A 41,548-nucleotide genomic window follows, 5' to 3' on the forward strand; every position below is an offset into this window, starting at 1 on the left:
GTCGCGCACCCGTGCGGTGCGCGACCGGGCCCGTTGTCGTTAGCGCCGGTTAACCTCGTTGGCATGGCATACGTGAATCTTGAGGTCTCCGGCGGCGTCGGTACGATCCGGCTCGACCGCCCCCCGATGAACGCGCTCGACACCGCCCTTCAGGACCGGCTGCGCGAACTGGCCGTGGAGGCGGGGGCGCGGGACGACGTGCGCTCCGTGATCCTCTACGGCGGCGAGAAGGTCTTCGCGGCCGGCGCCGACATCAAGGAGATGCGGGCGATGGACCACGCGGCGATGATCGGGCGCTCCCGGGCGCTCCAGGAGTCGTTCACGGCCGTGGCCAGGATCCCCAAGCCGGTCGTCGCGGCCGTCACCGGGTACGCGCTGGGCGGCGGCTGCGAGCTGGCCCTCTGCGCGGATTACCGCATCGCCGGGGACAACGCCAAGCTCGGCCAGCCCGAGATCCTGCTGGGGTTGATCCCGGGCGCGGGCGGCACCCAGCGGCTCGCGCGGCTGATCGGCCCGTCCCGCGCCAAGGACCTGATCTTCACCGGCCGTCAGGTGCGGGCGGACGAGGCGCTGGCCATCGGCCTGGTCGACCGGGTCGTCCCGGCGGCCGAGGTGTACGAGCAGGCGCACGCCTGGGCGGCGAAGCTCGCGCAGGGGCCGGCGCTCGCGCTGCGCGCCGCGAAGGAGTCGGTCGACGCGGGTCTCGAAACGGACCTGGAGACCGGACTCGCCCTCGAACGGACCTGGTTCGCGAGCCTGTTCGCCACCGAGGACCGCGAGCGCGGCATGCGGTCCTTCGCGGAGGAGGGGCCGGGCAAGGCGAAGTTCCTCTGAGAACCGCCCTGTTGGACATGCGTGGCCGTTACGTCAACCCCGTGCACCGCCCGGCGCAACCTTAAGGCAGGCTTAAGGAAGCCTTCGCGATCACATTTGGTGATCTTTCAATCGGTTCTCGTCATCGCAGGTCAGGATAGGTGCTCAAGCTCAATTTCTGCCAAGGGCATATGCCGATCACGCCCACCGGAATGCCTCGTTCCGGGGGGCTGAATACCAGGGAACGGCCACGGTGGGAGCGCCGTGCGGCCATGATGGGGGGCATGGCGGGCCTGGAGGGTACGGAGCAGCCGCGGCAGCGCGGACACGCCGCCGCCGAGCGGTGGATACCGTCCGTCGACGACGAACAGGCGCTCAAAGCGCTGGAATTGTTCGGCAACCCGACGGAGGCGGAGGTACGGCTGCCGTCCCGCCCCGAATCCGCCGCCGCCGCCCGCCGGATCACCCACAGCGTGGTGCTGCGCCAGTGGCAGCTCTCGCCGGGAACCGCCGAGTACGCGGTCCTGCTCGTCTCCGAGCTGGTCGGCAACGCCGTCCGCCACACCGGCGCCCGCGTCTTCGGGTTACGGATGCTGCGCCGCCGCGGCTGGATCAGGATCGAGGTGCGCGACCCCTCGCGCGGGCTGCCGTGCCTGATGCCGGTGCGTGAGCTGGACACCAGCGGGCGCGGCCTCTTCCTGGTCGACCGGCTCTCCGACCGGTGGGGCGTGGACCTGCTGCCGCGCGGCAAGACCACCTGGTTCGAGATGCGGGTCGCGGACCGCCAGATTCCGTAGCCGCCACGACACCTCGCGACGCCCCGCGACATTTCACGGCACTCCGCCGCGCCCCGTGGCACCTCGCGACGCCCCGCGACACCCGTGAGGGCCGCGCAGCGGGTCAATCGTCACCTTTCGTCCCATTTACGTCTTAAATGGTGTCGTGATCCCGATCGACCGCCGCAGTGCACTGCGCGCAGCAGCCGGCGCTGCCGTCACGGGCGCCCTCGCCACCAGCTGTTCCGACACAACCCCCACTTCTGTAAAGCCGTCAGCGACCGCCCCAGGCAACAGCCCGGGAGCCTCGGGCGCCAGCCCCGGTACGGTACGGCCCGCCGCACGCAGTGCCCCCGCGCCCCGGCGCTTCCCCGGGCAGCCCACCGAGATCGAGCACGGCCCCCGTGGCCGCCCCCGCGTCGCCCTCACCTTCCACGGCCAGGGCGACCCCGCCACCGCCACCGCCCTGCTCGCCGAGGCGGAACGCGCCGGGGCCCGGGTCACCGTCCTCGCGGTCGGCACCTGGCTCGACGAACAGCCCGCCCTCGCCCGCCGGATCCTCGACGGCGGCCACGACCTCGGCAACCACACACTGCACCACACCGACATCTCAGCCATGGACGAGGCGGAGGCGTACGCGGAGATCACCGGCTGCGCCCAGCGGCTGCGCCGGCTCACCGGCTCCATCGGCACCTGGTTCCGGCCGTCCCGCACCCAGCACGCCACCCCGCTCGTCCAGCGGCTGGCCCGGCGGGCCGGCTACCCGCACGTCCTCTCGTACGACGTCGACTCCCTCGACTTCACCTCGCCCGGCGCCGCGGCCGTCGTCCGTACCGTCACCGGAGAGATCCGCGACGGCTCCGTGGTGAGCCTGCACTTCGGCTACGCGGACACGGTGGCCGCGCTGCCCGCCCTCCTCGACGCACTGGAACGCCGCGGCCTGCGCGCGGTGACGACCACGGAGCTGCTGACCTGATGCACCGAACTCCTCCCCGCGCCCGCCGCCTCTCCCCGCGCTCCGCCTACCGCCTCAACTCGCCCCGTTACGGCCGCCGTTCGGGGCGTCTCGCGACCGCCGCCGCGGCCTTCTCCCTCGCCGCCGTGCTCGCGGGGTGCGGTGACTCCGGCGGGCCGGTCCGTACGGAGGCCACCGCCACCAAGGCCGCGCGCCCGGCCGCCCCGGTGCGGTCCGTGCCCGCCGGTCTGCCGGGCATGCCCCCGGTGCAGGATCCCAAGGACATCTACGCCGCCGACCGTCCCGGCATGCTCTCGCCCGTCGTACGGGGCTTCCCCTCGCGGGTGTACGTGCCCAACACCAACTCGGACACGGTCTCCGTCATCGACCCGGCGACGTACGAGGTCATCGAGACGATCCCGGTCGGCCGGCAGCCGCAGCACGTCGTGCCGTCCTGGGACCTCAAGACCCTCTGGGTCAACAACAACCGCGGCCACACCCTCACCCCGATCGACCCCGCCACCGGCAAGGCCGGCGAACCGGTCGACGTGCACGACCCGTACAACCTCTACTTCACGCCCGACGGCAAGTACGCCGTCGTCATGGCCTCCCTCGACCGGGAACTCGTCTTCCGCGATCCGCACACCATGAAGGTGGTCAAGACCGAGCCGGTCACCTGCGCGGGCGTCAACCACGCGGACTTCTCGGCGGACGGCCGGTACTTCATCGTCTCCTGCGAGTTCTCCGGCGAACTCCTGAAGGTCGACACCGCGAAGATGAAGGTCGTCGGCCAGCAGACCCTGCCCTTCGAGGGGGCGATGCCCCAGGACGTGAAGATCTCGCCGGACGGCGGCACGTTCTACATCGCGGACATGATGGCCGACGGCATGTGGGTGCTGGACGGGAAGAAGTTCTCCACCCCGAAGCTGCTGCCCACCGGCAAGGGCACGCACGGTCTCTACGTGAGCCGGAACTCCCGCGAGATGTACATCTCCAACCGGGGCGAGGGCTCCATCTCCGTCTTCGACTTCAAGCAGGACAAGCTGACGAAGAAGTGGCACCTGCCCGGCGGCGGCAGCCCCGACATGGGCGGCGTCTCGTCGGACGGCAAGGTTCTCTGGCTGTCGGGGCGTTACAACGCGGAGGTGTACGCGATCGACACCACCAGCGGCAAGGAGCTGGCCCGGATCCCGGTCGGCGGCGGACCGCACGGTCTCGCGGTCTACCCGCAGCCGGGCCGCTACTCGCTCGGGCACACGGGCGTCTTCCGCTGACCGCGGCGGGCCCGGCAACACGCCCGGCAACACGCCCCAATCCGGGTGACGGTCCACGGCCCGCCGCCGCGGAGCGTGGAGGGTGCTCCCCATGACCACTTCTCGCCTGCGGCGGCGGGCCGCGGCCGTCGCCCTCTCCGTCGCCGCCGTGTTCATCCCCGCCGCCTCGGCCACGGGGGCCGTGTCAGGACCGGAACCGTCCCCCTCGGCCACCGTGAGACCCGCCGAACCCGCCCCGCCCACTCCGCCCACTCCATCCGTACCGCCCGCCCCGCCCGCCCCGGGCGCACCAGGCGCACCGGCGGCCCCGGGGGCCGAGCCGGCCCCGGCCGCCGACCGGTGTCCGCTCGTCGAGGACAAGATGTTCGCCGCCGTGGACCACCGGGTCGAGGTCGCGCGGATCACCCCGACGCCGTACTGGCGTACCGACTGCCGTCAGCTCTACCGCGCCGACAGCCGGGCGCCGCAGCTCGTCTTCGAACAGGGCCTCCACCCCGACGCGCCGCTGGACGGCCGGTACGACCTGAGTCGCCACACCGCGGCCGGGCAGGGCTCGCCGTACGTCTCGGCCAGCTACGACCACGACCTCTACAAGTCCACGGTGGGGGACAAGCCCGTCTACAACTACTACATCGACGCGCCCGGCGGCGTCGACGTCGACCGGACCCTCGGCGCTCCCCGGCAGCCCGTGGGGAGCGACGAGGTCGCCTTCCCCGGCGGCGTCTCCCGGGAACGCGTCGTCGGCGCCTGCCCGGTGGACCTGGCGAAGAAGACCGAGACCATGGCGCAGTGCCAGGACAACCCCCACTACAAGCCCTGGCGCGGCTGAAACCATCGGCTTCACGACGATGACGGTCGCGTTGCCGCTCCGCGCGATCCGTAGAGATGATGAGCAGGTGATATTTCCTGGTCCGTCCGTCGACGACACCGCCCACGGTTCCGGCCGCCGAGCCACGCTGACCACCGCGGCTCTCGTCGCGGGCGGCACGCTGACGGCCCTGCTCGTCGCGCTGCTGGGCGCGAGCGCCGCCGCCCGGGGCACGGGGGAACTGCGCATACCCGGCGCGGGCGCCATCACCGTGCTGCGCGCGGTGGTCTTCGCCGCGCTCGCCGTGCACCTCGGCGAACTCGCGGGCGGCCGGCTCGCCCGCACCGGAACCGCCCGCTCCGGACCACTCCGTACGGCCCCCGGGAGCGTCCTCGGGACCGCGCCCGTGACGGCTCCTGTGACCGCCCCCGTGACCTTCCCCGAGCCGCGCCGCTGGGCCGTCGCCGCGTCACTCGCCGGGGCCGCCGCCTCGGCCGGGCAGATCGTGCTGCTGGCCCGGGTCAGCGGGCTCGACCTCACCACGGTGTACGGCACCGCCGACGGCCGCCTCCTGCTCGTCATGGCCAACGGCTTCCTGCTGGCCGCCGGCTGCGCCACTTCGACCCGCCCGGTCCTCGCCCTCGCCCCGCTCGCCGCCGTCGTCGGCGCGGAGGCGCTGCGGGCCCACCCCGAGCCGTACACCCCGCTGCTGGGCGCCGCGCTCACCGTCGTCCATCTCACCGCGGCGTCGCTCTGGACCGGCGGGCTGCTGTACGTACTGCGGGCGATGTGGCTCCGCCGCGGCGTACCGGGCGGGGCCGGGGAGCTGCTCGCCCGGTACGCCCGCCACGCGGGCCGGCTGCTCGCCGTGCTCGCCGCCACCGGCACGGTCTCGGCCCTGCGCAGGCTCCCCGCCGATGTCGTCCTCACGACGGCGTACGGCCGGGTTCTGATCGCCAAGCTCGTCCTGGTGGCGGTGGTGTGCGCGCTGGCGCTGGCGGCCCGGCGCCGGCTGGGCGGGGGCGGCGACCCCACGCGCCCCGCCCGCGCCGAACTGGCCGTACTGGCCCTGGTCGTGCTGGTCTCGGCGGTCCTGACGGTGGTCCCGGACCCGCACTGGGTCAGTACCCGCTGACCGGGCCCCGGCCGCCGGGCAACCCGGTCACCGCAGGGCGCTGTCCGCCAGCCACCGGCTCCAGGGGATGTTCCAGTCCCCGTAACCGTTGCCCGGATCGACCGTCTCCGGCGAGCCCGTGACCTGTACGACGTCCCCGGGGATGACCTCCTCGAAGAAGCGCCGCGCCGTGCCGTCCGTGGGGAGACCGACGCAGCCGTGCGTGATGTTCTCGCGCCCCGCGTGGACGTCGGCCAGCGGGTTCTCGTGGAGATAGGTGCCGGAGGACGTCAGATGGACGGCGTAGTTGTAGTAGCCCTTGTACGCGTCGCCGAAGCCGACGGTGCTGGAGTCCATCAGCACCCGGCGCTCCTTGTCCGAGACGACCATGACGCCGTTCCAGGTCTCCATGCCGGGCGCCCCGGCCGTGATGGGGATCCGGGTGGCGACCCCGCCCTTCACGACCGTCATGAAGTGGCCGGGCACGTCGACGGTGGCGATGAGGGACCGGCCGACGGAGAAGCGCCGGTTCAGCGTGCTCGCCGGGCCGGAACCCGTGCCGGATCGGGCGCGCGGGCCCGTGCGGAGGGTGACCTTCGTGCCGGGGGTCCAGTAGGTGCGCGGGCGGTAGTCGAGGCGCTGGCCGTCGTCGAGGTGGCGGTCCTTCACCCAGCTCCAGGAGCCGGTCACGGGCGGCCTGCTGGTGACGGTCAGGGCCCGTTCTACGGCGGCCCGTTCGGCGGCGGGTACGGGTTGCTCGAAGGTGAGCGACACCGGCATCCCGACCCCGACCACGGCTCCGTCCTCGACGTTGACGTGGACGCCCTCCAGCGCGCTGGGCACGGGCGCCGCCGGGCGCACCGCGGGGCGGACGGTGGCGGCCTCCGTGGCGGGCACGGCCTTGTCGTCCGCGGACGTGTCGGAGCTTCCGGCGCCCAGCAGCGAGCAGCCCGTCAGGGCGAAGGCGGCGCACAGGGCCGCGGCTCCCCAGGCGTACGGGGCGCGGGGACGGACGCGGTCACGCGCAGAGTCTGAGTCTGAGTCAGGGGCAGGGGCAGAGGCGGGCCCACGGGCACAGGCGCGGGCGCGGGCGGTGTGGTCGGTCTTGATGTCGGCTCCCGGGGTCATCGTGTCCCCCCTCGCTGGTGTTCCGGATGGTGCGGTGGACTTGCGGCATGCGTGAGTTCGGCGTACAGCACGCGGGCCGGACAAAGGACATGGGAACGGGTCGGCCGGGACGGAGAACGAATCCGACGCCTTCTACGCCCCGACGTTCCCCCGAATGGTCGGCCGTCCCTACGCCATGACGGGTGATCACACCGCCGCCCGGGTCGCCGCCGTCACCGGGGAGGGGGAGCCTGCCGCACCCGTTGACGCCCGATGATCCCCTTGGGAATGTGTGGAGTCCTGATGCTTTCTGTCCCATCTTGGGAGACGTCATGCGGGACGTACCTGCACGGAGCGAGTCGCACGGCAACGACAGCAGTGACAGCAGAGACGACAGAGCCAGCAGTGACAGCAGAGACAGCAGAGACGGCCGCGGGCGCAGCGGCCGCGCCGCCCGCAGGAGCTTCCTCGGCGGGGCCGCGGCGCTCGGCGGGGCGATGGCGCTGGGCGCCGCTCTGCCCCGTACGGCGCAGGCCGCCGCCGCGCCGGGCACGGCACGCCCGGCGCGGGCGGCGGCCGCGTGGGAGGACGTGATCAACGGGTCCTTCGGCAGCTACGCCGCCTTCGAGGCGGAGTGGAACTACCGGTACCCCTGGGGAAGCGACCACAACGGCAGCGCCCGGATGTACGGCAGTTCCACCGACCACAACCACATCTATCTCAACTCCGGCGTACTCACCCTCCAGGCGACCCGGATCACCTGGGACGAGGGCACGAGCAGCTCGACGCCGCACCTGCCGATCCGCTACCACTCGGGCGCGGTGCACGCGAAGAACCAGATCGTGGTGACCGACCAGTTCCCCGACTACGAGGTCAAGGGCGAGTTCCAGGCCCCGAGCGGGGCGGGCACCTGGCCCGCGTTCTGGCTGACCGGGGTCAACAGCTGGCCGCCGGAGAGCGACATCCTGGAGTTCAAGGGGAACACCGACAACTGGTTCAACACCTTCCGTACCTCCTCGGACGTGTCGACCACGATCGTCGGCGTCTCCTCGCCCGGCTCCTGGCACACGTACCGCGCCTGGATCACCAAGGTGAGCGCCACGGACGTGGACATCCACTACTACCTCGACGGCACCTGGAAGGCGGTCCACCGGGGGGCCGGGTTCGTCGGCAAACCGCTCTGGCTGATCATCAACCTCCAGATGGAGGGCTCCTCGGGCTCCTCGGGGCCGGGCGGCGACACCTTCTACCGGGCGCGGAACGTCTACGTGGGCCGCAACCGCACCGCGTGACCGTCGTACCGGTTCACCGGACTACCGGTTCACGGGCGGTGGAAGGCCACCTCCGGGTAGGCGGCGGACTCCCCGTCCAGCAGCGGACGCGGTACGTGGCGCAGGTGGCGGTCGAAGAAGGCGGCGAGGTACTCCCGGACGATCGCGTTCGCCCGGTCCGGCGGGAGGGTGGCCCCCGTGGGGTCCTCCATGCCGAGCTGGTCGATCACCGCCGAGACATCCGTGAACGAGGTGACGTGCGCCGAGCCGGCCACCGTCAGCCAGCGCTTCCAGCCGTCCAGCCGCTCCCAGGTGGTGTCCCAGCTCGTGTCCCCGCCGCCGGGACGGTGCAGGCTGTCCGTGCCCAGCAGCAGGAACGGGCGCCCGGCGACCCCGGCGCCGGGCTCCTTCCGGTGGAAGCTGCCGTCCATGTTGACCCCGGCCAGGACGCGCGGGTCGTCGGACATGGTCTGCTCGGCGGAGTCACCGCCGATGGAGTGCCCCGCCATGCCGATCCGGGAACGGTCGATCAGCCGGGCGCGCTCCCACGCGGGCCGTGCGCCGGTCAGCCGGTCCAGCAGGAAGGAGACATCGGCGGAGCGTACGTCGGCCACGGCCGGCTTGCCCTCCTCGCCGTGTACCTCGCACGCGACGCAGGAGGTGAAGGAGCCGTCGGGCCAGCTCGTACCGAAGCTCTCGTACGCGTGGTCCACCAGCGCGACGACGTAGCCGCGGCTGGTCAGGTCCTCCGCGAGCAGGGAGAGGGTGAGCCGGGAGAGGGAGAAGCCGGGCGAGAGCACGACGAGCGGATAGCGCCCCGGCAGCGCCCGCGCGTCCAGACGGGAGTGCACCCGCGTCGCGCTCATCGGCTCGGCGAGGGAGCCGGTGACACCGTTGTTCACCAGGAAGGCACGGGCCTCGTCGGCCGTCAGATACGGCGCCGGGCGGCCGGTGCCCGGCGCGGCCGGGTAGTACATCGACACCAGCAGCCGGCGCGGCCCCGACTCCGGCACCCACGGATCGGTGCGGTCCTGGTCCACCAGGCGCAGGGTGTCCCGGCCGACCCCGTACGGGCCGGTGGGGCGGGGCAGTTCGGCACCGGTCGCGGCCGGGGAGACGGCCGCGGCGCCGGACGCGGGGGCCGCGGCGGCCGTTCCGGCGGAGAGCGCCGGGAGGCCCGGGGCGGCGAGGGCGAGGGTCAGGGCGGCGGAGAGGGCGTAGGCGCGGGTTCTCTTCGTCATACCGGGAGAGACGACCGGGGCACGGGCGAAGTTGCCGTACTCCGGGGGAAGTCGGGGTAACCGGGGTGTACGCGGGGTCAGTTGCCCTGCTGCGGGCGTCCCGGCCCGGCGGCGCGCAGGGCCCATGCCGGGGTCCAGATCTCCGGCGCGGTGAGGCGGGGGCGCGCGGCGGCGGTGAGGTGGTCGCGGAGTGCGGTGAGGGCCGGGTGCGGGTTGTCGGTGCGCCGGACCAGGCAGTGCGGGTAGACCGGGGTCGGATCGCGCAGGGGGATGCGCCGCAGATCGTGGCCGGCGGGCCAGACGAGGGGGGTGCGCTCGCTCATGAAGGTGCCCAGCGTCGCGGAGTTCGCGATCGTGTCCAGCAGCGCCTCGACGCCGAAGTCCGGGCCGATGGCGTCGACGGTGAGTCCGAACGCGGCGGCGAGCTCGTCGTAGTAGGCGGCCCACTCCGTTCCCGACCGGTTGGCGGGCATCCAGATCCGCCGGCCCGCGAGCTGGGCGGGGGTGACCGCGTCGGCGGCGGCGTACGGATGGGCCGGCCCCGTGACGAGCTGGAGCGGCTCGTCGAGGACCGGGGTCGCCTCGACCCCTTCGGGGAGCGGCAGTCCGGGCATGGTGACGGCGCGGAACGTCGCGTCGATCGTGCCGTCGCGGACCGCCGCGAACGCCTCCTCGGCGCTGTACAGGGTCATGACATCGAGGTCGGTCCCGGGATGCGCGCCGTGGAAGTCGCGCAGCAGCCCCGCCGTGGCGGCCCGCCGGCCGATCACGTCGACGCGCAGGGGGCGGCGCCCCGGCCGTACGGAGGCGGCGGCCCGCTCCTCGGCCCGCAGCAGCGCGCGGGCGTGCGGCAGGAACGCCTGCCCGTCGATCGTGAGCCGGGCCCCGCGCGGCGCCCGGGTGAAGAGCCGTACGCCGAGCTCCTTCTCCAGCGCGGCGACGCGCTTGGACACGGCCTGCTGCGTGATCGACAGGCTGCCCGCGGCTTCCTGGAACTGACCCGCCTCCGCGGCGGCGACGAAGGTGCGTACGGCGGTGAGTTCCATGACCGCCAAGCTAACAGCACAACCAACAGTTGTGGCGCGGGGGCGAAGCCCGATCCGGCTCCGCGCTCAGGAGGCCGGCCCGGCCCTGCCCAGGGCCGCCAGCTCGGCGCGCAGCAGCCCGCTCACATGGCGGTCCCTGGCCTCCTGCTCCGGGCCGGAGAAACCTCTCGGCACCACCTCGACCAGCATGATCAGATAGAGGTAGCAGCGGTAGAGGGCGAGCCGCCGCCGGGTTTCGGCGTCGAAGTCGACCCGGCCGCCGGCCGACCGGTATCCGTCGAGGAACGCCCCGTCACGCTCGATGTCCTCGAAGAGGGCCAGCGAGACCAGCTCCGCCAACGGGTCGCCCCAGAAGGCGCGTTCGCCGTCGATCAGGCCGCTGATCCGGTGCGGCCCGTCCGGTGCGGCCCGGTCGACCAGGATGTTGCCGTCCCAGAGGTCGAAGTGGACCAGGACCGGCGTGGTCACGGCGTCGAGCGGATCCGCCGCGGCGTGCACCGTCTCCCGGATCCGCTCGGCGGGCTCCGGCAGCGGCGCGCCGAATGCGGCCGCGTCGGCCAGGACCGTGTCCACCATGGCGAGGAACGCGGCGCGCCAACCGGGCGGCGGGGCGAGGGAAGCGGCCTCCGGCGCCCCGGCGGTCCGGAGGACCCGCGCGGCTTCCGGGAGCTGCGCGGTCTGCGGGTAGCCGAACGCCGGGCCCGTCACCTCGTGCAGCGCCGCCACCAGCGAGCCCAGCTCGCCGCGGAGTCCCGCCCGCTCGTCGTCCCCGATCCGCTCCCGCGTGGCGGACCAGTTGGCGCCGGGCAGGTCGGTCAGCACCAGGAAGTCGGTGTCGATCAGCTCGCGGGAGAAGTCCGCGTACACCACCTCGGGCACCGGCGCCCGGCCCGCCGCGGCCGCGTAGAACAGGCCCTCGGTCCGCATGATGCCGCGCTCGTAGCTCAGCGTCGGCTGCGCCGGATCGGGCGCGATCTTGAGTACCAGACCGCTGTACCTCGGCGCGTCCTCGCTCAGGCGGACGCGGTAGACCGTGTTGAAGGTCGCGTCCTCCAGCTCGGTGCGCGAGCGCACCAGGCCGGGATCGACGCCCGCCGCCGCGAGCATCCGGTGGAACTGCCGCTCACCGGGGCGCCGTTTGTGCAGATTGTGCAGATTGTTCACGTGTCTGCCTTTCCGGCGCGCGGACCGCGTCCTGCGGGCGGGCAGGGTGGTAACGCGGAGGGTACGTCCATGGCTGTCCTCATGACCCCTCCGAACGGCCCCACAGGGGGTACGGACGCGTGTGCGCGAGCCGGGCGTGCCGAAAGTATCCGGGAGCGCTTCCAAGGGTCAAGTGTGCCTGAGGAGAAGGGAGTTGCCCAGACTCCAGCCGGGGACCGGCCCGTCGGCCACGGGGCGCTCGGCCGTCTCCCGCCGGGAGACGCGTGCTCGCGCCCGGCATCCTCACAGCCTGCACGAGGTAGTGGGGAAACGGCGTAAGTGTCACGGGCTCGGGCGGCGGGATGGGGAGGCAGCGGTACCGTGCGCGTCTTGCCGCCCTTGGGGAAGTACGGCCTTCCTCGCTGTCCCACGTGGGCCGCCGGCCGAAGGCTTCCCCTCGGCGCAGGCAGAGTCCGAGGCCGGGATCCACCGCGAACCCGTAGCGCTCCTGCAACGGCGGGGTCGTCCGAGGTTGAGCAGCGCCTTGCGGCAAGCACCAACGCTGGCATCTGTATTAGGTTAGCCAAGCCTAAGCGTTCCGATCCGCCGGGTGTGTCCGGCGCCCTCGGTCCGGAATGCGAAGAGCACTGGACTCTCACTCACGTTCCCGAGGCGTGACGGATCGAAGGCTGTGGGTCGAGGCACCCGCATCCCGAGATGATCAGCCGCTGGGTTGGAGGGAGTTGAGGTGTGCACTGACAGGCACGACGAGCGGTGTGCCGGAAACCGGATCCTCAAGGACCTTGGCCGACAGCCCGAAGATGTCTTTCAGCCTGTCCTCCGTGAGCACCTGGGCCGGAACCCCCTTCGCGAGGATCTGGCCGTCGCGCATGGCGACGAGCGTGTCCGCGTAGCGTGCGGCGAGGTTCAGGTCGTGCAGCACCATCACCACGGTGGTGCCCCGCTCGATGTGCAGACGGTGGATCAGATCGAGGACCTCGACCTGATGGGCGAGGTCGAGGTAGGTGATCGGCTCGTCCAGGAGCAGGATACCCGTCCCCTGTGCCAGGGTCATGGCGATCCAGGCCCTCTGGCGTTGACCGCCTGAGAGTTCGTCGACGACCCGCCCCGCGTGCTCGTCCATACCGGTGAGAGCGAGGGCGTCCTGGACGGCGTCGTCATCGGCCGGGGACCATTGGCGGTACCAGCGCTGGTGAGGGTAGCGGCCTCTCGCGACCAGCTCCGCGACCGACAGCCCTTCGGGGGCGAGTGGAGTCTGAGGCAGGATTCCGACCCGCCGTGCCACTTCACGGGAGGGAAGCTTCTCGATGTGCTTGCCGTCCAGCAAGATACTGCCGCTGCTGGGTGCCAGCAGCCGTGCCATGGACCGGAGCAGGGTGGACTTGCCGCATCCGTTCGGGCCGATGATCGAGGTGACCGTGCCCTCGGGTATGTCCAGATCAAGCTTGTCGACTACGAGGCGTTCCCCGTAACCGAGTTGGACGCTCTCTGCTCGCAGGGTCACGCGGTTTCCTTTCGGCGGTTACGGACGAACAGGAAGATCAGATAAGGAGCGCCCAGGATCGCGGTCAGCACTCCGACCGGAAGGTCGGTGGCACCGGGGGCCACTCGTACGGCGAAGTCCGCGCTGACGGTGAGCAGCGCGCCGATCACGAGGGAGCTGAGCAGTGGTGGCTGGGAGGCACGGACCAGACGCAGGGCGATCTGCGGCGTCGCCAGTGCAACGAAGGTGATCGGCCCGGCCGCCGCTGTCGCCACCGATGCCAACAGCGCGGCGAGCAGCAGGAGGATACCTCTGGAGGCGTCGACCCTGAGCCCGAGCCCGCGTGCCGTGTCATCCCCGAACTGGAGTGTGCTCAGCATGCGGGAGCAGACAAGGGTGATCGGTACCAGTAGGGCCAGCGCGGTCAGGACCGGCCCGACGGACTCCCAGCCGACGTCACTGAGGTTGCCCACGATCCAGGTGGTGGCACGCGTTGCGGAGTCGACGTCACCGACGGTCAGGAGCCAGTAGACGATGTTGTATCCGACGGCGGAGATGCCGATGCCGATCAGCACCATGCGGTAGCCGTCGATGCCTTTGCGCCAGGACAAGAGGTAGAGCAGCGCGCCGGCGGTGAGCCCTCCCACCAGCCCGCCGAGCGGTACACCCAGGGAGGCGAGGTTGCCGCCGATGACGATGGCGCCGACTGCGCCGACCCCCGCGCCCCAGGTGATGCCAAGGACGTCGGGGCTGGCAAGGGGGTTGCGGGCGATGGACTGGAAGATGGCCCCGGCGAGACCGAGCGCGCCACCGACGAGAATTCCGCTGAGCGTGCGGGGGAGCCGGAGATCGAAGATGATCCCCTGGGTCCGCGCGTCTCCTCCGCCGGTCAGGGTGTCGAGTACGTCGGGGACGCTGATGTACGAGGACCCGAGACCGATGTTCAGCGAGGCCATGACGATGAGCAGAGCGGCCGCGACCACGGGCACGACCAGAGAGCGGAGTCGGAAGCTCCAGCCGACCGGCCCCGACGCGATCGCCCGGCGACCGGGGATCGAGGACTTACTCAAAGCGATGCGACTCATATGCGGACGACCCCCTTGCGGTGCACCATGTACACGAAGACAGGCGCCCCGATGATCGCGATCATGACTCCGACCTCGAACGTGTCGCCGGAGATCACCCGGCTCAGTACATCAGCCGTGAGGATCAGCACCCCGCCGGTCAGAGCAGCGCACGGCACGAGCCACCGGTAGTCGGGGCCCGTGAGCATACGGGCCAAGTGCGGTGCGAGAAGCCCGAGGAAGGCGATCGGCCCGCAGGCTCCCACCGCGGCTCCGGTGAGCAGCGTGATGGCCAGGATGCCGACGACCCGGGTGCGTCGGACGTTCTGTCCGAGCGCTTTGGCCACGTCGGTCCCCAGGGCGAGCGCGTTCATTCCAGGAGCGCTGGCGAGCGCAAGGATCAGCCCTGTGCCGATGAACGGCAGCACCTGGCCGAGGACCGCGTAGTCGCGACTGGCGATGGACCCGACGTGCCAGAAGCGGTAGGTCTCCATGCCTTGCCGGTTTCCAAGAACGATCGCCGCGATCAGACCGTTGAGGAGGGCGCTCACCGCCGCTCCGGCCAGGGTGAGGGTGATCGGTGTGGAGCCGGAGCCGCCGATACTGCCGAGCGTGAAGACGACGCAGCTGGCGAGCAGCGCCCCGGCGAACCCGAACCAGATGTAGCCGTAAAGGCTCTGGACGTTGAGGACGACGACGGCGGTGACGACGGCGAAGGCGGCTCCTTGATTGACGCCGAGCAGACCAGGGTCGGCGAGCGGGTTCCTGGTATGGGCCTGGATGAGTGAACCCGCTACGCCGAGGGCCAGACCGACGCAGAGGCCCAACAGCGTGCGCGGCAATCGCAGGGAGCGGACGATGATGTGGTCCTCGACCCGTGCCGGATCTGTGAGGGCCTGCCACACGGTCCCCGGAGCGATCGGCTTCGTACCCAGCATGATGCTCGCAGCGCAGACCAGAAGCAGAGCAAGGGCGAGCAGCCAGAGTGCCCGCCTGCGGCGCCGATGACGCCGGGCGCTCTCACTGGGCGCCTCGGACCGGGGCTTACTGCCGTGCTCCGCGAGCGCGGTCACCTGGGGCTCCCCTCAACATGCTGTACACCTCGATCGGTTGGATCGGTGCGAGAAGCATCCTAGGCTGTCTTAGGTAAGCCTCACTTTACAGTTGGGACCATCGATGTCGCTCGCCACCCTTGCGCTCGGTCGACGTGTGTCCACCGTGCTCGCATTCGCCTCCCTCTTGGCACTCACAGCCTGCTCGGGAGGTGATGCCGACGACAGCGAGAAGCAGGCGGACCCGAAGGCGGGGGGATACCCGCGTACCATCACGCACGCGATGGGCAAGACGACCATCGAGAACAAGCCGAAGACGGTGGCCGCACTCGACTCGTCCTACGTGGACGCGGCCGTCGCCCTCGGGATCAAGGTCGTGGGTGCCACCCGTTACCCCGCGGCCTCCGAGCAGTTGCCGGACTACCTCCCCGCCGAGGACAAGAAGTTCGCCGCTGACGCGAAGATCGTCGGCGAGCAGGACAGCCCGGACGTCGAGAAGCTCTACGACGCCAAGCCCGACGTCATCGTCTCTGCGAAGATCCGGCACGAGAAGATCTACGACGAGCTCAGCAACGTCGCACCTACGGTCTTCAGCGAGTCGACCGGGCTCACTTGGAAGGACAACATCCGCCTCCTGGGCAAGGCGTTCGGCAAGGAGAAGGTGGCCGAAGACAAGATCAACACCTACGAGGAGCGCGCCGCGAAGATCGGGGCCGCCATCAAGAAGAAGCACGGAACCGACACCTCGGTCACGCTCGCGCGCTTCACCGAGGGCGAGTCCACCGTGCGCCTCTACAGCAGCGCGTCGTTCCCCGGAAGCGTCTTCGCCGACACCGGCCTGAAGCGCGCCGAGGGCCAGCCGGACGTCAAGGACAGCATCAAGATCGACCTCAGCCAGGAAGAGATCAGCAAGCTCGACGCCGATCGGATCTTCGTCGCCACCTACACCAACCCTCAGGAGAACAAGGAGAATCCCAAGAAGCGGTTCCAGGCGAATCCGCTGTGGGGCGCCCTGAAGGGGGAGACCATCGATGTGGACGACACCTCCTGGATCACCTCCGTCAGCCTGCAGGGTGCGCACGTCATGCTGGACGACCTCGCAGAGCAGTTCGACGTCGACCCGGCCCGCCCCTGACCGCTGGATTGGCCGGCGGGCATCCGGGACCCGTCGGTCATCGCGGAACGCAGATGGCCCTCGGTGGACATGACACGCAGCCGCCCAATCCGCCGACCTCCCTCTCCATCGCGGTGACCCCGAACATTCTCGTCATCGGCTGGTGTGATGGAGCAGCTTGAGCTCTGCGGGTCCCGGGCGACTCCACACCGGCGAGCCGGTCGACCGTGCGGCCCTTACCGGTGAGTGACTGCCGACCGCCCCGTGTCGCACCCCTGGTGCCGTAGGCGCCTCCCAGCAGGCATGAGGAACATCACCCACTCCTTAGGGTTGCATCCGCAAATGGGTGCATGTCGGCCAATGTGACGTAAAGGGCCAGTTGGCTCGGTGGTTAGGTTAGGTTAGCCTTCCCATGCTGAACTGGCCGCTGCGGCCGCGCACTTCCCTTCCCCCTTGAGTGCCTCCTATTGCCGCGCTCGCGGTGCAACGCCCTGAGTACCCGACCAAGAGACGTCACCCCACCCGCAAGGATGATCTCTTTTGTTCCCCACCGATTCAGTCATCGTCGAGGATATCCGCAGTTCCATTTTGGATTGCGTCGGCAACACTCCTCTCGTCTCCCTCGACCGCCTTTTCCCGGATCCCGAGATCGAGGTCCTCGCCAAACTCGAACTCATGAATCCGGGCGGCAGCATGAAGGACCGTCCCGCGCAGTTCATCATGGAGCGCGGACTCGCCGACGGCTCAATTCCGGCCAACGCTCATGTCATCGAGTCCAGTTCCGGTAACTTCGGTATCGCCCTGGCCATCGCGGCTCGGCTCTACGGCCTCAGCTTCACCTGTGTCGTGGACCCGAAGACCACACAGGCCAACGTGCTGCTGCTGCGCAGCCTGGGAGCCAACGTGGAGCTCGTCAACACGGTGGACGAGTCGGGCGGGTACCTTCATACGCGGCTTCGCCGTGTGCGGGAACTTGTGGTCTCCACTCCGAACTCCCTGTGGATCAACCAGTACGCGAACGAGCGGAACTGGCTTGCGCACTACCATGGCTCCGGAACGGAGATCTCCCAGCAGCTGGTTCGTCCGCCGGACTATTTCTTCGCCGCTGTGAGTACGAGCGGGAGCATTCTCGGATGCTCGCGGAAGCTGAGGGAGACTTTCCCTTCGGTCCGCGTCATAGCTGTCGACGCGGTCGGCTCCGTCATCTTCGGTACCCCTCCCGGTCGGCGTGAGATCCCGGGAATCGGATCCAGTCGCGTACCGGAACTCCTGCAGAGGGACGAGATCGACGAAGTGGTGCACGTGGACGATGTGGAAGCGGCACTCGCCTGTCGCGAACTCCTCGCCACTGAAGGCATATTCGCCGGTGGTTCCACGGGATCGGTAGTCGCCGCGATGCGCAGGCGGCTGAAGGACCTCCAGCGTCCCTGCCGTGCGGTGGCGCTCTTCCCGGACCGCGGTGACCGCTACATGGACCTCATCTACGACGACACCTGGCTGAACAAGCAGCGTGACCTTCGGTCGGGCATCTGACGACGTGGCAGCCCCGCAGGTACCTACCGAGAAGCACCACATCCTCACGGAGTCCCGGAGTTTGTTGATGCAGTGGCGTCGGACCGCATCCGACCTTGTCATGCGCGACCTCGTCGATGCTTTCATCCAGGAGAAGTTGGCGGGCTTCGCCCGGCTGCGGCGGGGTACTCCTCCCGCTCCGCCGGCGGAGCGGGAGGACCTGCGGGACGGCGAGGACTGGTACTGCGCCGACGAGGGTTCGCTCCAGGTGTGGTTCCGCGGGCTGTCGGCCGCGGCCCTTCAGCCCGTGCGTCTCTCCCGATCGCCCCTGTGGTGTCAGCGGGAGCAGGGCGAACCACAGCCGTTCACCGAGCCCGATCAGCTGCTCGATGCCATCCTGAACGGGGACGGGGCATCCGGTGACTCGACACCCGCCGGGGGCCCGCGCACGATCGCGGATCTGCGGGCGTCCGTGGAGCACGCGGAGATCAGTCTGCGGGCCCATCACGAGTCCGGGCGTCCCGCTCCGACGCCGGGCGGGCTGCTGGCCGGTGAACGGCTTGCCGCCACCCGTGATCGGCCCTTCCACCCCACCGCCCGGGCGAGTTCGGGCTGGACGGCGGCTGAGCATGCGGAGTTCGGCCCGATGCGCCGGGACCCGGTCGCGGTGAGCTGGGTCGCTGTCCGCCGGGATCGCCTTCGTACGGGTGCGGGCGTCGGCTCCGACCGGCTGCACGAAGGGCTTGTCGATGCCGTCGGTCAGGAGCGGCTGCTCGGCATGATGGAACGGGCCGGCGTCCTTTCCGTGGACTATCAGCCGTTGCCCGTACACCCGTGGCAGGCGGTCCATGTCCTGCCCGACCGGTTCTCGGAGGAGTTCGCGTCCGGTGAAGTGGTGGCCTTGGAAGGTGCCGTGGGACAGTTCCTGCCCACGGCCTCCCTGCGGACTCTGGTCACCGTCCCTGAGACCCGCGTACACCTGAAGCTCCCGCTGGGAGTGAGCACGCTGGGTGCCACCCGGCTGCTCCCTCCGCGCTACCTCGACAACAGCGACCGCGCGCAGCGGACCATGACACGAGTGATCGAGGGCGACACCGTGCTCGGCCGCCTCGTGCGGGTCTGTGACGAAAGCGTCTGGTCAGGTTGGCAACTTCCTTCCGGTGAGGACGAGTTCGCGGACCGTCCGGGGCACCTCGCCGCCCAGCTCCGCCGGTTCCCCGAAGGTCTTCTGTCGGACCCCACGCGGCTGGTCATGCCGATGGGCGCCCTGGCATCCCACGAGTGGGACGTTCTGGCCGGCTCCTTCGCCGAGCTCGGTCTGGCCGACGGAGACCGCAAGGAGTGGGCCTTGGCCCTCTTCGCCGACATCGCGGGAGCCTTCTGCAGGATGGGGCTGTCCTTCCTGCGCTACGGGGTCCTACCGGAGTTGCACGGGCAGAACGTCCTGGCCGTGTTCACCGCGAAGGGCACGGAAGGCTTCGTACTACGCGACCACGACGCGCTGCGCCTGCACCCGGCGTCGATGACCGAGGCCGGGATCCCCGAACCCGGATACTGCCTCAAGCCGGGCGCCCCGCAGAGCCTCAGCCTGCCCACCCCCGAGGCGCTGCTCGGCTATCTCCAGACGCTGGGATTCCAGGTGAACCTGTTCGGGATCGCGGACGCCCTCACCCGGTGGTCGGGCGTCCCCGAGGCTGCCTTCTGGCGTGCTCTCGATACCGGTGTGCGCGCCGCCTTGGACGAACTGGACCTGCCGTCCGCCCTGGCCGAGACGGTCGAGCGCGAAGTGCTGAGGTCGCGGACCTGGCCCTCCCGGCAGATCTTGGGACCGCTGCTCCAGCAGGCACCGCGAGGCGACGTCAGCATGCCGGCCGGTTCCGGGTTGGTCCCCAACCCTCTAATTGAAACAGGGGAGTTCAGGTGACCGGCCCGGCAGCGGGGGCGAAGGAGAACCGCCAGGCCTTCGCCGTGCTGTGGTTCGGGCAGTTCGTCGCCGTGGGCGGCCTCACGACGGTGGTCCCGGTCCTTCCGTTCTATCTCGCCGGTCTTGGCGTTCCGACAGCGGCTGTGCCCTGGTGGACCAGCCTTGCTCTCGCGGCACCCGCCGCGGCCCAGATCGTCAGCGGTCCCCTGTGGGGACGGATCGGAGACCGATACGGGCGCAAGTCCATGGTCGTACGAGCCCAGCTGGGGCTCGCTGTGGCCCTCGGGCTCATGGCCTGGGCAGAGACGGCCGCCCAGTTCGTCGTGTTCCGCTTCGTCCAGGGCCTGTTCGGCGGCGTGGTGTCCGCCAACGCGGCCTTCGCCAGCACCATGGCGCGCGAAGAACATCAGGGCCGCACGTTCGGCGGACTGATGAGTGCCACGGCGGCCGGGTCACTCGCCGGTCCACTCGTGGGCAGCGCGGTGGCGGTGGGCTTCGGCTTCGATGTGCTCTTCGTCTGCGTGGCCACGCTCATGGTCCTGTCGGCACTGCTGTCGCTGTTCGCCCTTCGTGAGGCCACCACGCCGAGCAGCAAGGGCGAGAAGGCTCCGGTAGAGCTCTCCGTCCGCGGCAGCGCACGGCTCCTCTGGAAGGACCGTTACCTCAGGCGCATGCTCGTGGGTGGGCTGGCGGCCCAGGCCGGCGTGTACGCGCTCGTCGTGATCTTCGCTCCACGCGTCGCGGAGATCACCGACTCGGTGCGTACCGCGACACTGTGGGTGGGCGTGCTCCAGGCGGTCACCTGGGCCGCCACCCTCGTCGGCGGCATCTGGTGGGGGCGCCGCAACGATCGCGGCAGCCCGCGGCGAAACTTCGCTTTGGCCGCACTGGGGTGCGGCCTGGCTGTCGCCTTGCAGGCCGTGCCCGGGGAACCCGGGTGGCTGACTCCGCTCCGGCTGCTGCAGGGCTTCTGCTTCGCAGCGCTCCTGCCGTCCATCCAGCACCTGGTCAGCAGGGGCACGCCCTTCGCGGGCCGGGGCACCTGCCTCGCCCTGACGATGAGCGTGCTGGGCCTCGGACAAGTCCTCGGTCCCCTGCTCGGAGCGGCGGTCGCCGGGCTCGGGCACCCCGTGTGGCAGTTCTGCGGCCTGGGTCTGCTCTTCGTCGGCGCAGCCGCGCTGGCCGCGGCACGCCCCCGGCCATGGCGCTCCACCCCCTCACCTCTGCCGTCACGTAGGGACGGCGCTCCGGTCGGCTCGGACCCCGAACCCGCCGGCCGATCCCACCCGTAGAAGAAGGACCACATGTCAGACCGCGCGGGGAGAAGCATCCGATGACCCAGACCCGTACCCACGAGCACTCCGAGGCCTCATCGGTCCGGTCGAACGCTCGGGGCCAGGCCGAGGCGGCCTCCACGCAGCGCCTTCTCAACTCGTTTCTCTCCGAGACGGGGATCCGAGACCCGAGGGTGGCCGGCGAGAAAGAGTTCCGCGTACTCCTGTCGTCCTCGGGCCACGTGCTGACTGGCAGTATCCTGCACTGGTCGCCGATGGGGCACCACGTCTTCGGACCCGAACTCCGGCTCACCGACGCGGTGGGGACCTGGACGCGTCCGGTGGACCACCGCCTCCTCACCGACGTCCTCCTGGGTGAGCTGTCGTCCCTGCTCGGCACCGACATCGAAACGCGGACAGAGCTCTCCGCCCAGGTAGACAACAGCGTTGAGAGCACCGCGCGTTACCTGGAACGCGGACGCGGACGCAGGCCCCGGTCCGCCCCCCACCAGTCGCGTGCACTGACGCGCTACGCGGAGCAGTCCTTGCTCATGGGCCACCCGCTGCATCCCACACCGAAGAGCGCAGAAGGCTTCGATGACGCCGAACTGGATGCTTACGCACCGGAGCTGGGCGCGGAATTCGCGCTCCACTACTTCGCCGTCGCCCCACACCTGCTTCGGTCCCACCGAGTCGCCGATGGCGAGTGGCTGCGCACCGAGGTGGCGGCTCAGGCACGGACGGCTTCGGGAGGCGGGGTCGACGAAGGCACCCTGCTGCCGGTGCACCCGTGGCAGGCCGCCTACCTGCTGCGGCAGCCTCGGTTCCTCGCGTTGGTGGAAGCCGACCACATCACCGATCTCGGCCCGCTCGGCCCGGATGTCTATCCCACCTCTTCCGTACGTACGGTGTGCGACCCCGACTTCACGACCGCGTGGAAGCTCCCCCTGCACGTCCGCATCACCAACTTCGTGCGGAACAATCCGGTCGACCAGATACAGCGAGCTCTGGACGCCAGCGCGGTGGTGGCCGGGTGCCGACCCGGGTGGGACCACCCGGGTTTCCACGTGCTGATCGAGACAGGGGCGCTGGGCCTCGCCGACGCGGGGCTGGCCGCGGACACCACGGTCCTCTTCAGGGAGAACCCCTTCGCATCTGACGACAAGACACCTCAGGTCGTGGCCGGCCTGCTGGAAGCGGGGCCGGACGGGGCTGAGCCCCAACTCATCGATCACGTCCGCGAAGCCTGCGGGGTGCCCACTGGGCCACTGCCTTTCGATGGCGTGGCCCAGTGGCTGGCCCAGTACCTGGAGATTTCTCTGGTCCCGCTGCTCAACGTCTTCGGCAGCACCGGCATCAGTTTCGAGGCGCACGTACAGAACTCCCTGGTCCACTTCGACCAGGGTCGGCCGACCCACTTCTACGTACGGGACATGGAAGGCGTGAGCCTGAGTCGCGAGAACCGCGGGCAGACCCCCGCCGGTCGGGCCCTGGACCCTCGCAGCGCTCTGCTGTACAGCCACGATGAGGCATGGCACCGGCTTCAGTACTACGCCGTCACCAATCACTTCGGCCACCTGGTGCACGTCCTCGGGTATTACACCGGCCATGACGAGATCCGTCTGTGGTCCGTGGCCCGCCGCGTCCTCGCGGCCCGGCCGGGCAAATACGCCAAGGCCCTCGCGGCGGCGGACACACTCCCGGCCAAGGCCAATCTCTCCAGCCGCCTCGCCAAAAGCAGCGAGCACCCGTCCTACGTCCTCCTGCCCAATCCGATCCACAAGGTGGCCCGGTGATCCAGACCCTCAGCCCCGACCTCGCCCTGATGCAGCGCGCACTGCGCTCCCAGCACCTGCACACGGTGCGCCGCAGGATATTCCGCCAGCTTCTCGAATCGCTGCTGTACGAAGGTGTTCTCACAGCACGCTCCGAGGCGGATGGCCGCTCCGCGGTCGACGGCGTCGACTCCCAAGGTCGGGCGGTGCGCTACGTCTTCACCCCCCGTCAGCCGGCCCACGGTTTCGCCCGCACCAGGATCGGCCGTGATCCCCTCCGGCGCGTCTCGGAAGAAGGGGAGGGCGAGGCTGTCTCCCTGACCGGCTTCCTCACCGAGATCCGCGAGCACCTCGGTGGGGCCACGGACGAGCGCATCGAAGGCTTCTCCCGTGAGCTGGAGGAGACGCTCGTGAAGGACACCATCGCCCAGTGCGCCCGGGAGGAACAGGACGGGCGTCTGGCCGATGCCGACTACGACGTGCTGGAAGGCATGGTGATGGACGGACATCCGTATCACCCCGCCTACAAGTCCCGGGTCGGATTCGACCTGGAGGACCATCTCGCCTTCGGGCCGGAGTTCGCCCGGCCCGTACGGCCTCTGTGGATCGCCGCGCACCGCAGCCTGATCACCACCGCCGCGTCCAGCACCCTCGACGGGGCGTATCTGCGCGGCCAGCTCGGACCGGCGTGGGACGTCTTCCAGCAGGAGCTGGACCGGGCAGTCCTTCATCCCGAGGAGTACGAGCTGCTGCCCGTGCACCCGTGGCAGTGGCGCGAGGCGATCGCCGTCCCCTTCGCCGAGCACATCCGCGACCGGAAGATCGTCGCTCTCGGTACGGACCCCCACGCTCACCTCGCCCAGCAGTCCATCCGCACCATGGCCTGCCAAGAGGCTCCGCATCGCGACTACATGAAGCTGTCGCTCTCCATCCTCAACACCTCCACCAGCAGAGGCCTGGCCCCCCACACGGTCACCAACGCTCCCGCCGTCTCGGACTGGCTGCACGGGATCGTCGCCTCGGACCCCTACCTCCGGGACGACCTGCGGGTCATCCTGCTCGGCGAGGTACGCGGCGTCGCGGTCGCCCCCGAACCGGTCTCCGAACTCGTACGGGAGCGGACTTACGGCAGGCTCGGCTGCATCTGGCGCGAGACCCTGGACGGCCGGCTCGACCCGGGCGAGAGAGCAGTGCCGTACACCGGGCTCATCGCCCGTGAGGTCGACGGCACACCGCTGATCGATCCATGGGTTCGCCGTTGGGGAATCCGCGAGTGGGTCAAACAGCTGCTCCAGGTCAGCGTCACGCCCTTGACGCACTTCCTGCAGGGGCACGGCATCGCCGTCGAGTCGCACGCCCAGAACATGGCCCTCGTCCATGACCAGGGCCGCCCCACGCGGGTCGTCCTGCGGGACTTCCACGACGGTGTCCGGTTCTCCCGCGCACACCTGGCCGATCCGGCCACCTCCCCCGAGCTGGCTTCCACCCCCGGCTACCACGCGAACCGCAATTCCTTCGTGGAGACGGACGACCTCGACCTGGTGGTGGACTTCTTCCTGGACGCCTTCTTCTTCATCAACCTCGGCGAACTGGCCATGTTCCTGGAAGACGTCTACGACTACGCCGAGAAGGATTTCTGGAGCGAGGTCCGGGCCACGATCACCGCCTACCAGGCGAAGTTCCCGGAACTGGCCGACAGGTTCGCACTGTTTGACGTGGCCAAGCCTCAGCTCGACGTCGAACAGCTCACAGCCCGCCGCCTGCTGCCGGACACCGAACTGCGTCTCCACAGCGTCCCCAACCCGCTGCACGAACCGCGTGCGGCACAGGAGGCCTGAGCCGTGCTCCGCCCCAACGCCGTCAAGGCGAAACTCGCGGCCGGAACCTCCGTCTACGGGCTGTTCTGCTCCATCCCCGAGCCCACACTGGTCGAGATGATCGGCTGCGCGGGATACGACTTCGTGATCCTCGACAGCGAACACGCCCTTGTCGACCCACAGCAGCTGGAGCACCTGATCAGGGCGGCCGAGGCCGTCGACCTCACCCCTTTCGTCCGCGTCCCCGAAGCCGCACCGGGCCTCATCCTCAAAGCCCTCGACGCCGGAGCCATGGGCATCGTCGTCCCACACGTACGCACCCGAGCCGACGCCGCCGCCGCGATCCGGGCCGCCAAGTACGCGCCTGAGGGGATGCGCAGCCTCAACGGCGGACGCGTGCCGGGCTTCGGGCGGATCAGCCTGGCCGACTATCTCGGCAAGGCCAACGAGCAAACGATGGTCATCGGCATGATCGAGGACGCCGAGGGCGTCGACAACCTCCCCGAGATCCTCACCAGCGGTCTCGACCTCATTCTGGAAGGCGCGGCCGACCTCTCCCAGTCGTACGGGGTGCCCTGGCAGACACGGCATCCGACGGTGCGCGAAGCCATCGAGAAGATCCACGCCGCCTGCGACGAGGCCGGCGTCCCGTTCTGCGCCATCCCGCGGGCCGAGGAAGACCACACAACATGGGCGCGCGCCGGCGTCCGGGCGTTCGTTCTGGGAGAGGAGCGGGGCCTGGCCTTCCGCGCACTCTCCGCCCACCTTGAGGCCCACCGCACCGCCGCGACCCGATGGGAGAACTCCCGATGACCCTTCCCGACTCCGTCGTACGGCTGGCCAAGGAGAGCGGCACACGCTCCGAACCCGCTTGTTTCTTCGCCTACGACCTGGACGCCCTGCGCGCCCACGTCACCCGTGTGACGGCGCTCCTGCCCGGACGCTGCCGCATGTTCTACGCGATGAAAGCCAATAGCCAGTTCCCCGTACTGGAGGCACTGGCCCCATTGGTGGCGGGCTTCGAGGTGGCTTCAGGTGGCGAGGTGGCCAAGGCTCGGGCCGTCGACAGCGACATCCCCGTCATCTTCGGTGGCCCGGCCAAGACCGAGCAGGAGATCGCACAGGCCCTCGACGCCGGCGTGACGCGGCTGCACGTGGAGAGCGAACTCGAACTGCACCGGGTGTCCGCGATCGCCACGGAGAAAGGCCGCGACTGCGACATCCTGCTCAGGGTCAACCTCCGCGGCCCGTTCCCCTCCGCGACCCTGGCGATGGCCGGCAGACCCACCCAGTTCGGTATCGACGAAGCGGCCCTGCCCTCCGCGGTCAAGCTCGCCAAGGACTCCGCCGGCATCCGCCTGATCGGCTTCCACCTCCACTCGCTCTCCAACAACCTTTCCCCGAAAGCGCACCTGGAGATGCTCGACCTCTACCGACGCAAGGTCGAGGGGTGGGAGCGCGAGTTCGACGTCACGTGCGAAGTCCTCAACGTCGGCGGCGGCATCGGCATCAACTACGGAGATCTGGACGCCCAGTTCGACTGGGAACAGTTCACCGACGGCCTCGGCATCCTGGTGGCGGACACCTTCCCCGAGCACTGGCGAGAGATCGACTTCGAGTGTGGTCGCTTCCTGACGGCAACATGCGGCTACTACGCCACCGAGATCCTCGACGTGAAGAACAACCACGGGACCACGTACCTGATCGTGCGGGGAGGCACGCACCAGTTCCGGCTTCCCTCCTCCTGGCAGCACAGCCATCCCTTCACCCTGGTCGAAACCGACTCGTGGCACCTGCCCACGCCACGTCCCGAGACCCACGACAAGCCCGTCACCGTCGTCGGGGAGCTGTGCACACCCAAGGACGTCCTGGCCCGCGACGTACCCGTGGAACGGGCCCGCCCCGGGGACGTCGTGGTCTTCACCCACGCCGGCGCCTACGGCTGGGAGATCTCCCACCACGACTTCCTCAGCCACCCACACCCCGAGCACCACTACCTGCCCTGACCGAACCCCGCCCCTGGGCGGTCACCCCCTTCCCGTCCAGCAGGATCTCAGGAGATTTCCGTGGATTTCGAGCAGTACCCCGACAGCACGTTCCGCTACATGACCCGAGCCGATGTCATCGAAGCCGCCCGAAGCGTCGACATCGTCGAGGCGGTCTCCGAAGCACTGGTCCTTCACAGCGAGGGCAAGTCGATCCTTCCCGAGGAGGCATACCTCGGCTGGACCACGCCCGACGGCTCCTCCGCCCGCTGCCTGGCCATGCCGGGCGCGCTTACCACCGACACGCGTTCGGTCATCGGCCTGAAGACGATCAACGCGAGTCTGACCAACCCCGACCGCGGCATACCCCGGTCCCAGGGATTCACCCTGCTGCTCGACCAGGACACTGCGCGGCCCGTCGTCCTGATGGAAGCCGCCTACATCAGCGCCATGCGCACCGCGGCGGTCACCGCCCTCGCGGCACGGCACCTCGCCTGCGAGACCCCGCGCACCGTGGCGTTCCTCGGCTGCGGAACCCTGGCGCAAGCCCACGCCGCTCTGCTGCTGAGCACTTTCCCCACGCTGAGCGAGGTCGTCGCCTACGACATCTCGCCGGGCCGCGCCAAGAGCTTCCTGGACTTCGTCAAGAAGCTGCCCGGCGGCGAGCGGGTCACGGTGAAGGCCGTCGATGAGGCCCGGAACTGCGTGACCGGCGCCGATCTCGTCGTCCCTGTGACCACGGTGACCGAGGGATACATCGAGCCCGACTGGCTCAAGCCCGGCACCCTGGTCGCCCACGTCTCTCTGGACGACCTGACCGAGGCGGCTGTCCTGAACGCCGGCCTCTTGGTGGTGGACGACTGGAGCCTCGTACGCGACGATCCGCGACGTCTGCTCGGTCGGATGCACCGGGCGGGCACGCTCCTGGGCCCCGACGGCGAACCGCGCCCCGGGGTCAGCCCGCAAGCACGCACGAAGCGGGTCGACGCCGCCTTGGGCGACATCGTGACCGGGCGCCACCCTGGGCGTCGCAGTGATGGCGACATCGTCGTCAGCAACCCGTTCGGCATGTCGATCCTCGACGTCGCTGTCGCCGACCGTGTTCACGCCGAGGCCGAAACCCGCGGAATCGGCAGCACGCTCAACCTCTAGTGAGCCTTTTCCGCCTGGCGGTGTGGACGCGTGGTCGGCGGGCTGTACGAACTGACGAAGCTCCTGGTGGACGGTTCACGACCAAGATCACCCGTGCCGGCCAGGAGCCTCGTGTGCTGGTCCACCCATCGGCTCCGCCCGCGCCCACCCGGCTCTCGGGGCAACACGAGGTACCAGGGACGATCCGCCAACTGGACGGGAACGGCCGTGACAGAGCTGAAAGACGAGAAATAGCTGATCGGACCAGGTTTTCTCAGCACTCGATGATGTTCACCGCGAGCCCGCCCCGGGCCGTCTCCTTGTACTTGACCGACATGTCCGCGCCGGTCTCCTTCATCGTCTTGATGACCTTGTCCAGGGAGACCTTGTGGCTGCCGTCCCCGCGCAGCGCCATCTTCGCCGCCGTGACCGCCTTCACCGCCGCCATGCCGTTGCGCTCGATGCACGGGATCTGGACCAGGCCGCCGACCGGGTCGCAGGTCAGGCCCAGGTTGTGCTCCATGCCGATCTCGGCGGCGTTCTCGACCTGTTCCGCGGAGCCGCCCAGCACCTCGGCGAGGGCGCCCGCCGCCATGGAGCAGGCCGAGCCGACCTCGCCCTGGCAGCCGACCTCGGCGCCGGAGATGGAGGCGTTCTCCTTGAAGAGCATGCCGATCGCGCCGGCCGCGAGGAGGAAACGGACCACGTTCTCGTCCTTCTCCTCCGCCGTCGCGCCGCCCGCCGCGAAGTTCATGTAGTAGTGCAGGACGGCCGGGATGATGCCCGCCGCGCCGTTGGTCGGGGCCGTGACGACCCGGCCGCCCGCCGCGTTCTCCTCGTTCACCGCCATCGCGTACAGCGTGATCCACTCCATCGCGTGGGCCTGCTGGTCGCCCTCGGCGCGCAGCTGGCGCGCCGAGTGGGCCGCGCGGCGGCGGACCTTGAGGCCGCCGGGGAGGATGCCCTCCCGGGACATGCCCCGGGAGACGCACGCCTGCATGACCCGCCAGATCTCCAGCAGCCCGGCGCGGATCTCGTCCTCCGGGCGCCACGCCTTCTCGTTCTCCAGCATCAGCGCGGAGATGGACAGACCCGTGTCGGCGGAGAGCCGCAGCAGCTCGTCGCCGGTGCGGAAGGGGTACTTCAGCACGGTGTCGTCCGGCTTGATGCGGTCCTCGCCGGGCGTGCCCTCGTCGAGCACGGACTCGTCGACGACGAAGCCGCCGCCCACGGAGTAGTACGTCTTCTCCAGCAGCGGCGCGCCCTCGGCGTCGTACGCGGCGACCGTCATGCCGTTGGCGTGGAACGGCAGGGCCTTGCGGCGGTGCAGCACCAGGTCCTGGTCGGCGTCGAAGGCGATCTCGTGCACGCCGAGCAGACTGAGCCGGCCGGCCGCGCGGATCCGTGCCACCCGCTCGTCGGCGCTCTCCACGTCGACCGTGCGCGGCGAGTCGCCCTCCAGGCCGAGGAGTACGGCCTTCGGGGTGCCGTGGCCGTGCCCGGTCGCGCCGAGCGAGCCGTACAGCTCGCACCGTACGGACGCGGTGTGGGCGAGCAGGCCCTCGTTCTTCAGGCGGCGCGCGAACAGGCCTGCCGCGCGCATCGGGCCGACCGTGTGGGAACTGGAGGGGCCGATACCGACCGAGAACAGGTCGAAGACCGAGATGGCCACGGTGGTGACTCCTTACAAGGCGGTCGTACGGCGGAGAGACCGCCGTACGGGGCGGGGCACCGGCACCGCACCGGCCCGGGGGTGGTGGGCCCGGTGTGCGCGGTGCCCCGCACAGCAGGTGTTACAGGCCCGGGTAGAGGGGGTGCTTCCCGGCCAGCGCGGTGACGCGGGCGGCCAGCGCCTCGCGGTCGAACTCCGGCTTCAGCGCCGCCGCGATGATGTCCGCGACCTCGGTGAAGTCCTCGGCGGTGAAGCCGCGGGTGGCCAGCGCCGGCGTGCCGATCCGCAGGCCCGAGGTGACCATCGGGGGGCGCGGGTCGTTCGGGACGGCGTTGCGGTTGACGGTGATGCCGACCTCGTGGAGCCGGTCCTCGGCCTGCTGGCCGTCCAGCTCCGAGTCGCGCAGGTCGACCAGGACCAGGTGGACGTCCGTACCGCCGGAGAGTACGGAGACGCCCGCCTCCGTCACGTCGGGCTGCACCAGGCGCTCGGCGAGGATCCGGGCGCCGTCCAGGGTGCGCTGCTGGCGCTCCTTGAACTCGTCCGTGGCCGCCACCTTGAAGGAGACCGCCTTGCCCGCGATGACATGCTCCAGCGGGCCGCCCTGCTGGCCGGGGAAGACCGCGGAGTTGATCTTCTTCGCCAGTTCCTTGGTGGAGAGGATCACGCCACCGCGCGGGCCGCCGAGGGTCTTGTGCGTGGTCGTGGTGACGACGTGCGCGTGCGGCACCGGGTTGGGGTGCAGCCCCGCGGCGACCAGACCGGCGAAGTGCGCCATGTCGACCATCAGGTACGCGCCGACCTCGTCCGCGATCCGGCGGAAGGCCGCGAAGTCGAGCTGACGGGGGTACGCGGACCAGCCGGCCACGATCAGCTTCGGGCGGGACTCCTTGGCGAGCCGCTCGACCTCGGCCATGTCGATCTGGCCGGTCTCGCCGTCGACGTGGTACGCGACGACGTTGTAGAGCTTGCCGGAGAAGTTGATCTTCATGCCGTGGGTGAGGTGCCCGCCGTGGGCGAGGTTCAGACCCATGATCGTGTCGCCGGGGGAGAGCAGCGCGAACATCGCGGCCGCGTTCGCCTGGGCACCCGAGTGCGGCTGTACGTTCGCGTGCTCGGCGCCGAAGAGCGCCTTCACCCGGTCGATGGCGATCTGCTCGACCACGTCGACGTGCTCGCAGCCGCCGTAGTAGCGGCGGCCGGGGTAGCCCTCGGCGTACTTGTTGGTCAGGACGGAGCCCTGGGCCTCCATGACCGCGACCGGCGCGAAGTTCTCCGAGGCGATCATTTCGAGGGTGGACTGCTGGCGGTGGAGTTCGGCGTCGACAGCGGCGGCGACGTCGGGGTCCAGCTCGTGGAGTGAGGCGTTCAGAAGCGACTTCGAAGACATCACGGTCCCTGGGGTGTCTTGGTGCGGGGTCGTCCGGGTGAGCTGCGTCACGTCAGTTGCCCGAGGTCAGTTGCCGGAGAACTTCGTGTATTCCTCGGCGGTGAGCAGGTCCTCCGGCTCCTCCGTGACGCGTACCTTGAACAGCCAGCCGCCCTCGAAGGGCGCGGAGTTCACCAGTGAGGGGTCGTCGACGACGTCCTGGTTCGTCTCGGTGACCTCGCCGGTCACCGGGGCGTACAGATCGCTGACGGACTTGGTGGACTCCAGCTCTCCGCAGGTCTCGCCCGCGGTCACCGTGTCACCGACCTCGGGAAGCTGGGCGTACACGACATCGCCGAGGGCGTTGGCCGCGTACTCCGTGATACCGACCGTCGACACGCCGTCCTCGGCGGCCGCCAGCCACTCGTGCTCCTTGCTGTAGCGATGCTGCTGGGGGTTGCTCATGACCTGAATTCTCCTGTACGCGGGGGTGTGGTGCGGAACCGCTGTCTTGCGGACCGAGACGGGACGGACGCGGAGGGCGTCCGTATCACTTCTGGCGTTTGATCACTTCTGGCGCTTGTAGAACGGCAGCGCCACGACCTCGTACGGCTCGTGGGAGCCGCGGATGTCCACGCCGACCCCGGCCGTACCGGGCGCGGCGTGCGCGGCGTCCACGTACGCCATCGCGATGGGCCGGCCCAGGGTCGGCGACGGGGCGCCCGAGGTGACCTCGCCCACGACGGCGCCGCCTGCGACCACCGGGTACCCGGCGCGCGGGACGCGGCGGCCCTCGGCGATCAGGCCGACCAGCTTGCGCGGCGGGGCGGCCGCGGCGCGCTCGGCGGCCGCCGCCAGCGCCTCGCGGCCGACGAAGGCGCCGCCGTTCGACGTCTTGTCGAACTTCACGACCCGGCCGAGGCCCGCGTCGAACGGCGTCAGGGCGGTGGACAGCTCGTTCCCGTACAGCGGCATGCCCGCCTCCAGCCGGAGGGTGTCGCGGCAGGAGAGCCCGCAGGGCACCAGGCCCACGCCCGCGCCGGCCTCGGTGAGCGCCTGCCACAGCCGCTCGGCGTGGCGCGGCTCGACGAAGAGCTCGAAGCCGTCCTCGCCGGTGTAGCCGGTCCGCGCGATCAGGGCGGGGACCCCCGCGACGGTGCCGGGCAGGCCCGCGTAGTACTTGAGCCCGTCCAGGTCGGCGTCGGTCAGCGCCTTCAGGATGCCGGGCGACTCGGGCCCCTGGACGGCCAGCAGGGCGTACGCGTCCCGGTCGTCCCGTACGGCGGCGTCGAACCCGGCGGCGCGGGCGGTGAGCGCGTCCAGGACCGTCCCGGCGTTGGATGCGTTGGCGACGACCAGGTACGTGTCCTCGCCGAGGCGGTAGACGATCAGGTCGTCCAGGATCCCGCCGTCCTCCTGGCAGATCATCGTGTACCGGGCGCGGCCCACGGCCACGGCGCCGATGTTGCCGACGAGCGCGTGGTCGAGGAGATGCCCGGCGTCCGGTCCCGTGACGGTGATCTCGCCCATGTGGGAGAGGTCGAAGAGCCCGGCGCGGGTACGGACGGCGGTGTGCTCGTCGCGCTCACTGCCGTAGCGCAGCGGCATGTCCCAGCCCGCGAAGTCGGTCATGGTCGCGCCCAGCGCGCGGTGCGTGGCGTCGAGGGCGGTGCGGCGGGGGGTGCTGCTCGGGGGGACATGGCTCATCGGTGTGGCTCCCAGGGCATGACTACGAGGACGATCCTCCCCATCTGTCATCGGAACCTGAGAGGTTCATCACGACCCCGCGTACTGAGGTCATGACTTGCACCTTGGGTGGGGCCGTGACGACACGGCCCGCTTTTCAGATCTGCCTCGTCCGCGCGGTACGGGGCCTGAGAGATTCAAGGGAGGATCTTGCTCCTTCGGCGCCCGGCGCACAGGGCGACCGGGACTCTCCCGCGCGGATTCAAACGGCCGGTATGGAGTTGGCGGGCACATCATCGCACGGGGCGCGGTGGCACGGCGCGGCCGGTCGCCACATCGCCGGTACAGGTGAGAGGCTTGCGGGACATTACCAAGTCTTTACACTTCATGGGCAAGAGACATGGGCAGGCCGGACGGGGCGGCCACCGGCCGGGCTGACGGGGCGGACCGGACCGACCGGGCCGACCGGACAGACCGGGCCGGCACGGACTGAGCTGACAGGGGGACGGCGATGATCTCGCAGGGGTCCGGCGCGTGTGCCACGACCGCGGGCGTGCCCGCACAGCAGGGGGCGGGCGCGCTCGGCGAGGGCCCCGTGGGGGTGGTGGCCCCGTCCGCCGGGCCGGCCGTGCGCGACCTGCGGGGGCTGGGGCCGGGCCGGGGGCCCGACGGGCTGGTCTTCGACGCCGGGGACCTGGTGGTCGTCTCCGGGCTGCCCGGCAGCGGCAAGTCCACACTGATCCGGCGGGCCGCCGAGGGGGGCGGCATCGACTCCCAGGACGCGCGGGACCGCTGGGCGCGGCGGATGCCGTCCGTACTGCCCTACGCCGTCTACCGCCCCCTCGTACGGACGGCGCACTACGCGGGGCTGCGGCGCGCGCTGCGCTCGGGCGCGAGCCCCGTCGTGCACGACTGCGGTACGCAGACATGGGTACGGCGCTGGCTCGCCCGGGAGGCCGTCAGACGCGGGCGCCGACTGCATCTGCTCGTGCTGGACGTGCCGCCGGAGACCGCCCGCGCGGGCCAGCGCGAGCGCGGCCGCGGCGTCTCGGGGTACGCCTTCGCGCGCCACCGCGGGGCGGTCCGCCGGTTGCTCGCCGCGGTGGCGGCGGGCCGGCTCCCGGAGGGGTGCGCCTCGGTGGTGCTGCTGGACCGGGACGCGGCCGGCGGTCTGGAGCGGATCGCGTTCTTAGCCGAGCCGGGAGTGGAGTGACCCGCGCCACGGTGCACGGCATTAGGGTGCTGGGTGCTGCGGCAGGGTCCTGGGTGGACCCGGTGTACTGGGTGGAGGGGCAACAGTGGTGAACACGGCATGGCCGGGGAACGAGCTGGAAGAGGTGCTCACCGCCTCACTCGGCAACGACGCGGCGGGCGGGCGGCTGGTCGAGGTCCTCGGCCGCAGCGAGATCTGGGTGCCGCTGCCCAACGGGGGCGGCCCCGACAGTCCCTCGCTCGACCTGCCGACGGTCGAGATCGACGGCGCCCCGTACGTCCCGGTGTTCAGCTCGCACCAGCAGTTCCTCCAGTGCGTCGGCGAGCACATGGCGTTCACCGTCGCGCCGGCCCGTGACTTCGCCCGCGGGCTGCCCCCGCAGCTCGGCATCGCGGTCAACCCCGGCGGTGCGGTCGGGGCGCCGCTGCCGCCGCTCGCCGTCGCCGAGCTGTGCCGGGCGGGGCGTACCCCGCTCGACGGGCCGGCCAGCGGGGGCCGGGTCAGGCTCTTCGAGCCGGACTGGCAGGAGGACCCGGTCGACTTCCTCTCCGCCGCCGCGGCCGAGTTCGGCGCGGCGGGCACGGTGGCCACCGCCCGGCGCGCGCTCGCCAGCGTCGAGGGCGAGCCGCCGGTGCTCTTCATCGGCGTCCAGCTCTCCTCCTGGGAGGCCGCCGACCGCAACGCCCCGATGGACGCGCTCGGCCGCGCCCTGGGCCGGGTGCCGGTGGCCTGGCCCGTCAACCTCCTGCTGCTGGACCTGACGCAGGACCCGGTCGGCGAGTGGCTGCTGGCGAAGGTCCGGCCCTTCTACGAGCGCGCGTAGGCCGCGACCACCTCGTACGTCGGGCCGGGGCCGCGACGGAGGGGTACGACGGAGGGGTACGACCGGCCGGGGCGGGTATGAGCCGTAGTCGCGGGCACGTCTCCGCTCCGGCCACGGCGCGCACGCGGCCGGAATCAGCCGTATCGCACCACCCGCCTATGCGGCACGCGCACCCGCCGTCAAGTCGGTGTCAGGCCAGCCGCCTAAGCTGGTTTGATGGCTGGACCGGCGCACCGCCCGTGCGGCGGGCGCCCCCTGCGGACCGCGGGTCACGGGGCACCCCGGGTGGCGCCGGGGGAGCGGGACGAATGGTGGATCTAAGAGGGGCGGGACCCAGAGTGAGCGCGTCAGGCACCGCGGCGGCCGGGCAGGTCGAGCACATGCTGCGCCAGGTGACGCCGGGACGGTACGACGCGTACGAGGCGCTGCTCCAGGCCCTCGCCGACGACAGCGTCTGGATGCTGCTCTGGCACGGCAGGGCCGGTTCGCCCGACGCCCAGTACGGCAACATGGAGGTCGACGGCCTGGGTTACGCGCCCTGCGTCACCTCCGCCCACGAGCTGTCCGCCAGCGGCTGGACCCGCGCGCACGAAGTGGTCTCCGGCCGCGACATCGCCCGCGCCCTCTATCCGGACCGCTGGGGGATCTGGCTCAATCCGCACGCCCCCGGCGGCGGCCTCGGCATTCCGTGGCTGGATCTGCGCCGGATCGCCACCGGCCTCGACCGGATGCCCGCGGGCCCGCTGCGGCTCTCCGAGCCCGCCATCCAACTCCCGCAGTTCTACGCCCTGCTCACCCAGAACGCGCACCGCACCCCCGCCGTCCGGTCGTTGCGCCGGGCCTGGGTGCAGCCCGCGCTGGGCGCCCCGTACCTGGCGATCGGGCTCGACCTGTACGACACGAGCCCGGCCTCCGTGGACTCCGTACGCGCGATGATGCGTCAGTCGATCGGCGCCGTCCCCGACGGGCTGCCCGTCTCCACGGTCGCGATGTCCGACGAGTACGACCCGGTCACGATGTGGCTGCGGGTCAACTCCCGCCCGTTCTACGACCGGGAGGCGCACGCGGCGCACGCGGCGCCCGTCCAGTCCTCCGGTTACGGCTATCCGCCCCCCGCCTCTCGCGCATACTGAACCCGCCACGGGGGAGACAACAAGTGGGTCAAACATGCCCGTTCTGGTGGAATCTGACGGGTTGATGACCGATGTCGTCCGCTGAGGCGTCAGAGGTGTCCGTATAACGGTAACCCTCTGATCGCATCACGGTTGAGCAACCATTCCCCGATGGGACTGGCATGTGATCGCGATAGGGCTGAAGACTCCCTCCAGCAGGTGGCATCGGCACGTATGTGCGACAGATGTGTGGGCGACGCGCTGACAGAAGCAGATCTCCCGAACCGGGGGGACCACCGTGCGACATCAACGAAGCGAACGAGCCGCTACAGCGGCGGTCACAGGCCGGCCACCGTCGGCCGAGAGGGGTCTCCAGCGCAATGACGGCACCTATCGAGACCACCGGTCCGGCGGCGAAAGCGCAGCCGGAAGCGGTGCTGGAAGGCGCCGGGGGCAAGCAGATCGAGGGCCGCTCGCTCGGCCGGATCGCATGGACGCGGTTCAAACGGGACAAGGTCGCCATGGCGGGCGGCGTCATCGTGATCCTGCTGGTCCTTGTCGCCGCACTCTCCAAGCCGATCCAGTCGGTCTTCGGCCTTGACCCCAACGCCTTCAACCAGGACCTCGTCGACCCCGTGCTGCTCGCGCCCAAGGGCAGCTTCGGCGGCATGAGCTGGGACCACCCGCTGGGTGTCGAACCGCAGACGGGCCGGGACATCCTGGCCCGCATCATCGAGGGCTCCTGGGTCTCCCTGGTCGTCGCGGCCGGGTCCACGCTGCTCTCCGTCGTCATCGGTGTCGTGATGGGCGTCGTCGCCGGCTTCTACGGCGGCTGGGTCGACAGCGCCATCAGCCGCCTGATGGACACCTTCCTCGCCTTCCCGCTGCTCCTCTTCGCGATCTCCATCTCCGCGTCGCTCCAGGGCAAGGTGTTCGGGCTCGAAGGGCTCTCGCTGCGCATCGCCGTACTCATCTTCGTGATCGGCTTCTTCAGCTGGCCGTACATCGGCCGCATCGTGCGCGCGCAGACGCTCAGCCTGCGCGAGCGGGAGTTCGTGGAGGCGGCCAGATCGCTCGGCGCGCGCGGCCCGTTCATCCTCTTCCGGGAGCTGCTGCCCAACCTGATCGCGCCGATCCTCGTCTACTCGACGCTGCTGATCCCCACCAACATCCTCTTCGAGGCTTCCCTGAGCTTCCTCGGCGTCGGTATCGCCCCGCCGCAGTCCTCATGGGGCGGCATGCTGTCCACCGCGGTCGACCTGTACCAGGTCGACCCGATGTTCATGATCATTCCTGGCATGGCGATCTTCATCACCGTGCTCGCCTTCAATCTGCTGGGGGACGGTCTGCGTGACGCACTCGACCCCCGTGGCAAGTAATCGCGGCCCGGCCGCACCATCGATCGAGGGGGCTTTCCTCAGGTGAACAGCAGAAAGACAGCATCGGCCATAGCCGTCACGCTGGCGTTGGCGCTCGGTGCGACCGCCTGCGGCAGCGGTGACAGCAAGGACAAGGACGGCGATGGGGGCGGCAGCGCGAAGGCCGATGCCGGACTGAGCAGCATCGTCAACGCCAGCACCAAGAAGGGGGGCACGGTCACCTACGAGCACTCCAGTGGCGCGGACTCCCTGGACCCGGGCAACACGTACTACGGCTGGGTGCAGAACTTCTCCCGCCTGTACGCCCGTTCGCTGGTGACGTTCAAGCCGGCCGCCGGCAAGGAGGGCCTCACGGTCGTCCCCGACCTGGCGACCTCTCTCGGCAAGGCCAGCCCGGACGCCAAGACCTGGACGTACACGCTCCGTAAGGGCGTCAAGTTCCAGGACGGCACCGAGATCACCTCGGCCGACGTCAAGTACGCCGTCGAGCGCTCCAACTTCGCGCCCGAGGCCATCTCCAACGGCCCGACGTACTTCAAGGCGTACCTGGACGGTGGCGACAAGTACAAGGGTCCGTACAAGGACAAGTCGCCCGAGGGTCTCAAGTCCATCGAGACGCCGGACAAGTACACGATCACCTTCAAGCTGAACAAGCCGTTCGCGGACATGGACTACCTGGCCGCGTTCTCGCAGACGGCCCCGGTCCCGCAGAAGGCCGACACGGGCGCCGAGTACGTCCAGAAGATCGTCTCCTCGGGCCCGTACAAGTTCGACTCGTACAGCGAGAGCCGCGGCGCGACGTTCTCCCGGAACCCCGAGTGGGACCCGGCGACGGACCCGATCCGCAAGGCGCTGCCCGACAAGATCGAGCTGAAGTTCAACGTCAACGCCTCCACGGTCGACGAGCACCTGCTCAGCGACTCGATCACCGCGGACATCGCCGGCACCGGCCTCCAGTCGAAGACGCAGCCGAAGGTGCTCGTCAAGCCGGCCGAGAAGGCCCGGACGGACAACCCCTACGCGGGCGCGCTCCAGTACCTGGCGATGAACGTCAACGTGAAGCCGTTCGACAACATCGAGTGCCGCAAGGCCGTGCAGTACGCGGTGAACAAGGCCGGAGTGGTCGACTCCATCGGTGGTGCGGTCAAGGGTGACCCCGCCACCACGATGATCCCGCCGTCGGTCGCCGGGTACAAGAAGTTCGACCTGTACCCGACCCCGGGCAACAAGGGCGACGCGGCCAAGGCCAAGGAACTCCTCACCAAGTGCGGTCAGCCGAACGGCTTCAAGACCTCGCTGACGGCGCGTTCCGACCGTCCCGACGAGGTCCTGGCCGCCACGCAGATCCAGCAGAGCCTGAAGGCGATCGGTATCGACGCCGACATCAAGCAGTTCCCGGCGGACAAGTACTTCACGGACTTCGCGGGCTCCCCGAAGTGGGTCCACGACAACAAGGCCGGTCTGATGATGATGGCCTGGGGTGCCGACTGGCCCACCGGCTACGGCTTCCTCGACTCGATCGTGAACGGCGCGGCCATCAAGCCGTCCGGTGGCACGAACCTGATGGAGCTGAACGACCCGAAGATCAACAAGGCGCTGACCGACGGCATCGGCACCCTCGACGTCAACGAGCGCGGTGAGAAGTGGGCCGAGGTCGACAAGCTGGTCCTGGAGAACGCGTCGGCCGTTCCGCTCTTCTACCGCAAGAACCTGCTGTACCGCCCGGACTCGGCGACCAACGTCACCGTCGCCGAGTCGTACCTCGGCATGTACGACTACGTGCTGATGGGCTCTTCCAAGTAGGTCCCCGGGACCCGCGGGCCAATAGGTCCGCGGTCTCCTCGGAGCACGTTCGGTAACACATTCAGTAACACCTGTTACATCAATCAGCACCCCCCGAAAGGCAGGTGAAGGTGTCGGGGGGGTGGGGGGGCCCCCCCCCCCCCCGGGGCCCACGCCCCCACGCGCAGCTCCTCCGGACCCACCCCCGACACACGAACCGGCCCGGCAGGGCTGACTTCGCCATGCCCACCGCCAAGGAGCATCACGTGAACGGCCAACCTCACCCGCCCGCCGCCCGCCGGCCCTTCCCCGTCCGCCTGCTGCGATGGCTCAGCGCCCGCCGCCGGGTCGCCGCCGGACACATGCTCCGCGGCGCCAGCTACGGCATCGGCACCGGGATCACCGGCCTCCTGGCCTTCTGGGCACAGAAATACATCTGACCCGACCCGTCCCTTCAGAGAACCCCAGAGCGCAAAACGAACGCCATTCGTACGCTATTCGTACGCGCTTCGTGCGATCCATGGGGTAGGATGTGGAGCAGGAGGTGTTCCATGTCTGAGTTGTTCGACGCGGTCGACGCGCTGGTCGCGTCCCGTTCCCCGCTTCCGCCGCCGGCGGAGCGCAAGCGGCTGCGTGCCGCGCACGGCTTGACGATCGACGAGGTGGCGGGCGCGCTGAAGGTGCGGCGGGCCACGGTGTCCGGCTGGGAGGCCGGGAAGACCGAGCCCCGCCCGCCGGAACGGGAGGCGTACGCGCGGCTGCTGGACAAGCTCGCGGAGCTCTACCCGGCCCCGGACAGCGCGGCCGTCCCCGTGCAGAACGCTGCGGTGCCGGCCACATTCGCCGGTACACCCGCCCCGGCGGAAGCACATTCTCTGTCCACAGGCCCGGCGTCCGAGGCTGCGGTCATGACTGCATCCGAGAACACCCAGACCAACCCCGCCCCCACCCCTGCCCCGGCGGCCGCGCCGCGTCCGGCACGCACCACCAGGCCGGCGTCGTCGACGTCGCGTCGCCCGGGGGCGAAGAAGGCGGCCCCGGCCGGAACCCCGGCGGGCGGCGTCGACCCGCGGTTCGAGAACGGGCCGCTGGCGGTCGTGGACGTCGAGGACGGGAAGGTCGTGGCGTACGGCGTCGGCGGCCTGGTCCTGGACGTGCCCGCCAAGTCCCTGCCGTCCCTGGTGGACTGGACGCTCCAGCACGCGAAGCTGGGGCAGCCGAAGCTGTCCGGCCCGGGACGGCCCGCCGACCCGCTGCTCGTGCTCACCGAGACAGCGTGCGAGCGCTACGGCCTCCCGGTCTCGCTCTCGGAGGAGGAGAAGGACGCCGGTCGGATCCCGGAGGGCCACAAGGTCGTCAAGCAGCTGGTGCGCGCGGAGTGGAAGCTGACCAAGCGCGGGTTCGGGCCGTGGGCGCGGATCTACCGTCCGGCCAAGGGCTCCGACCGCCAGTGCGTGCAGCTGTGCATCCCGTCGTGGAACGCGCTGGACCCCCGGTTCTGGGGCGACGCCGCGCAGCTTGCGCCGGCGGAACTCGCCCGCGTCCTGGGCGTGTACGCCTCGCGCGTCATGACGCCGCGCGGCTCCACCGCCGTCACCAGTCTGGAGCTGATGACCGCCCTGCACCCGCCGACGCACGCCGTGCGCGATGAGGAGACCGGCGTCCTGCGGCAGGCCGAGACCAAGACGCCCGGGTCGCTGGGCGCGGACCCGGTGGACTGCGCGCCCTGCGAGGCCCCGGACGGGCACCCGGTGCTCAACGCGCTGGATCTGCCTCGCTTCCACGTGCGCGGCCCGGCGGAGAAGCTGTTCGAGGAGGCGTACGACTGGGCGCGGCCGATGACCGATGCCGAGTGCACCCTGCGCTACCTGGTCGGCCTGGACGTGAACATGGCCTTCGGCGCCGGAGCGAACGGATTGAACGTCGGCCTCGGGGAGCCGACGCACGTCAAGAACCCGGTGTTCGACCCGAAGCTGCCCGGCTCGTGGCTGGTCGACCTGTCCCACGTCGACCTGTCGAAGGTGAAGGTCGGCAAGGAGTGGGTGGAGCTGGACGGCAGCCTGTTGCCCTCCCCGTTCACGCCGAAGGGTGACCGCCCCACGGGGCCGGCCTGGTACGCGACACCCACCGTCGCCTACGCCCAGGAGCTCGGCTACGACGTCACGCCGACCGAGGCGTGGGTCCGGTACGAGAACGGCCGCTACCTGGACGGCTGGTACAGCCGGTTGCGTGACGCCTACCTCGCCACGATGGCCGACCTCGGTGTCGACGCCGACCTGTCGCCGGCCGACTTCCTCGCCGCGATGGACGGCTACAAGGAGCGCGACCCGGAGCTGACGATCGCCGTCACGGCGATCAAGGCGACGGTCAAGGGCGGCATCGGCAAGCTCCGCGAGCGCCCGCGCGGTGAGGGCTGGCGGCCGGGCGAGCGGTGGCGGGCCCTGGAGCGCCCGACGTGGCGGCCGGACATCCGGGCGGCGGTCATCTCCCGCACCCGGATCAACCTCCACCGGAAGATCGTCAAGCACGCGTCGTTCACCGGGCAGTACCCGATCGCGATCCTGTCCGACTGCGTCGTCTACGCCGCGAACGGGCCCTCGCCGCTGGACTTCCTGCCCTACCGGGAGGGCAAGCCGCTGCCCGGCGGCTTCAAGCTCGGCATCAACCCCGGCCTGGTCAAGCACGAGGGCACCCAGTCCGTCCTGTGGGGCGAGGAAGTCCGCGAGCGGTTCAACGCCCCGGAGCTCAACCTCGCCCGGTCCATCAAGGACGGCACCGTCACCGACGTCGACAACGGAGAGTAGGAGAAGGC

The 41,548-nt window shown here is 70.2% G+C and carries 34 protein-coding genes and 1 riboswitch; of the genes, 23 read left to right on the forward strand and 11 right to left on the reverse strand.

Annotated elements, in window-relative coordinates; translation table 11 throughout:
- Nucleotides 1-63: 63 nt before the first annotated feature.
- The 6 genes from ACFXKG_RS35570 to ACFXKG_RS35595 all read left to right on the forward strand — a co-directional run bounded on the left by ACFXKG_RS35570 (nucleotide 64) and on the right by ACFXKG_RS35595 (nucleotide 5,761).
- On the forward strand, nucleotides 64-834 hold the full coding sequence (locus tag ACFXKG_RS35570) for an enoyl-CoA hydratase/isomerase family protein (RefSeq protein ID WP_384847886.1): 771 nt from the start codon (nucleotides 64-66) through the stop codon (nucleotides 832-834).
- Between the two features lie 251 nt (nucleotides 835-1,085).
- Nucleotides 1,086-1,610: an ATP-binding protein gene (locus ACFXKG_RS35575; RefSeq protein ID WP_384847889.1), complete on the forward strand. Its 525-nt coding sequence runs from the start codon at nucleotides 1,086-1,088 to the stop codon at nucleotides 1,608-1,610.
- Nucleotides 1,611-1,755: 145 nt separating this feature from the next.
- On the forward strand, nucleotides 1,756-2,565 hold the full coding sequence (locus tag ACFXKG_RS35580; protein WP_384847892.1) for a polysaccharide deacetylase family protein: 810 nt from the start codon (nucleotides 1,756-1,758) through the stop codon (nucleotides 2,563-2,565).
- Complete coding sequence (locus ACFXKG_RS35585) at nucleotides 2,565-3,818, forward strand: hypothetical protein (protein WP_384847895.1); 1,254 nt, start codon at nucleotides 2,565-2,567, stop codon at nucleotides 3,816-3,818. Before ACFXKG_RS35580 ends, ACFXKG_RS35585 begins: the two co-directional genes overlap by 1 nt.
- A 91-nt stretch (nucleotides 3,819-3,909) precedes the next feature.
- Nucleotides 3,910-4,647, forward strand: a complete 738-nt coding sequence (locus tag ACFXKG_RS35590; RefSeq protein ID WP_384847898.1) for an ADP-ribosyltransferase — start codon at nucleotides 3,910-3,912, stop codon at nucleotides 4,645-4,647.
- A gap of 19 nt (nucleotides 4,648-4,666) precedes the next feature.
- A complete protein-coding gene (locus ACFXKG_RS35595) occupies nucleotides 4,667-5,761 on the forward strand; it encodes a CopD family protein (RefSeq protein WP_384847900.1) in 1,095 nt (364 codons plus the stop codon).
- Nucleotides 5,762-5,788: 27 nt separating this feature from the next.
- Here ACFXKG_RS35595 and ACFXKG_RS35600 read toward each other — a convergent pair whose 3' ends face one another.
- Nucleotides 5,789-6,868 (reverse strand): L,D-transpeptidase, encoded by a 1,080-nt coding sequence (locus ACFXKG_RS35600; RefSeq protein ID WP_384847903.1) that lies wholly within the window; start codon nucleotides 6,866-6,868, stop codon nucleotides 5,789-5,791.
- A 311-nt stretch (nucleotides 6,869-7,179) separates the two neighbouring features.
- Between ACFXKG_RS35600 and ACFXKG_RS35605 the strand changes: the two genes are divergently transcribed.
- Nucleotides 7,180-8,139: a glycoside hydrolase gene (locus ACFXKG_RS35605; protein WP_384847906.1), complete on the forward strand. Its 960-nt coding sequence runs from the start codon at nucleotides 7,180-7,182 to the stop codon at nucleotides 8,137-8,139.
- A 29-nt stretch (nucleotides 8,140-8,168) separates the two neighbouring features.
- On the opposite strand, the gene ACFXKG_RS35610 is transcribed toward ACFXKG_RS35605, so the two are convergent.
- The 6 genes from ACFXKG_RS35610 to ACFXKG_RS35635 form a co-directional block, all read right to left on the reverse strand.
- Nucleotides 8,169-9,359, reverse strand: coding sequence for an alpha/beta hydrolase family protein (locus ACFXKG_RS35610; RefSeq protein ID WP_384847909.1), 1,191 nt, complete (start codon nucleotides 9,357-9,359; stop codon nucleotides 8,169-8,171).
- Nucleotides 9,360-9,436: 77 nt separating this feature from the next.
- The gene (locus ACFXKG_RS35615; RefSeq protein ID WP_384847912.1) at nucleotides 9,437-10,405 is read right to left on the reverse strand and encodes a LysR family transcriptional regulator; all 969 of its coding nucleotides are present in this window, start codon (nucleotides 10,403-10,405) and stop codon (nucleotides 9,437-9,439) included.
- Nucleotides 10,406-10,471: 66 nt separating this feature from the next.
- A complete protein-coding gene (locus tag ACFXKG_RS35620) occupies nucleotides 10,472-11,569 on the reverse strand; it encodes a phosphotransferase family protein (RefSeq protein ID WP_384847915.1) in 1,098 nt (365 codons plus the stop codon).
- 700 nt (nucleotides 11,570-12,269) lie between these two features.
- Nucleotides 12,270-13,073, reverse strand: coding sequence for an ABC transporter ATP-binding protein (locus ACFXKG_RS35625; RefSeq protein WP_384847918.1), 804 nt, complete (start codon nucleotides 13,071-13,073; stop codon nucleotides 12,270-12,272).
- Nucleotides 13,070-14,137, reverse strand: a complete 1,068-nt coding sequence (locus tag ACFXKG_RS35630) for a FecCD family ABC transporter permease (RefSeq protein WP_384847921.1) — start codon at nucleotides 14,135-14,137, stop codon at nucleotides 13,070-13,072. Before ACFXKG_RS35630 ends, ACFXKG_RS35625 begins: the two co-directional genes overlap by 4 nt.
- Nucleotides 14,134-15,189: a FecCD family ABC transporter permease gene (locus ACFXKG_RS35635; protein WP_384847924.1), complete on the reverse strand. Its 1,056-nt coding sequence runs from the start codon at nucleotides 15,187-15,189 to the stop codon at nucleotides 14,134-14,136. The genes ACFXKG_RS35630 and ACFXKG_RS35635 overlap by 4 nt, the downstream gene beginning before the upstream one ends.
- 262 nt (nucleotides 15,190-15,451) lie before the next feature.
- Between ACFXKG_RS35635 and ACFXKG_RS35640 the strand changes: the two genes are divergently transcribed.
- From ACFXKG_RS35640 to ACFXKG_RS35680, 9 genes are all read left to right on the forward strand, one after another.
- Entirely contained in the window at nucleotides 15,452-16,303 is an 852-nt protein-coding gene (locus ACFXKG_RS35640; RefSeq protein WP_384847927.1) for an ABC transporter substrate-binding protein, read from the forward strand.
- Nucleotides 16,304-16,822: 519 nt separating this feature from the next.
- Nucleotides 16,823-17,815: a 2,3-diaminopropionate biosynthesis protein SbnA gene (gene sbnA, locus ACFXKG_RS35645; RefSeq protein ID WP_384847930.1), complete on the forward strand. Its 993-nt coding sequence runs from the start codon at nucleotides 16,823-16,825 to the stop codon at nucleotides 17,813-17,815.
- A 100-nt stretch (nucleotides 17,816-17,915) separates the two neighbouring features.
- Nucleotides 17,916-19,718 (forward strand): IucA/IucC family protein, encoded by a 1,803-nt coding sequence (locus ACFXKG_RS35650; protein ID WP_384847933.1) that lies wholly within the window; start codon nucleotides 17,916-17,918, stop codon nucleotides 19,716-19,718.
- Nucleotides 19,715-21,010 carry an MFS transporter gene (locus ACFXKG_RS35655; RefSeq protein ID WP_384847936.1) on the forward strand — a complete coding sequence of 432 codons (1,296 nt, stop codon included), beginning with the start codon at nucleotides 19,715-19,717 and terminating at the stop codon, nucleotides 21,008-21,010. Before ACFXKG_RS35650 ends, ACFXKG_RS35655 begins: the two co-directional genes overlap by 4 nt.
- 41 nt (nucleotides 21,011-21,051) lie before the next feature.
- Nucleotides 21,052-22,788, forward strand: coding sequence for an IucA/IucC family protein (locus tag ACFXKG_RS35660; protein WP_384847939.1), 1,737 nt, complete (start codon nucleotides 21,052-21,054; stop codon nucleotides 22,786-22,788).
- Complete coding sequence (locus ACFXKG_RS35665; RefSeq protein ID WP_384847942.1) at nucleotides 22,785-24,605, forward strand: IucA/IucC family protein; 1,821 nt, start codon at nucleotides 22,785-22,787, stop codon at nucleotides 24,603-24,605. Before ACFXKG_RS35660 ends, ACFXKG_RS35665 begins: the two co-directional genes overlap by 4 nt.
- 3 nt (nucleotides 24,606-24,608) lie before the next feature.
- Entirely contained in the window at nucleotides 24,609-25,397 is a 789-nt protein-coding gene (locus ACFXKG_RS35670) for an HpcH/HpaI aldolase/citrate lyase family protein (RefSeq protein ID WP_384847945.1), read from the forward strand.
- Nucleotides 25,394-26,590: a type III PLP-dependent enzyme gene (locus ACFXKG_RS35675; RefSeq protein WP_384847948.1), complete on the forward strand. Its 1,197-nt coding sequence runs from the start codon at nucleotides 25,394-25,396 to the stop codon at nucleotides 26,588-26,590. The genes ACFXKG_RS35670 and ACFXKG_RS35675 overlap by 4 nt, the downstream gene beginning before the upstream one ends.
- A gap of 60 nt (nucleotides 26,591-26,650) precedes the next feature.
- Nucleotides 26,651-27,721, forward strand: coding sequence for an ornithine cyclodeaminase family protein (locus ACFXKG_RS35680; RefSeq protein WP_384847951.1), 1,071 nt, complete (start codon nucleotides 26,651-26,653; stop codon nucleotides 27,719-27,721).
- A gap of 253 nt (nucleotides 27,722-27,974) precedes the next feature.
- On the opposite strand, the gene ACFXKG_RS35685 is transcribed toward ACFXKG_RS35680, so the two are convergent.
- The 4 genes from ACFXKG_RS35685 to gcvT all read right to left on the reverse strand — a co-directional run bounded on the left by ACFXKG_RS35685 (nucleotide 27,975) and on the right by gcvT (nucleotide 32,448).
- Nucleotides 27,975-29,372 (reverse strand): L-serine ammonia-lyase, encoded by a 1,398-nt coding sequence (locus tag ACFXKG_RS35685; protein WP_384847954.1) that lies wholly within the window; start codon nucleotides 29,370-29,372, stop codon nucleotides 27,975-27,977.
- Nucleotides 29,373-29,493: 121 nt separating this feature from the next.
- Entirely contained in the window at nucleotides 29,494-30,762 is a 1,269-nt protein-coding gene (gene glyA, locus ACFXKG_RS35690; protein WP_384847957.1) for a serine hydroxymethyltransferase, read from the reverse strand.
- 66 nt (nucleotides 30,763-30,828) lie between these two features.
- Nucleotides 30,829-31,206 carry a glycine cleavage system protein GcvH gene (gcvH, locus tag ACFXKG_RS35695; protein ID WP_384847959.1) on the reverse strand — a complete coding sequence of 126 codons (378 nt, stop codon included), beginning with the start codon at nucleotides 31,204-31,206 and terminating at the stop codon, nucleotides 30,829-30,831.
- A gap of 102 nt (nucleotides 31,207-31,308) precedes the next feature.
- The gene (gene gcvT, locus ACFXKG_RS35700; RefSeq protein WP_384847962.1) at nucleotides 31,309-32,448 is read right to left on the reverse strand and encodes a glycine cleavage system aminomethyltransferase GcvT; all 1,140 of its coding nucleotides are present in this window, start codon (nucleotides 32,446-32,448) and stop codon (nucleotides 31,309-31,311) included.
- Nucleotides 32,449-32,594: 146 nt separating this feature from the next.
- A riboswitch (glycine riboswitch) is annotated at nucleotides 32,595-32,692 on the reverse strand.
- A 246-nt stretch (nucleotides 32,693-32,938) separates the two neighbouring features.
- On the opposite strand from gcvT, the gene ACFXKG_RS35705 reads away from it, so the two are divergent.
- The 7 genes from ACFXKG_RS35705 to tap all read left to right on the forward strand — a co-directional run bounded on the left by ACFXKG_RS35705 (nucleotide 32,939) and on the right by tap (nucleotide 41,540).
- Complete coding sequence (locus ACFXKG_RS35705) at nucleotides 32,939-33,640, forward strand: AAA family ATPase (protein ID WP_384847965.1); 702 nt, start codon at nucleotides 32,939-32,941, stop codon at nucleotides 33,638-33,640.
- A gap of 88 nt (nucleotides 33,641-33,728) precedes the next feature.
- On the forward strand, nucleotides 33,729-34,463 hold the full coding sequence (locus tag ACFXKG_RS35710) for an enhanced serine sensitivity protein SseB (protein WP_384847968.1): 735 nt from the start codon (nucleotides 33,729-33,731) through the stop codon (nucleotides 34,461-34,463).
- Between the two features lie 338 nt (nucleotides 34,464-34,801).
- A complete protein-coding gene (locus ACFXKG_RS35715) occupies nucleotides 34,802-35,596 on the forward strand; it encodes an enhanced serine sensitivity protein SseB C-terminal domain-containing protein (RefSeq protein ID WP_384847971.1) in 795 nt (264 codons plus the stop codon).
- A 359-nt stretch (nucleotides 35,597-35,955) separates the two neighbouring features.
- The gene (locus ACFXKG_RS35720) at nucleotides 35,956-36,954 is read left to right on the forward strand and encodes an ABC transporter permease (RefSeq protein ID WP_384847974.1); all 999 of its coding nucleotides are present in this window, start codon (nucleotides 35,956-35,958) and stop codon (nucleotides 36,952-36,954) included.
- Between the two features lie 42 nt (nucleotides 36,955-36,996).
- The gene (locus ACFXKG_RS35725; protein WP_384847977.1) at nucleotides 36,997-38,757 is read left to right on the forward strand and encodes an ABC transporter substrate-binding protein; all 1,761 of its coding nucleotides are present in this window, start codon (nucleotides 36,997-36,999) and stop codon (nucleotides 38,755-38,757) included.
- Between the two features lie 245 nt (nucleotides 38,758-39,002).
- The gene (locus ACFXKG_RS35730) at nucleotides 39,003-39,176 is read left to right on the forward strand and encodes a hypothetical protein (RefSeq protein ID WP_384847980.1); all 174 of its coding nucleotides are present in this window, start codon (nucleotides 39,003-39,005) and stop codon (nucleotides 39,174-39,176) included.
- Nucleotides 39,177-39,287: 111 nt separating this feature from the next.
- Entirely contained in the window at nucleotides 39,288-41,540 is a 2,253-nt protein-coding gene (gene tap, locus ACFXKG_RS35735) for a telomere-associated protein Tap (RefSeq protein WP_384847983.1), read from the forward strand.
- Nucleotides 41,541-41,548 lie beyond the last annotated feature (8 nt).

Source organism: Streptomyces sp. NPDC059255, assembly GCF_042752355.1.
Taxonomy (GTDB): domain Bacteria; phylum Actinomycetota; class Actinomycetes; order Streptomycetales; family Streptomycetaceae; genus Streptomyces.

Bases quoted from the DNA above. Each gene is read 5' to 3' on its own strand.
- ACFXKG_RS35570 (WP_384847886.1), top strand. From the start codon at position 64: ATGGCATACGTGAATCTTGAGGTCTCCGGCGGCGTCGGTACGATCCGG.
- ACFXKG_RS35575 (WP_384847889.1), top strand. From the start codon at position 1,086: ATGATGGGGGGCATGGCGGGCCTGGAGGGTACGGAGCAGCCGCGGCAG.
- ACFXKG_RS35585 (WP_384847895.1), top strand. From the start codon at position 2,565: ATGCACCGAACTCCTCCCCGCGCCCGCCGCCTCTCCCCGCGCTCCGCC.
- ACFXKG_RS35590 (WP_384847898.1), top strand. From the start codon at position 3,910: ATGACCACTTCTCGCCTGCGGCGGCGGGCCGCGGCCGTCGCCCTCTCC.
- ACFXKG_RS35595 (WP_384847900.1), top strand. From the start codon at position 4,667: ATGACGGTCGCGTTGCCGCTCCGCGCGATCCGTAGAGATGATGAGCAG.
- ACFXKG_RS35600 (WP_384847903.1), bottom strand. From the start codon at position 6,868: ATGACCCCGGGAGCCGACATCAAGACCGACCACACCGCCCGCGCCCGC.
- ACFXKG_RS35605 (WP_384847906.1), top strand. From the start codon at position 7,180: ATGCGGGACGTACCTGCACGGAGCGAGTCGCACGGCAACGACAGCAGT.
- ACFXKG_RS35610 (WP_384847909.1), bottom strand. From the start codon at position 9,359: ATGACGAAGAGAACCCGCGCCTACGCCCTCTCCGCCGCCCTGACCCTC.
- ACFXKG_RS35615 (WP_384847912.1), bottom strand. From the start codon at position 10,405: ATGGAACTCACCGCCGTACGCACCTTCGTCGCCGCCGCGGAGGCGGGT.
- ACFXKG_RS35630 (WP_384847921.1), bottom strand. From the start codon at position 14,137: ATGAGTCGCATCGCTTTGAGTAAGTCCTCGATCCCCGGTCGCCGGGCG.
- ACFXKG_RS35640 (WP_384847927.1), top strand. From the start codon at position 15,452: ATGGGCAAGACGACCATCGAGAACAAGCCGAAGACGGTGGCCGCACTC.
- ACFXKG_RS35650 (WP_384847933.1), top strand. From the start codon at position 17,916: ATGCGCGACCTCGTCGATGCTTTCATCCAGGAGAAGTTGGCGGGCTTC.
- ACFXKG_RS35660 (WP_384847939.1), top strand. From the start codon at position 21,052: ATGACCCAGACCCGTACCCACGAGCACTCCGAGGCCTCATCGGTCCGG.
- ACFXKG_RS35675 (WP_384847948.1), top strand. From the start codon at position 25,394: ATGACCCTTCCCGACTCCGTCGTACGGCTGGCCAAGGAGAGCGGCACA.
- glyA (WP_384847957.1), bottom strand. From the start codon at position 30,762: ATGTCTTCGAAGTCGCTTCTGAACGCCTCACTCCACGAGCTGGACCCC.
- gcvH (WP_384847959.1), bottom strand. From the start codon at position 31,206: ATGAGCAACCCCCAGCAGCATCGCTACAGCAAGGAGCACGAGTGGCTG.
- gcvT (WP_384847962.1), bottom strand. From the start codon at position 32,448: ATGAGCCATGTCCCCCCGAGCAGCACCCCCCGCCGCACCGCCCTCGAC.
- ACFXKG_RS35705 (WP_384847965.1), top strand. From the start codon at position 32,939: ATGATCTCGCAGGGGTCCGGCGCGTGTGCCACGACCGCGGGCGTGCCC.
- ACFXKG_RS35720 (WP_384847974.1), top strand. From the start codon at position 35,956: ATGACGGCACCTATCGAGACCACCGGTCCGGCGGCGAAAGCGCAGCCG.
- tap (WP_384847983.1), top strand. From the start codon at position 39,288: ATGTCTGAGTTGTTCGACGCGGTCGACGCGCTGGTCGCGTCCCGTTCC.